The sequence below is a fragment of the uncultured Aquimarina sp. genome, assembly GCF_947500065.1.
In the GTDB taxonomy this organism is placed as follows: Bacteria; Bacteroidota; Bacteroidia; order Flavobacteriales; family Flavobacteriaceae; genus Aquimarina.
In genome coordinates, this window is sequence record NZ_CANMQT010000004.1 from 1 (window position 1) to 57,671 (window position 57,671).

The following is a 57,671-nucleotide window of genomic DNA, read 5'->3' on the forward strand; positions in this document are numbered from 1 at the left end:
GTGGAGTACAAAACTGGGGATGGGCGATGTTAGTAGTAAAACCTAACTTCTTAAAATGGAGTCCTAAACCAACAGAACAATAGACTACTCATCAGAATAAACAATTAAACCTGCGGAATCGGTTTCGCAGGTTTTTTTTATATATTATTTTGAAATTCTCAATTTACAATACTTATAATTACGTAATCTTTACTAAATAAATACGTATTAATACTTAATTTTGAATTACAAATACGTAACTCATGAAGAAGGTAGTAGTAATAGGTAACGGAATGGTAGGTTATAAATTCTGTGAGAAGTTTGTAGCCTCAGAAAAATTCACTGACTATAAACTTATAGTTTTTGGTGAAGAACCAAGGCGTGCATACGACAGAGTACATCTAAGCGAATTTTATGCAGGAAAAACTGCTGAAGATCTAAGTATGTCAGCTGCTAACTGGTATGAAGATAATAATATTGATCTTCATGTTTCAGAAATGATTACCGAGATTAATAGAGAAAACAAAACAGTAGCTAATCATCGTGGAGATACATACACTTATGACTATCTAGTTCTAGCAACTGGATCTTCTGCATTTGTACCTCCAATTGCCGGTGTAGAAAAAGAAGGGGTTTTTGTTTATAGAACCATTGAAGATTTAGAAGCTACCGAAGCGTACGCCAAAAAATTAAAAGCACAAGGAAAAACCGAAGCCGCAGTACTAGGAGGTGGGTTATTAGGTCTGGAAGCTGCAAACGCGGTTAAAAATTTAGGATTAAACGCGCATGTAGTGGAATTTGCTCCAAGACTTATGCCCAGACAATTAGATAAAAGTGCAAGCGATATGCTTCAATCTAAAATTGAAAGTATGGGCTTAAAAGTTCACCTTTCAAAACAAACACAATGTCTACAAGGAGAAAAATCTATTGAAGGTTTACAATATGTTGATAATACCGAACTGAAGGTTGACATGCTTGTAGTTTCTGCGGGGATTAGACCACGTGATGAAGTTGCTAGGGAATGTGGTCTTGAAATTGGTACTCGTGGTGGAATTGTCGTTAATCAGAAAATGCAAACTTCTGACGAAAACATATTTGCAATTGGGGAATGCGCATTACTAAACAGCATGATTTATGGTTTAGTTGCTCCTGGATATGACATGGCAGAAGTTGCTATGCAACAAATTACCGGTAGTGATGCCAAAATGCCTGAGTATATTGACATGTCAACTCAATTAAAATTAATAGGCACCGAAGTAGCAAGTTTTGGTGATGCTCTTAATGAAGCCAAAGAAGAAATAGATGAAATTACGTATGAAAATAAACGTAGTGGAATTTATAAAAAAATAAATGTTTCTAAAGACGGTAAAAAACTTTTAGGTGGAATTTTAATTGGGGATTCATCAGATTATAATTCTCTATTCCAAATTTATAGTAACGGGATGAAACTTCCTGAAGAACCAGAAGACCTTATATTAGGTAGTCGCGGAGGCGATGATGGAGGCCTATTAGGTGATGTAATGGATTTACCAGATGGAGCTCAGATTTGCTCTTGTGAAAGTGTAACCAAAGGACAAATTTGTAGTGCTATAGAAAATGGAGAAGCCACAGATGTTTCCGGAGTAATTAGTTGCACAAAAGCAGGAACTGGTTGTGGTGGTTGTAAACCCATGGTTACTGATTTAACAAATGCTACCCTAAAATCTTTAGGTATTGAGATTAAAGATGGTGTTTGCGAACATTTTGAACTAAGTAGACAGGATTTATATAAAATTATTCAAGTAAAAGGATATACTAAGTTTGATGAAGTACTAGATAATCACGGAAACGGAGGTCACGGATGCGAATTATGTAAACCGCTTATTGCTTCCTTAATGGCTACCATTAATGCGGATACTGCTAATAAAGAATATGCCATTCAAGATTCTAATGATCGTTTCTTAGCAAACATACAACGAAATGGAACGTATTCTGTAGTTCCTAGAGTTCCTGGAGGAGAAATTACTCCCGAAAAGCTAATCGCACTAGGAGAAATTGCTAAAAAGTATGATTTATACACTAAAGTGACTGGTGGAGTACGTATTGATTTATTTGGTGCTACTTTAAATCAATTACCTTTAATATGGAAAGATCTAATTGACAATGGTTTTGAAAGTGGTCACGCATACGGTAAATCTTTGCGAACTGTAAAAACTTGCGTAGGCTCTACTTGGTGTCGTTATGGAATGGATGAAAGTGTCAGTTTTGGTATTGAACTTGAAAATCGATACCGAGGAATTCGTGCTCCACATAAAATTAAAGGTGGAGTTTCAGGATGTATAAGAGAATGTGCTGAAGCCCGTGGAAAAGATTTTGGTTTAATTGCCGTAGAAGGCGGATGGAACTTATATGTTGGCGGAAACGGTGGAGCAACACCAAGACATGCTGAACTATTTGCCGAACAAATTGATAACAAAACTGTAATTAAATACTTAGACCGCTACTTAATGTTCTACATGCGTACAGCAAAACCATTACAAAGAACAGCAGCCTGGCAAGAACGTTTAGAAGGTGGATTGGATTATTTAAAAGAAGTTATTATTGATGATAAACTAGGTATTGCTAAAGATTTAGAAAAAGAAATGGAAACTTTAGTTAACAAGTTTGAATGTGAGTGGACACAGGCTATCAATGACCATGAAATAATGAAACGTTTTAATCATTTTGTGAATAGTGATGAAGAGGATGACAATATTGCTTTTGTACCTATGAGAGAGCAAAAAATGCCAGAACCGTGGAAATAATAAAACAGCTTATAATTTAAAACAACATGGAAGAAATTCTAACAAAATATAAAACTGCCAAATTAGAAAATGTAAAAGTTTGGTTTAAGGCCGCATCAGTGAATGCTTTTCCGAAAGATGGAGGAGCTTGTGTTAAATATAAAGATTTACAAATCGCCGTATTTAATTTTAGCAGACTAAACAAATGGTATGCAAGCCAAAACTTATCACCTGAAAAAAATGAAATGGTACTTAGTAGAGGAATGATTGGTGATCATAATGGAATCCCCAAAGTTGCTTGTCCTCTTCATAAGAAAACCTTTTCATTAGAAACTGGTGAAAATCTAAATGGAGACTTAGCTCCGATCGCAACATATCCTGTGAAAATAGAAGATGGGATTGTGTTTATTGGCTTTGAAGAATAATGTGTTTTTATTACTAAAAACCTTAAATTAGCTGGCATTCTAACACCATTACTTTTATGCCAGCCACAAAACTAAATAAAGCATTTTCTCTTTTTGATAAAGCAAATGCTAATGACCCTAATCAAGAAATCGTAGATGGAAAATCAATCGCTAAAGAATTGATTTATGGTCAACGAATGAGTCAAACGCTGCACAACTTTACTTCAGAAGCATCCGAAGCTTTGCAGTTAGCAGCTAGAGCTCAACATATATGCAGATGGGAAATTCCTAGAAACGACTTTCCAATGGATCGCGTAGGATATTTGAAATGGAGAGAAGAGCTTAAAAAGTTTCATGCTGAAAAAGCCTCTGGAATACTTCAAGAAGTAGGCTATGATCAAGAAACTATTGATAGAGTATCATTTTTGATACAAAAGAAGAAACTAAAAAAAGATGAAGACACCCAAATATTAGAGGATGTAATTTGTCTAGTTTTTCTTAAATTTTATTATGATGATTTCTACGAAAAACACACCCCAGAAAAGGTGATTGATATTTTACAGAAAACCTGGAGAAAAATGTCAGAAAAAGGTCATCAAGCTGCATTAAAGCTATCATATCAAGAAAAAGGATTAGATTTGATTAAGCAAGCTATTGCATAATTTATTTGCATTGAACAAATTAGCATCATTAGATCATCAGACTTTTAATCGCCTAAGTAAAATTTACATTATTGCTTTAGGAGCTATCGCTTTATTCACTATTGGAGCACAATTTTTTATTCAGCAGTATCTCAGTTCTCAAATTGATGATTCCAAAATTATCAATATTTCTGGCAGACAACGAATGCTTAGCCAGAAACTGTCTAAAGAAATTTTATTACTTTCTTATGTTAAAAATGATGAATCAAAAAAACGATATCTATCAGAATTAGAGACAACAATACATCTTTGGAAAACGTCTCATGAGAGGCTAAGAAGGTATAACGATTCAATACCAAAAGGTAAAAATGATAGCACAGAGATAAAACGAATGTTTTTGGTTTTGCAGCCATATTTTGAAACTATATATGAAAACAGTTCACAAATACTTGCTTTAGTAAAGAATGACTCTGTTAATCATGAGGCACTTCAACCCTATCTTGATAATGTAATTTTTAATGAACCTCTTTTCCTTAAACAAATGGATGCCATTGTGTTTAGATATGAAAAAGACGCTCAGGAAAAAATATCTCGCTTAAAAAAAATTGAATACTCGTTATTCGGTCTAATTATTTTAATCTTAATCTTTGAATTTTTTCTATTATTTAGACCTGTTGCGTTAAGTATAAAAAAGACGATATCTAATCTTTTGATATCACAAAAAGATGCCACAGACATGGCTTCTAATGCCGAAAAACTAAGAAAAATTCAAAATGAAAATGTACAAGAACTAGTATCCTTAACCAAAGCACTAGATCAAACCTTGTTATATGCAAGAGTTAATGAACAAGGAATTGTAAAAAACCTGGGAGAACGTTTTGGGAAAGTTTTAAATACAGGTTCAGAATCTGATCAAAAAAACCTTGCAGAACTTATGAACCTAAGTGAACTCCAAGCAAACAGACTGCTTTTACTTATCGCTCAAAATAAAGGTGGTGTTTTTAATGAAGAGTTTGAATTCACTTCTCATCTTGGTAAAAAAATGTGGTTAGACATCTCTATTCTTAATGTTTTCAGGGAATCTGATACCGCAGAAAGATTAGTCCTTTGTTCAGACATTTCTAAAAGAAAAGAAGCACAACTCGAAATTGAAAGATTGAATGACTTAAAATATCAACAAAAAGAAGAATTACAAAAATCTAACGCCAGCCAAATTGTAGAAGCACAGGAAGAAGAAAGAAAAAGAATCGCAAAAGAAATCCACGATAGTATCGGACAGATGCTTACCGCTTTGAAGTTCAATATTGAATCCATTAATACTGACAATATTGAAAAGACAAATCAAAAAATTGAAGGACTTAAAAAGCTATCAAAAGATCTAATATTAGGTATCAGAACAGCCACATTTAACCTTACTCCACCAGAATTAAAAGATTACGGAATTAGCATAGCACTTCAGAAAATGGCAAAAGAATTATCCAAATTAACTGGTAAAAATATTGTCTTTGAGAATACATCTAATCCTGAATTACGCTTTAACTCCTTAGTTGAAACTAATTTATATCGAGTCACGCAAGAAGCAGTAAATAACGCTATCAAATATGCTAAATCAGATTATATACTAATTTCTATAAATAGTTCGGAATCTATATTGAGTATTATTATAGATGATAATGGTCAAGGGTTTGATCTTAGCAAAATACCTACTAAACCAAAAAACAATGCCGAAGGCGGAATGGGGTTGTTTTTCATGAAAGAAAGAATGAATTATATCGATGGAAGAATTTTCATAAGCTCTACTCTTGGAAAAGGTACAAGAATTAGCTTAAATTATAATTTTAGTTAATAAAATTATATATTTTTGCCGTTGATTTATTCCCCAAACAAAAAGAGTGAAAATACATAAGGACAACATAAAGTACCTAATGAACTGGGATTCCAAAAAAATCTGGAAAGAAGAGGTCATTAGTAAAGAGTTTATTAAATATCTCAAAGAAAAAGAGGTTGACAAACTCATAAAAAACAAAGAAACCCAACTAGGGATTATTTCCGAACGAGATATCATTGATTGGATTGAAAAAGAAGAAAATGAAACTTTTTGGAATAACCAGATGAAACACCATATCTGCGAAAAGATTATCAAAGATGATGATGATTATTTTGTAGGTTGTGACTATGAAGATTTCAAAGGTGGATACTTTTTTGTAGCCAGTTTATGGAAAATGAAAAAAGGAGAAAACTTGATAATACTTGAGCATTATCATTAGTTTCTCCTTTGTCTATTTTTAAAAACCTTAAACGTTGTTTGGCTTCTTTTTTATCACATCATTTCTGTAGTAATCTATAATACCATCTATAGGTCTTCTTACAATATTACCAACTGTTAAATGATAAGGCCAAACAGCTGCTCTTATAATATCTTCACTGAAATGTGCTATCGATCCAATGAAGTGAATCGGAACATTCTGGGCTTCAGGGAAACACAATACTCTTGTTTCTACAAACTCCTGAATGCCTTCTGTAATGATTTTATAAAAATATCCATTGCGTTCACTGGTAAAAATAAACTCAGCAAAAGATGCTAAATATGTATTTGGGTTTTCTTTTTTATACAAATTTTCCTTTATAGTATCCGAAGATAGATCAAAACGTTTCTCAAATTCTGCGGCTACTTCTGGTGGCATTCTTTTATAATAATAATCTCTTATTAATCTTTTTCCAAAGTAGTTACCACTAGCTTCATCCATAAGAATATACCCCAAAGAATCTACCGTCATCTTTATTTCATCACCATCAAAATAACAACTATTAGATCCAGTACCTAAAATACAAACAATACCAGGTTCGGTAGTTGCCGCATATACTGCTGCGACCATATCTTCTCTTACAAGAATATCATTAGCATTGGTAAAATAATTTTCAAAAATCTTAGCTAGCATTCTGGTTGGTTTATTGGTACCACAACCAGCTCCATAAAAATGAACTCTATCTATCTTATTTCTATAAGAGGCAAGTTCTTCATTATCCTTAAGTCTCTCTTCTAATAAAGATTTACTAAATACAGCAGGGTTTAAACCTTCTGTACGGGTTTTAAATACAATTTCTCCTTCTTCATCAAGAAGAATCCAATCACATTTAGTAGAACCACCGTCAGCTAATAAAATCATTTTAAAAATTTGTTTGTTGTTGTTGTGTGTGTAAAGAAAAAAGCCCTAATTACATTTAAAATTAGGGCAATATAATTTATTATCCCTATAGATTACCTACATAAGATGAAAGGTCTACCAACTTGGAAGAATACCCGTATTCATTATCATACCAAGATACTAACTTAAAGAAGTTATCGTTTAATGCAATCCCTGCACCTGCATCGAAAGTAGAAGTATGAGCTTCTCCTACAAAATCCTGAGATACTACTGGTTCTTCTGTATATGCTAAAACTCCTTTTAGCTCATTTTCTGAAGCTTTCTTAACTACCGCCTTAAGCTCATCATAAGATACGGATTTCTTAGTTTTTACCGTAAGATCCACTACAGAAACATCTGCTGTAGGAACTCTAAATGCCATACCCGTAAGTTTACCATTTAATTCTGGTATCACTTTACCAACAGCTTTTGCTGCACCTGTAGATGAAGGAATGATATTATTTAAAGCAGAACGTCCTCCTCTAAAATCCTTTTTTGATGGAGCATCTACTACTGCTTGTGTAGCTGTAGCTGCGTGAACTGTAGTCATTAATCCTTCTTCGATTCCGAAGTTATCATTAATTACTTTAGCCAATGGAGCTAAACAGTTTGTTGTACAAGATGCATTAGAAACAACAGTATCTGTTGCTTTAGCATCAGTATGATTTACCCCCATTACAAACATCGGTGCATCTGCTGATGGAGCAGAGATAACAACCTTTTTTGCACCAGCTTTTAGGTGAGCACCTGCTTTATCTAACGTTGTAAAAATACCTGTACAATCCATTACAACATCAACTCCCACTGCATCCCATTTTAATTCTTCAGGGTTTCTTTCTGCGGTGATACGAATCGCTTTACCGTCTACTACAAGACTTCCGTTTTCTACAGCTATAGTACCATCATATTTTCCGTGTACGGAATCATACTCTAATAAATAAGCTAAATGATTTACATCTAACAAATCGTTAATAGCTACTATTTCTACATTCTCGCGTTTAGAAGCGATTCTAAAAGCGATTCTTCCAATTCTACCGAAACCGTTAATTCCAATTTTTAACGTACTCATATTTAATAATTTAGTTGTTTTAATTTAAAACGTGGTTATATTTATACTGAAGTAATATCAGCTACTTTAATTAATCTATCGTGTTTGTGGGTTCTTTTTTCTAAAGCGGTGGTTAGTGGCACAATCGTAACTGTTTTATGAACAATACCTATCATTACTTCGCTTTTTCCTTCTAATAATGTTTCTACCGCTCCTACACCTAATTTGCTAGCTAGTACTCTGTCATAACAGCTTGGAGCTCCTCCTCTTTGTATATGTCCCAACACAGACACTCTTACTTCATAATCTTCTAGGTTCTCTTCTACATATTCTCCTAATTCGAAAATATTCTTGCCGGATTTATCTCCTTCAGCGACAACAATAATACTAGAGGTTTTTCCTGTTTTCTTACTTTTCTTCAGAGATTCTATAAGTCTGTCTACTCCCATATCTTCTTCAGGAATTAATATCTCCTCAGCTCCTGCTCCAATTCCAGCATTCAAGGCAATATCTCCAGCATCTCTTCCCATAACTTCAATAAGAAATAAACGATTATGCGAACTTGCAGTATCCCTAATTTTATCTATAGCTTCCACTACTGTATTCAATGCAGTATCATACCCAATAGTGTAATCAGTTCCATTGATATCATTATCAATTGTTCCAGGAATTCCTACTACAGGAAAATTAAACTCTTCAGAAAGTTTTAATGCTCCGGTAAAACTTCCGTCTCCTCCGATAACAATCAGCGCATCAATATTGTTCTTTACTAAATTATCGTAAGCCTTCTTTCGTCCTTGTTCTGTTCGGAAATCATTAGAACGGGCTGATTTAAGGAAAGTTCCTCCTTTATTTATAATATTTCTTACTGAACGTGCATTCAGTTGTTCCATTTCATTGTGTATAAGACCTTCATAGCCTTTATAAACACCAAAACAATTTACCTGATAATAACTACACGCACGAACTACTGCTCTAATTGCAGCATTCATTCCAGGAGCATCTCCTCCTGAAGTAAGTACAGCGATATTTTTAACTTCTTTTGTCATTGAAGTCAAATCTATCGTTATTGACCACAATAACCTAATTTGCCCAAAATCTATAACGTTTTCGGTTAATAAATTCAGTAATTACTGACAAAAAACGTGCGGTTTTAACACATTTTCATGAATAATGTTAAGGAATAAGTAAAACTTTAAAATAGCTATTGACATTGTTTTGTATTCTTTATCAATTATACAAAAAGCAAAAACGACCTATAAAAATAGATCGTTTTTGTAAAATTTAATATAAAATATTAATTACTCTTGAATTAGAATTAAATACTGCCAAGGGCTTAATTCATATTCTTGTCCCTTAGTTGCATCAATATATTCTCCAAAAAGATAATCTTTAAACTTCCCTTCATATGCTGCTGTAAATTTCACTGGCTCTTTTGTCATATTAGACACGAAAACCACTTTATTACCTTCTTTTTCTCTTTTAAACACTAAAACTTTATCATCTGACGAAGTTTTAATACGAGTATAAGAAGCTGCATTTTTACCACCATTCAATGCTGGATTTTCATTTTTAAGCTTTCCTAATTTCTCATATAATGGAAAGAATACTCCTTTCTTTTTGATAATAGTATCTTTTTCGAAAAAAAGTAATCGCTTATCCATATCATATTCTTGTCCAGAATAGATCAACGGCATTCCTGGTGCTACATAAGATAACGCAGCAAACATCTCTTTAGAATCACCCATTCTTTCCTGAACAGTTCCATTCCAAGAATTTTCGTCGTGATTAGAAGTAAAGTTCATTAAAATATCATCTTTAGCATACATTGTATCTACTTGAATCATTCTTTTATCCCAAGCTTCTACAGTGTTTTCTCCTTTTGCAATATGATTCATTACGTGATGCGTATCCCATCCATATCCCATATCAAATGCGTTCTCCATCAATTCTGGTTCCCAGCCTTCTGCCAGCATAAATACAGGTTTAATTTCCTTAAGTTCCGCAACTGTGTTATCCCAAAAATCAACTGGTACCATTCCCGCTACATCGCAGCGGAAACCATCCACGCCTTCTTCTTTTACCCAGTATTTCATAGCATCAAGCATTCCTTTCCTCATATCTGTATTATCGTAATTGAGATCCGCTACATCGGTCCAATCAGTTCCTACAGTATGTGTTATTTCTCCTTTATCATCTTTTGTATAAAACTCAGGATGTTCTTTTAACCAAACGTGATCCCATCCTGTGTGATTAGCTACCCAATCTAACACTACATAAATACCATTATCATGAGCTGTTTTTACTAGTTCTCTAAAATCTTCTATCGTTCCGAATTCTGGATTAACTTTAGTATAATCAGAAATGGCATAATAACTACCTAGCGATCCTTTACTTTTGGTAGTCGATATTGGATATATTGGCATTACCCAAAGTACTTTTACCCCAAGGGTTTTTAGTATTGGAATATCTTTGGTAAATGCCTTAAAAGATCCCTCTTCAGAATATTGACGGATATTTGCTTCATATATCACGGCATTTTCCATCATAACAGCACTTACCGGAGCTAATCCTTTGTTTACTTCTTCAACAACAGTTTCGACTTTTGCAACTGTTTCTTCTTTTTTTGTCTTTCCGCAGGAAAATATAACACCAGCTAGGGCAAGACATAAAATTATTTTCTTCATTTTTTAATAATTAAAATTATAGATTTATTGTAATGATATGATCATCGATGTTTTTGGAGATATCGTAATATTTTCACTCACATCGATAGTATTGTCTGTAATAATATCTTTTCCTACTTTAGAATCCTTTAACCCTTCTTTAAAACGGGTAATATCGAGTTCCTGACTTTCTGAATTGTTATTAATAACAACCATCACCCGCTCTTTTTTTGTATACCTGAAATACACATACACATTATTAAACGGTATATACTGCAATAGTTTTCCATTATGAACAGCATTGCTATTCTTCCTCCAGTTCAGTACTTTTTTAGTAAATGCATGGAATGCTTCTTCGTCCTTTGTTCTTCCTATTACTTTATCAGAAGCTCCTTCGGCAATAAAAGAACTCCTTTTGTCGTCAGGCCATCCTCCTGGAAAATCTCTACGAATATCACCATCTCCCTTTTTATCCCGATTACCTAACATCCCTATTTCATCTCCATAATAGATCTGAGGGATACCTCGAGTTGTAAAAATTAAAGTCATCGCCATCTTATACTTGTATATGTCACTTTGATAAATCTCATTAATTCTATTAGTATCATGATTACCAGCAAAAAGAAGTATGTTATTAATATCTGGATATAAAAAATCATTGGTAAAATTCTCATAAGCTCTTATCATTCCTTTATCCCAAGAGCTCACCTCTTCATGAAACATTATCGTTATGGCATCGTGAAGTGTAAAATCCATAACTGATGGTAAGTGCGAATTGTAATTATCAATAGCTCCAATTTTACTGTCTTTTTGCCAATATGCCATTTGTGCTTGATCATGCATCCAGACTTCTCCTACAATATTAAAATTTGGATATTCATCCATAATGGCTTTTGTCCATTTAGCAATTCCTTCTTTATCATTATATGAATACGTATCTACTCTAAATCCATCTAAATCTGCATATTCTATCCACCAAATAGCATTTTGACTAATATAATTTAGAAGTAAAGGATTGCTTTGATTCATATCTGGCATTGTAGTATCAAACCAACCATTCATACATCCTTTTGCATCAACTACAGAAGCATTCGTGTCGAATTGAGTTGTCATACGATAATTACTTCTTCTGAAACCTTCTGGCCACTGATGTATCCAATCTTTTGTTGGTAGATCTTTGATCATCCAATGCTTGGATCCCCAATGATTAGTAACATAATCCATAATCAGTTTCATATCTAACGTATGCATCTCTGAAGCTAATCGCCTATAATCTTCATTAGTACCATATCTTGGATCAATTTTATATAGGTCACTTTGCGCATATGTATGATAGGAATATACTGGCTCATTATCCTCTAATAAAGGGGTGCTCCAAAGTGCCGTTGCTCCTAAATCATTCAGGTAATCAAGATGATCTATTATCCCTTGAATATCACCACCATGACGCCCTCCAGGATTAGAACGATCTGCTTTTTCTACTGTATCTTTATGAGAATCATTTGCTGTATTACCATTAGCAAAACGATCCGGCATAATTAAGTACATTACATCGCTACTATCGAATCCTTTTCGCTCTGCGGAACCTTCTCTTCTGGTTTTAAACTCATATCGTTGAGAAAAAACTATTTCATCATTTTCCTTGAAGTTTATAACTACAGTTCCCGGCTCAATATCTTTAGTGTTGATTGTTACAAAAACATAATTAGGATTCTCCGTTTTAGTAATATCATTGATTGTTATACTATCTATTTCTATAGAATACTTGGCTATTTCTTTGCCATAACACATTAATTGCAATTGATTAGATTGCATATTACTCCACCAAAAAGGAGGTTCTATTTTTTCTATCTGCCCATAGGTTAATGAAATAAATAACCCAAAAAACATGGTTAATATTCTCTTCATTGGTTTAATTTTAATTTGTATAATTCGTATTAACTCTGATTAGTGGAATTGAAATAAATACCCCAAAAACAAAAGCCTTTGGGGTATTAAATATTTTCATTTGTACAATTATTTAAACAGTCGTTAAGCTATTCGGAGAGATGGTGAACTCTTTATCATCTACATATATCAATAGTTCATGTTCTCCTTCTAAATTAAAAGTAGTCCCTTCTTGAGAAACATTTACCTTCAAAATACTGCTTCTAAAGTTTACATTAAATGTATATCCTTTCCATTCTTTAGGAATTTTAGGAGTAAACGATAATGTATCATTCTTAACTCTCAAACCTCCAAAACCTTCTACAATACTCATCCAGGTTCCAGCCATACTAGTAATATGAAGACCTTCTTCTACTTCTTTATTATAATCATCAAGATCTAGCCTTGAGGTTCTTAAATAAAAGGTATACGCCTGATCCATTCTATCTAGAGTAGCGGCCTGTATACTATGTACACAAGGAGAAAGCGAAGATTCATGCACCGTAAATGGCTCATAAAAGTCAAAATGACGTTCTAATTCTTCTCTAGTAAATTGATCCTCGAACATATAGAAACCTTGCAAAGTATCCGCTTGCTTTATATATGGCGATCTCAATATTCTATCCCAGCTCCATTTTTGGTTAATCGGACGCTGAGAGGCATCAAGATTATCAACTTTGATTAGTTCTTTATCTAAGAAACCGTCTTGCTGTAGATATACTTGATGTTTTTCTGAGTACGGGAAATACATCTTATCAGCTACATCCAGCATTGCATTTATTTCTTTCTGATCTAGCTTAGTCTTTTCTATAATTCTATCGTAATCTGCTTTATATTCTGACTTTACCTTTTCGATATTTTCAACACAATAATCGATACACCATTTTGCTAAATAATTAGTATACCAGTTATTATTAATATTGTTTTCATATTCATTAGGTCCCGTAACACCTAGGATAACGTACTTCTCTTTATCCGTAGAAAATGTTGCTCTCTGATGCCAAAAACGAGCAATGGCAATCATTACCTCTAATCCCATCTCCGGAATGTAGCTATAATCTCCTGTGTAACGCAAGTAATTATAAATAGCAAATGTCATTGCACCATTTCGATGAATTTCTTCGAAAGTAATCTCCCATTCATTATGACACTCTTCTCCATTCATAGTAACCATTGGATACAACGCCGCTCCATTAGTAAAACCTAATTTTTCAGCGTTTTCTATGGCTTTCTCCAAATGATTATAACGATACTGCAATAAACTTCTCGCTACATTTTGGTTTTTTGTTGCCATGTAAAAAGGTATACAGTATGCTTCAGTATCCCAATAGGTACTTCCTCCATATTTCTCTCCAGTAAAACCTTTTGGACCAATATTTAATCGAGCATCTTTACCCAAATAAGTCTGATTCAGTTGAAAAATATTAAAACGAATACCTTGTTGCGCTTTTACATCTCCATCAATAACAATATCCGCCATTTCCCAAATCTTGGACCAAGCTTTCTTCTGTAAATCTAACAACGCTTCAAACCCTGATTCCGAAGCTTGCTTTAATACTGCAGCACTAGCAGAGGCAATATCCTCTTGCTTATGATTTAGTGAAACTGTATAACCACCAAACTTGTGCAACTCAGCAGTAGTACCTTTTTTAACTTCTACCTCATAGCTTAGACTTGCATAGGTTTTGTTTGTTTCTACGGTAGGGTAAACATCCTGTAATTTTCCGTCTAAGAATAATTGATTCAGCATTCCCGTGCATACATGAAACTCAGTTTTCATGGTTTTTGAAGATATATAGGCAGCATTTCCTTTATGCGATACTTCATAGGTATCCCAAAATTTATCATCCCAATTTGTATCTTCATTAGTAATTCCAGCATCCAAATATGGAGTAAAATGTACTAGAGCATCTTTATTTATTGGCTTTACTTCATACTTAATCGCACCAACTTCATCTAAATCTAAACTTAAGAATCTAGTTGATTTAACCAAAACTTCAGTATCATTTCGTAAAACTGCTTTAAAAGAACGTTGATACCAACCTTCTTTCATATTAAGTTCTCTTCGAAAATCTGAAACCGTTTTACACTTATGAAGATTTAGTTTTTCTCCATTAATTTCCACATTAATGCCTATCCAATTAGGAGCATTCAATACTTTAGCAAAATACTCTGGATATCCGTTTTTCCACCAACCTACTCTGGTTTTATCAGGATAATATACTCCTGCTATATAACTTCCCTGAAAAGTAGGGCCTGTATATGTCTCTTCAAAATTTGCACGCTGCCCCATCGCACCGTTACCTATACTAAAAAGACTCTCTGAGGATTTAACTCGTTCTACATCAAATCCTTCTTCAATTATAGACCAGTTATCTGGTTTAATATAATCCTGATTCATCGGTTCTCTTTTTTATTTTTAGTTTCCAGAAGAATTTACTTATGTATCAAATATCTTTTGTACTTAGGAAATCCTCCGAATTATTCTCAATTTCTTTTGGTTGTAACTAATTGGTTAATGAATTCTTCTTTTATTTCTGTAAAATCTTTAAACACATAATCTGCTTCATGCAACACCTTAGGATCTCCGATACCAATACTCACCATATTAGCAATATTGGCAGCTTGAATACCCGCGACAGAATCTTCAAAAACAACACAATCTTTAGGATCTATTCCTAATTTCTGTGCTCCTATTAAAAACACTTCTGGATCCGGTTTTGCTTTTGACACATCTGTACCATCAACAATCGCTTGAAACTTCTCTTTTAACAATACTTTTTCTAAAATGATTCTTGCATTCTTACTTGCAGAACCTAGTGCAACACCCTGCTCTTCAGTCAACAAATATTCCAAAATCCTAGGTACATCCGGAAGAATTTCAGAAGTATCCATCGTTTCAATGTAGTTCAGATACTCTTCATTTTTTTTCGTCATCAAACTGGTAAAGTCCTTTTCTGAAATGGTTTTATTTCCCCATTCTAAAATTTTCTCTAAAGATCGTACTCGGCTAACTCCTTTTAGTTGTTCATTTTGTTCCTCAGAAAAAGATATTCCAAGACTATTGGCTAAATTTTGCCAAGCTAAAAAATGATATTTTGCGGTGTCTACAATAACACCATCAAGATCAAATATGAATCCCTTTTTGGCCATTCTAAATTTCTTTTGGGTTATATGTAATAGCGTCTTTATTAGTAATCAACAAGTTACAAAAACCTGCTATGATTAGACTAATTCCTGCTACTATCATTGCGTTAATTGTCTCTTCTCCGAGAAGCTTATACGTAAAATTAATTCCCCCTACAGCAGCTATCACTTGAGGTACAACAATAAACATATTAAATATCCCCATAATAACTCCCATTTTTTTGGGATCTACAGAACTTGATAACATGGCATACGGCATTGACAGTATACTTCCCCAAGCAAAACCTACTAAAGTAAAAGAAAGAATTAACCATATAGGAGAGGGAACAAAGTACATAGAGATAAATCCTATCCCTCCTAATATTAAAGAGAATAAATGTACCAGTTTTCTATTTATTCTTCTTTTGGAAGTATAAAAAGCAAGTATTAAAGCAAAGGCCATAGAAGATAACCCGTATATTCCCATATAGCTTCCTACTTCATTTGATGATTTTTGAAAGGCTGTATTAGCTACTTGAAATTTCTCTGCTGATTCTACAACGTCCATGTCATAATTAGATTCAATAGGTGCAGGTGTTTTAAAAACATGTTCTGTAAGTGCTGGATTGGTCAATCCCCACATTGTAAAAAATGCAAACCAACTAAAAAACTGAACTAATCCAAGTTTTTTCATTGTCAACGGCATACTTCCTATGTTCCCAATAATATCCGAAATAAAGCTATTCTTCTTTTGCTTTTCTTTTTCGAATTCTTCCATATCTTCAGGAGGGTATTCTGTAGTAGTAAATACTGTGTAAAAAATACTTACAAGAAAAACAAAAGCGCCTATAGCAAATGCAACTTTTACTGACATCGGAACGACTCCACTAGGAGCAGCATCACTAACACCCAATTGAGAAACCATCCAAGGTAGATTACTTGCTACAAATGTACCTATACCAATAATTAAAGTTTGAATTACAAAACCATAGGAACGCTGAGAATCTGGTAATTTATCTGCTACCAATGCTCTAAAAGGTTCCATGGAAATGTTAATCGAAGCATCAAGAATCCATAAAAACCCAGCTGCCATCCATAAAGCAGAAGAATAGGGTACAAAAAAGAGGGCAATAGAACTTAGGACTGCACCGATTAAAAAGTACGGCCTTCTCCTACCCCATCTAGGACTCCATGTCCTATCACTAAGATACCCAATTATAGGCTGCACTAATAACCCTGTTAAAGGGGCTGCAATCCACATGATTGGGATGTCATCAATTTCTGCTCCTAGAGTTTGAAATATTCTTGACATGAATCCACCCTGTAAGGCAAATCCAAATTGTATCCCTAGGAAACCGAAACTCATGTTCCATATTTCCCAGAAACTTAGCTTACGCTTGTTCATTAAGTAAATATTTGATTATTACTTGATAAGCGCGTACACTTATCAAAACTTATGTTAGTAGAAAGTGAAAATATAAGTTCTGATAGGGTTCAAATATATTATATTATTTTAAATAAAATAGTTTTAGTGTATTATTTTTTTGTGGACTGTCTTTGGATTAGACTCGTATCAATGATTACAGTTTTATATTCTTCTGGAACATCTTCTTCGCCCTCTAGCTTGTCTATAAGCAGCTTTGCGGCTCTAATACCCATTTCTTCTCCGTGCTGACTAATGGTTGTCAAACTAGGGATAAAATGTTTAGATAATATACCATCTGTAAACCCTACAATAGAAACATCATCAGGTATTTTTTTACCTTGTTCGTCTAAAATTTTTGCTGCTGTAACGGCAAATAATTCGTTTACTGCAAAAATTGCATCCACATCTTTATTTTCAAGAAAATCAGAAATCTCCGACTCACAATTATCAATATCTTCTATTTTTAGAATATAGTCTTCACGTGCAGTAATATCATAAGCTCTTAAAGCTCTTAAATATCCATTAGTCCTAAGTTTACCTACACTTATATAATCTACCGTAGTAAGAATAGCTATTTTTTTGCAGCCTAATGACAAAAGATGATTTGTAGCAGTTTGAGCGCCTTTTCCGTCATCAATAATAACCTTATCACACACAAGTTCATCTATAATTCTATCAAAAAGAACAACAGGCATACCCTGGCTCATAGTTTCTTCTATATGATGATAGTCTTTTTTTTGTTGCGTTTCTTTTGCAACAGACAAAATAAAACCATCAGCACTTCCGCTAGCTAACATTTCTAAATTGATTACTTCTTTATCAAAAGAATTATTGGAGGAACATATAATCACGTTATATCCTTTTTCATTCGCAACCTTCTCTACTCCTCCTATTACTGTTGTGAAAAAGTGATGAACAATCTCTGGGATAATAATTCCAATTGTTTTTGTTTTTCGGTTTTTGAGGCTCAGTGCAATGTTGTTAGGTTTGTAGTTATACAACTTAGCGAAAGCTTTTACCTTTTGTCGAGTATCCAAACTTATCTCTACACTATCTTTTAGTGCTTTTGATACGGTAGAAATAGATACATCGAGTTCTTTTGCTATTTGTTTTAACGTAACTTTTTGTTTCATTACCCTAGAATTTTTATTAAAAGTTAAAGATTGGCGCGAAAATATGCCATATGATCAGAATTACCCTTAAAATTTTAACAGGATTTTAAAAGTTATCCACACGCAAACGTTTTCGTAAGGTTACGGCTACACCGTAGCTAAAATTTAACATAGATTTTACATACATTGGCTTTCAGAAAGTGAAAATATAAGGCTAAAAACAATTAAAAACTAATTTAAATTATATGAAAACATTTACTAAAAGCGCATTGTTTTTATTGTGGTTGATACCAATGAGCTTTTTTGCACAGTCTACGGTCACAGGTACTGTTACTGATGCTGGAAATGGTCAACCGATTCCCGGTGTGAATATCATTCTCAAGGGAACAACAAACGGAACTTCATCAGATTTTGATGGAAACTACACCTTAAGTGGTGTTAACAACGGAGACATTATTGAGTTTTCCTATGTAGGTTTTTTACCTCAGGAATTCTCCTATTCTGGAACCGATAGAATTGATGTAGCATTACAAGAAGATGCTGCAGAATTAGAACAAGTAGTGGTTATTGGTTATGGGTCCGCCAGAAAAAAGGATCTAACAGGTTCTGTAAGTACAGTAACTGCGGATGATTTTAACAAAGGAAATATTGTTTCTCCAGAAAACCTATTGAACGGTCGAGTAGCTGGGGTTAATATTACCGCTGGAGGTGCACCTGGTTCTGGAGCAGCTATTAGAATTCGTGGTGGTGGTTCCTTAGCAGCCTCTAATGATCCTTTAATCGTAATTGATGGATTACCTGTAAACAACAATGTAGTTGGAGGTTCACAATCTATACTTTCATCAATTAACCCTAATAATATTAAATCTTTCACCGTTTTAAAAGATGCATCTGCAGCAGCTATTTATGGAAATAGGGCATCTGCAGGGGTTATTATTATTGAAACAATTAAAGGAAGTAAAGGTCTACAGGTAGATTATAATTTTCAATCTGGTATCTATACAGTTCCAGAAACTATAGATGTTTTTTCTGCACCGGCATTTAGGGATGTCGTTAGAGAGCAAGCTTTAGTTAACAACAATATTGATCCTACTTTATTAGGAAATGCAAATACTGATTGGCAAAAGGAAATATACAGAAATGCAGTTTCTACTGACAATAACATCTCTGTTAGAGGTTCTCTATTTGATGTATTGCCTGTTCGATTATCATTAGGACATTTAGATCAGGAGGGGTTACGTTTGACAAGTGATTTTCAAAGAAGTTCTGCTGCATTGGTATTAAACCCCACATTCTTAAATGGAAGTCTTAAATTTAATTTAAACGCTAATGCTACCTTCGAAAAAAGAAGATTTGCAAATGGAATTGAAGGAGCAGCTATAGCTTTTGATCCAACACAGCCGGTCTATGATCCTAGTTCTCCTTTTGGAGGTTTCTTTGAGTATGACAGTATTAACCCAGATGGATCATTAAATAATGTTCTAGCGGCTACTAACCCAGTGGCATCTCTTTTGCAAAGAAATAACAGAAGTGAAGTAGATCGTTACTTCGGAAATTTCAAAATAGACTATTCTTTATGGTTTATGCCTGAATTAACGGCAACCGTTAATATCGGTTTTGATGAGCAAAATGGTGATGGTTTTAATGAGTTATCTCGAGAAAGTAGTAGTGGTCAACTATTATCTGATGGTACTTTAGATGGTAGCAGAACAGATTTTACAAGTTATAGAAGAAACACATTATTTGATTCTTATTTAAACTACAAAAAAGAATTCGGAGGTTTTAATTTAGATGTTACTGGTGGATATTCTTACCAAAACTTTAGAGTAGAAGATTTTAACACAGGTGAATTAAGAGGTGATAGTCAGTCTAATCAAGCAGTAAGAGCATTTGATCCAGATTTGGTATTGGTCGCATTTTTTGGCAGAGCCAATTTATCTGTTAATGACAAGTACTTATTGACGCTTTCTTATAGAAGAGATGGTACATCCAGATTCAGCGAAGATAACAGATGGGGTAATTTTCCATCTGCAGCATTTGCTTGGAATATCTCAGATGAAAACTTCTTAGCAAATTCTCAAACGTTAAGCAATCTTAAACTACGTTTAGGATATGGTGTTACTGGACAGGAGAATATCGGAGCTGGTCAGTTTAATAAATTACCTTATTTAGCTCAATACCAGTTAGGGCAAAACACTTCTCAATATATTTTTGGTAATGCAGCTATCACAGTAGCTAATCCTTCATTAAGAAATGAAGAATTACAATGGGAAGTTGCCACACAGTATAACCTTGGTTTAGATTTTGGATTATTTAATGATCGAATTAACGGATCTGTTGACGTATATAGAAGAGAAACTGAAGATTTATTTATTAGTGGTAGTTTACCAGATGGTGCCAACTTTGGAAATATCGGACAACAAAACCTTGGTGAGTTACTGACACAAGGTATCGAATTAAACCTTAATGCGGATATCGTAAAAAGTAAAAACTTTGTTTGGAACATAAACTATAATGCCGCTATGATCGATCAAGAGGTTGAAAAACTTGTAGGTGGTGAAGATCAATTAGTAGGGCCATCAGTAGGTGGAACCGGTGGTAATATACAATTACACCGAGAAGGATTTGCCCCTTTTTCTTTCCTAGTATTCAAACAACTATATGATGCTAACGGAGCTCCTATTGAAGGTGCTTATGCGGATCTAAATGGTGATAACATTATCAATAGTGAGGATAGATATATTTACAGAAATCGTGACGCAGATGTAACTATGGGATTCCAATCTAATATGACCTATAAAGGTTTTGATTTTTCTTTTAATTTAAGGGCGAGTCTTGGTAATTATGTATTCAATGGGGTATCAAATACGGCTACCTATAATGCCATTAATAATAATGGAACTTTAGCGAATATTAACACTTCTGTATTAGATACTAATTTTAACGTTTTTGGAGACACATTCCAATCCGATATTTATGTAGAAAACGCTTCATTTTTAAAGATGGACAATGTAACACTAGGATATACATTCACTAAATTCTTTGGAGATACTTCTTCTATAAGATTATGGGGTGGTGTTCAGAACGTATTTACAATCACTGAATATTCAGGTTTAGACCCTGAAATCTTTTCTGGAGTTGATCAAACTATCTTCCCAAGGGCAAGAACTTTCTTAATGGGAGCTAACGTAAAATTTTAATTGATTTATTATGAAAATAAATATAAAAACTAATTATTTCAAGTATTTAATGCTGATGATCGGTGTCATCGCTTTAAATTCTTGTACAAGTGATCTAGAACAAAGTCCGAGAGATGACAGTGTTTTCATTGATGAAGAATTCTACTCAGATCCTGGTTCTTATGAGCAAGCAATCGCTGGAGTATATGGAAACTTCTCTCTTACAGGGCTAACAGGGCCGACCTCTTCGAATATTGGTGGACTTGATGCGGGAACCAGTCAATATGGTCGTGGTATTATGAATATGCAAATATTTAGTACAGACGAGATTGTATGGACATATATTAATGATGAAAGTGGATTTATAGATGATTTACAAACATCTACCTGGACAGGTGCAAATACCATAATTCGAGGTTTCTTTAGTAGGGCTATGTACTCAGTAGCTTTATCCAATGAATTTTTACGTCAAACAACTGACGGAAAATTAGATTCCAGAGGTGTTAGCGGAGAACTAAGAACAGAAATAGGAGCTTACAGAGCTGAAGCAAGATTAATTAGAGCGTTAGCATATTATCATTTAATGGATTCTTATGGTCGAGCTCCATTATATAGTGAGAATGATCCCGTAGGGAATGTACAAGGTCCTGAAATGGATCGCCAACAACTGTTTGAGTTTATAGAAGGCGAATTACTAGCTATAGAGTCTGAACTTTCTGACCCAAGACAAAATGAGTATGGTAGGGCTGACAAAGCAGTAGCTTGGGCAATTCTTGCTAAAATGTATTTAAATGCTGAAGTATATATTGCTGCTAATCGTTATAGTGATTGTATTACCTACTGCGAAAGAATAATCGATGGAGGGTATACACTAGCAAATAATTACAAAGACCTTTTTAGAGGTGATAATGATACCAATCAAGCTGTTAATGAAATTATCTTTCCTCTTATAGCTGATGGGCAATTTACTCAGAATTTCGGTCCTACTACGGTAATGACGAACGGTGCTGTAGGTAGTCTTGAACAAAATGGAGAAAACCTTGGTGTAGCTGCTGGAGGTTGGGGAGGAGCCATAAGAATTTCTCCTCAGTTTGCTGAGAAATTTGATGATGCTGCTTTTACAAATGATGAAAGAAATACTATTATTAAAGATGATAGAACAGCAGAGATCACTAATATCACGGATCCTGGAACTGGTTTTGTATTGGAAAAGTTTACAAATGTTACAACAACTGGTGATACAGGTACCGATCCTAATAACACTTTTTCTGATGTTGATTTCCCTCTTTTCAGGTTAGCTGATATTTATTTAATGTATGCAGAAGCAAATCTTCGTGGCGGTGGTGGCGATCCAAACACCGCGTTAGGATATATTAATGATCTAAGAAATAGAAGTAATGCAGCAACTGTTTCTACAGGAGATGTTGATCTTGATTTTATCATTGATGAAAGAGCTAGAGAATTATACTGGGAAGGACATAGAAGACAAGATCTTATTCGTTTCGGAATATTCTCTGGAGGTGGATATAACTGGGCGCTTAAAGGAAATTCTCAAAACGGAATTTCGATTCCAGCGTTTAGAGATCTATTCCCTGTTCCAGATGCAGCAAGAGCTGCGAATCAAAACTTAGGCCAGAATCCTGGTTATTAATTATTAAACTCAATTTTTAAAAATAAAGCAAAATGAAAAAAGTATCAATAATCATGATGGCATTAGTAACCTTAATTGGGTTCAATGCTTGTACTGACGACGACGCATTAGTATTTACAGCACAAGACCCTGTAGAGGCTATTACATTTATAAATTCTGTTTCTTCAGAATATGTATTAACATTAGATGCATTTGACAATACTGCAGAAAGATTCGTATGGCAATCTCCTGATTTTGGAGCTGATACTGCAATAACATATGATCTACAAGGTGCTGCAGAGTCTACTTTTACGACTTTCGAATCTTTAGGAACTACTTCTGCCAATGATATTGCAATAACTGTAAAACAATTATTTGATTTAGCGGCTATTGCCGGACTTGATAATGATCCTGAAACCTCTCAAGTAGATGGGGACGGTAACCCTGTTCTTGACGGTGAGGGTAATCCAGTACCTAATAATGCGGGTGAGTTATTTTTTAGATTAGTAGCTTCTGTGGGAACTACTGATGGTGGACCTTCTACTACTTCTGATGTATTACCATTAAATGTATTCTTACCGGAACCAACAGGAGAAGAGCCAATAATATTATTAAGAGAATTGTTCTTTGTTGGAAATGCTACAGCAGCAGACTGGAATAACAATAATAACAATACTCCAATGACCAGAGATCCACAAAATGAAAATTCTTATAGTTACACAGGTTATTTTGTTGCTAACGAGTTTAAATTACTGGAGATCAAAGGTCAATGGCAACCACAATGGGGACTTGATGGTGGAGGATTCACTAGTAGTGATATTCTTGGAGGAGATCCAGCATCTTTTGTTGTACCAACAACAGGTTATTACACGTTAACGGTTTCAGTTGATCCTGATAACCTAAGTTCTAGCTTTGATCCTTTTGATGAAAGTGCATCCGTAACATATCCAACTATTGGATTTATTGGAGATGCTACTCCTGATGGATGGGATAGTGACACAGATCTTACACAATCTACTTTTGATCCACATATATGGTATGCTAATGGTGTTACACTTACTGTTGGAGAAATGAAGTTTAGAGCACAGGATGACTGGGCTGTAAACTGGGGGAGCAATACCGAATTAACTGGTTTTGCTACTCAAGATGGACCGAATATCCCTGTTACTAGAGAAGGAGTATATGACATCTGGTTTAATGACCTTGATACAAGTTATGTACTTATTCCGATAGTAGAATAATATATCCTTAGTTACCAAAAAGGCTGTGTAATAACAGCCTTTTTTCGTTCTAATCAAACACAATAAGTCATGAAAAGAATTACCTTTATTGTATTGACAATTTGCAGTGTGTTTTTTACATCTGCACAAACATTTACTGTTTCTCCTTCTGCGTTTAATGAAACAGATGAAATTACTATAACTCTCTCTAATTTTGATCCAAGTGCAGAATGGGGAGTTACAGATGTATATCTTTGGGCTTGGTATTTTGATCTGGATGACAATCCTACTGGAGACTCTCCTACAAATGGTCAATGGACAAATTCTGATGAATCCCAAAAATTTACTGATAATGGAAATGGAACTTATTCCTTTTCCTTCACCCCTACTACATTCTATGGTACAACAGGTATTGGTCGTATAGGGTTTTTAGCAAAAGCTGATGATGGTAATGATGGACAAACTGGTGATAATTTCGCAGAAGTTGGACTTTTTCAAATATCTCTTACTTCACCTACAAGCGAAACTACTGTAGTAAATAGTGGAAACGATCTTACTATATCTGCTACCACTACTATAAATGCAGATTTTCAACTATTTGTTAATGGATCTACAACTGCTGTGGATACACAAAACACAATAACATCCTATAGTTTTAACTATAATGTTACTGCAAATGCAACTTTAGAATTAGTAGCTACAGAGAGTGGTACGTCCAATCAACTATCTGAAACCTTCTCAGTAGTTGTATTACCAACAGTAACTGAAGCAGCAGTTCCTGCCGGAATGAAAGATGGTTTAAATTTAGATCCAAGTAATTCGGCTACCGCTACGTTTGTTTTATACGCACCTAATAAAGAGTTTATACATCTAAAAGGGAACTTTAATGGAAATGATTGGACAAGAGATAACACCTATTTATTAAATAAAGATAGTTCTCAAGACCGATTTTGGATTACTTTAACAAATCTTCCTGATGATACTGATATATTATACCAATATGAGATTGACGCTTCCATTACTGTTGCCGATCCCTACTCTACTTTAATACTATCAGAATTTAATGATGGTTTTATAGACAATACTACTTTTCCAAACCTTCCTAGCTACCCAACAGGTAAAACTAACGACGCTGTTTCCTGGTTTAAAACTGGACAAACTGATTATGTTTGGCAAACCACTAATTTTCAAAGACCAGAAGTTACTGACTTGGTTATTTATGAGCTATTAATTCGGGATTTTGATGCTTTACACTCTTTTGATGCAGTAAAGGCAAGACTTGATTATTTAGAAGATCTAGGTATCAATGCTATCGAATTAATGCCTGTATCGGAATTTGATGGTAATAATAGTTGGGGGTATAACCCATCTTTTCATATGGCATTGGATAAATACTATGGTACTCCTACTGCTTTTAAACAATTTGTAGATGAATGTCATGCTAGAGGGATTGCAGTAATTTTAGATGTGGTATACAATCACGCTACTGGTCAAAACCCATACTACAGAATGTGGAATGATTGTAATGGTTGTTATAATGGTCAAGCGACTACAGAAAACCCTATTTTTAATGTAAGTGATCCAAACACTAGTTTTTCATTTTTTAATGACATTGATCACGAGTCAACCGCTACAGAACAGTACATTGATCGATTAAACGAATACTGGTTAACAGAATATAATGTAGACGGTTTTAGGTTTGATTTTACAAAAGGGTTTACAAATACGATTGGTGATGGTGGTTCTTTTGACCAAAGTCGTATTAATATCTTAACCAGAATGAACACAGCGATTCAAGCTGTAGATCCCAATGCATATGTGATTTTAGAACATTTCGCTCCAAACGATGAAGAAACACAATTGGTAAATGACGGTATGATGATTTGGGGTAACATACACTTTAGTTACAACAACGCTACTATGGGCTTTGGTGGTTCCGATTTTGAAGGTGTTTCTTATTTAACTAGAGGATGGACTACTCCCTCCTTAGTAGGCTATATGGAAAGTCATGACGAAGAACGTTTGATGTATAATAATATTCAATCAGGAAACTCTTTGGGATCCTATAATATCCGAGATCTGTCAACAGCACTAGATCGAGTGGAAATGGCCGGAGCTTTTTACTTTACAGTTCCAGGACCTAAATTAATCTGGCAATTTGGCGAATTAGGATATGACTTTAGTATTAATCGATGTGAAAATGGAACCATTGATAATAGTTGCAGAACTAATCCAAAACCTATTCGTTGGGATTATTTAAATGAAACAGACAGAACAGATGTTTATGATACTTATGCTAAGTTAATTAACTTGAAGTTAAATGAAAAAATCTTTAAAACGGATAACTTTACTTTAGAAACTTCTGTAGATACAAGAAAGTCTATTCATCTTACGGATGATACTGCTACAGGAGATGAAATCAAGTATGTAACTATTATAGGAAACTTTAGAACTACAGCTTTAACAATTGATCCTGCATTCCAGGAAACAGGTACGTGGTATGATTTACTCAGTGATACCGGTGAATCCATCACAGTAACAGATGTAAACGCGCTTATTACTTTGCAACCGGGTGAATTTAAGGTCTATGGAAATCAACAGCGTAATTTGAGCACTCAGGACTTTATTAGAGGTATTAGCTTTAATGCGTATCCTAATCCTGCAAAAACAGCTTTTAGTATTGATGAATCTGTACAAAAAGTGTCTATATACACAATTACAGGGTCGTTAGCTAAAAGTTTTGAAGGTGATTTCCAACCGGGAACAAACTTTGAGATTGGAGAATTATCCAGAGGATTATACTTAGTACAGATCCAAAATGAAAAAGGACTAGCAACTACTAAATTGAGTTTAAACTAAAAGTTAGAACTTACTATTATAATTTCAAAATGGAGTGTTTTTTTTTATAAAGCACTCCATTTTTATATAAGAAAACTTCTTAAAAATTCGATGATTCTATTTCTAAATGATTATTTATCAACACTACAACGTTGTAGCGGGTAACATTTTCTGATTTAATGTAATTAATAATAGAACAATGGTGTTATCCTTTTAATTATTAATCTTAAATCAAACAAATCATGAAAAAAAAGTTTTTATCAAAAATCAAAGAAGCTCGATTATTAAGTAAAGAAGAAAGTAAAACTATTTCCGGAGGCTATGGTACTGGAGGCTCGTGCGGTTTACCTAATTGTGCGTATACATTCCAACAAGTAGCCTTACCAAATTGTTTAAGTAATAAGACATATTTAGGGCAGACCCACTGGAACTCAGTTGAATATTGTTCGCTTCCGTAATGACAAAAATTATTCAAAGTTTTTGACCTAAAATTTTTCAAAAACAGCGAGGACAAAAATTTTAAACTTAAAACAGGTTGGTTAGTACCAACCTGTTTTCACAGTACACTATCGAGTTATCTTTCTTTCGAAAAGCGATAAGAAGATATATTTCTTTATACAGATATTTATAAGCCTCTATTAAATTAAACAGTTTAGTTAAAGAAGAAAAAACACTCCTTTTTTATTAAGAAAATTCCTTGAAAAGTCGATAATTCTATGTCTAAATGACTACTTATCAACACTACAACGTTGTAGTAGGTAACATTTTCTGATTTAATGTAATTAACAATAGAATGAAGGTGCTATCCTTTTAATTATTAATCTTAAAATCAAACAAATCATGGAAAAAGGTTTTCATCAAACAGAAAAAATCTTAGTTCTTATAAAGGCTTTATCACACAATCCATAATATTTTATAAATAAAATTAAATAATAATTATTTGTTATTCTATTTGGTATGTAGTTGCAAATGCAAATTGATAAGAATAATAGATGTTTAGGTGGCGCAACCGAAGACCGATTGAGGGTTAATGTCTTAAAATTATGATTTCTCATAACACAAAAAGCGGAAACCGAAAAGCTAATGAGTAGGTGAACAATTAAAATTTATTAAAATGAAAAAAGACTTTTTAAATAGAATAAAAGAAGCTCGATTATTGAGCAAAGAGGAAAGTAAAACTATTTCCGGAGGTTATGGCGGTTATGAAATTGTAACATGTGGTTTACCTAGATGTGTACACGGATGGTATCCTTTAAATATAGGTTGCGATATTCCAGCCTATATGGGGTCAATTGGTGGAGGAAGATATGGAAAATGTCTTTCGTATTAAGTCAATATTTAAACATTTATGAGCATAAAAATCATTCAAAGCTTTTGGTCTAAACCTTTTTTAGAACAAAACTATGACGAAAGTGCTAGATTTAAGGCAGGTTGGCCCAGTACCAACCTGTTTTTTTATAGCACACTATTGAGTTGTTTGACATTTAAAAAACAATATGGGAATGTGACCCTGTATACCGATGACTATGGAAACGAATTATTGAAAGAAAAACTACAAATCCCATATACATCAGTTAGTGCAGAGTTAGAGCGCTTACATCATTATCCGGCTGGTCTATGGGCATTAGGTAAGATTTTATCATACTCTCTGCAAGATCAACCCTTCCTGCATGTTGATACAGATGTGTTTATATGGAAACGTTTTCCTGAATCATTTGTAAGTAAAGATATTTGTTTTCAGAATTTGGAGTTTAATTTTCCGAGATACAAAGAAGTGTTGGATGTGATATTGCGGGAATTTGTAAATGTACCTGATACTTTGAGCAAGGAGTACCTGAAAAATGGAAATATCAATGCATTTAATGCAGGGGTGATCGGAGGGAACAATACCTCTTATTTCAAACAGCTTGCTAAAATAGTTTTCTCATTTATTGATGATAATCGGTCTAATTTAGGTAAAATAGATCTCGGTATTTTTAATATGGTTTATGAGCAAATGCTAGGAATGAATCTAGCTATTGAAAATAATCTAAGCACCAATGCTCTTTACGATGAAATGAATGCTTCTTTTTCTAAAGTGATGCGATTTCAGCTTATCCCAGAAAAAGAATATTATATTCATACTGTAGGGCATGGCAAAAAGTCACCTGTGACTCAAGAACAAATCGAAGCAAGACTTAGATATGAATTTCCTGATGAGTTTCGTAAACTAAACAAATCCTTAAAAAAGAACGGATTATTTGATGATGAATATAAATGTATAGATGAACAACGTTTCTGCTATCTGGAAAAGCACTTCGATTGGTTAAAAAACACATCCTGGGATGAAAAAATAAATACTAAATTTATCATAAACAAGGGTGTTACCTGCAAAGAAAATGAAAATAACGATGTAATACTATATTACAATTCTCCTCGAGACTTAAAAAACACATCCATTAAAATGGAGGATTGGGACTTTTTCCTTTTCTACTTTGAAGAAGAAAATACAATAAAAGATGCAGCGTCCGAAGCCTATGCTGATGAATCTATATCCTCTCAAATGAATAAAAAACAGCTTGAAGAACGATTATTTTCGCTGGTTATGGATCGATCTATGTATAACGAAATCCTATTGCCCGAATTTGTATAACAAACACCTAAATAAATTTTACAGCCAACAATACTATTATAATTAATTAGTGTTAATGAAAGGTTCTATCGCCTACCTATTATATAAATTCTTAAAAATCCACGATTAGGATTCAAAAATTATTCCTACCAAAAAAACAACTGTTTTTGGGGTAACAAATTACCCCAAATATGAACTCATGAATGCGAATCATATAGGATCTGACCAAGTATATAGTATAATCAAAAAGAATTACTTTACTTTGTAACAGATCACAAGACACAAAATTAAAACTCTGAATGCCAAAATTTCCTTTTTATAAACAAGCTGAATCTAAAGATTGCGGACCTACTTGTATTAAAATCATAGCTAAACATTACGGAAAAGTTCTGAATACTCAGAAACTTAGATCCCTAAGTGAAACAACCCGAGAAGGAAGTTCTTTACTTGGATTGAGTGAAGCTGTAGAAAGTATCGGATTCCGATCGCTAGGTGTAAAGTTATCCTTAGACCAATTATTAGAAGTTCCACTGCCTTGTATCGTTCATTGGAACAAGGTACATTACGTAGTAGTTTATAAAATCAAAACTACCAGAAAAGGTGGGATAACAATTTATGTCTCGGATCCTGCACATGGTTTGATCACCTATACTAAGGAAGAGTTTATTAAAGCATGGATCGGTAATAATGCAGATCAAACTACTGAAGAAGGTGTCGCTTTATTAGTAGAACCAACACCAAAATTTTATAACGATAATCTTGATGAAAAAGACGAAGAGTTTGGATTTAAATTCATCTCTAAGTATGTTTTTAAATATAAGAAATTCATCTTTCAACTAATACTGGGTTTAACAGCCGGTAGTTTATTACAATTAATATCACCTTTCCTAACACAGAGTATTGTTGATGTAGGTATCAAAAATAAAGATATTGACTTTGTATACCTAGTATTAATTGCACAACTATCCTTGTTCATAGGGAGAACATTAATTGATGTTTTGAGAAGTTGGATTTTACTTCATTTAAGTACCAGAATTAATATCTCGCTGATATCCGATTTCTTTATAAAATTAATGAACCTACCTATTTCCTACTTTGATGTGAAAATGACTGGGGATTTATTACAGCGAATCAATGATCATAAGAGAATTGAGCAAATACTAACAATGTCATCGCTGAATGTACTATTCTCTATGGTGAATCTAGTAGTATTTAGTATCGTCCTGATCTATTATAGTTTCTCCATATTTGCTGTTTTTGCTATTGGAAGTACCTTCTATTTTGCCTGGATTTTGATATTTTTCAAGAAACGTAAAAAATTAGATTACAAACGTTTCTCTCAGATCAGTGAGGAACAGAGTAAAGTAATCGAATTAGTAAATGGTATGCAGGAGATAAAACTTCATAATGCCGAAAAAAGAAAGCGTTGGAATTGGGAGTTTGTACAGGCCAAACTTTTTAAAATATCCATAGAAAATCTTGCATTAGAACAATACCAAAGTGTTGGTTCTGCTTTTATCAATGAGCTAAAAAATATATTAATCACTGTACTTTCTGCTGTCCTTGTAATCGATGGAGATATTACATTGGGTATGATGTTAGCAATTACATCCATTGTAGGACAATTAAATGCTCCTATTACTCAATTGATTAATTTTCTGAGAGAACTACAAGATGCGCAAATCTCATTAGAACGTCTAGGAGAAATTCATAATAAAGAAGATGAAGAAAAATCCGGTGATGAAAAGATTCGCGAAATTCCAGAAAACTCTGGTTTCGAAATCAAAAATCTTAAATTTAGATATGTAGGATCCGACAAACCTGTATTGCAAAATCTAGAACTTTCTATTCCTGCAAATAAAATCACAGCGGTAGTTGGTGTAAGTGGTAGCGGAAAAACTACACTTATGAAACTCTTATTAAAGTTTTATGAACCCGATGAAGGACAAATATTCATTGGCTCTCATGATCTACAGCATGTATCACAGAAGGCTTGGAGAGATCAATTTGGCGTAGTGATGCAAGAAGGATATATATTCAATGATACGATTGCCAATAACATTGCAGTTGGAGAAGATTATGTCGATAAGAAAAAGTTAGCTCATGCAGTAGATGTAGCAAACATTAAAGAGTTTGTAGAGTCGTTACCATTATCGTATAATACTAAGATAGGAATGGAAGGCGTTGGACTAAGTACAGGGCAGAAACAACGACTATTTATTGCTCGTGCAGTTTACAAAAATCCAAAATTTTTATTCTTTGATGAAGCTACTTCTGCATTAGATGCGAATAATGAAAAGGTAATCATGGAAAAATTAGATACCTTCTTCAAAGACAAAACCGTTATGGTTATAGCACACAGATTAAGTACCGTTAAAAACGCTGATCAGATTGTGGTATTAGGTCAAGGAGAAATCATAGAAGTAGGAAATCACGAATCTCTGATTAAAGAAAAAGGAAGCTATTATAATTTGGTTAAAAATCAATTAGAACTAGGAAAATAACATGCCAGATAATTTAGACGATATACAATTAAGAAGTGAGGAAGTTCAGGAAATCTTAACTCGTGTGCCTCATTGGATGATTCGATGGGGAAACCTGTTAATATTAGCATTAATATTATTGCTATTGTTTCTTTCCTGGATGCTTAAATACCCAGACACAATACCAGCAGAAGCTATTATAACGACAGAAGCTCCTTTACAAAAAGAGCTAGCCAACGTTAGCGAAAAAATCCAGGCTATTTTGGTAAAAGAAGGTGATACCGTTCCAGAAGGAACTCCTTTAGCTATTCTAAGAAATACAGCAAACTACCTCGATGTTTTTAGCCTTAAACGAATGATTGATACTATTACAATCAATAATCGACAGATTGAATTTCCATTTGATCAAATGCCACCTATATTAACTTTAGGAGATATACAAACAAGCTATGCTACTTTTGAAAACAGTTATATAGAATATAGTTTAAATAAGCAATTACAACCTTTTTCCGACGAAAATATAGCGAATCAAATATCCTTGTCGGAGCTTTACAGAAGACAAGAGGGTATCTTAAGTCAAAAAAGAGTAGAAAAAAGTGCCTTAAGTTTTAAGAAAAAAGCATTTGATAGACAACAAGAACTATATGATAAAGGAAGTATTTCTCAGCAAGAATATGAAGCGTCTAAAATTGAATACTTACAATTTGAGAATAACTACAAAAACTATGATTCCCAAATTTCACAGATCAAAGAAAATATAAGTAATGCAAAGAAAACCTCAAAAGGTACAGAGTATAATCAACTAAGAGAAGAATCGAATCTACGTACTAAGGTAATACAATCCTTTGATCTGCTAAAAAAGAGTATAAAAGATTGGGAATTAAGATACCTTCTACAATCAGATATAGAAGGACGTGTTTCGTTTTCTAATTATCGTTTCGAGAATGAAAATGTAACTGCCGGAGACATTGTTTTTATAGTTATTCCTATTCAGGAGTCTTCTTCGTATCTCGCAAAAATAAAAGCACCTACTCAGAATTCTGGAAAAATAAAATTAGGACAAAAAGCGAATATCAAACTGGCAAACTTTCCCGATGATGAATTTGGTATGCTACAAGGAACAGTAGATTATATTTCTATGTTACCAGATAAAGATGGATTATACCTTATCGATGTAAAATTGGATAAAAATTTAATCACAACTTACAATAAAGAAATACCTTTTCAGCAAGAAATGAGAGGTTCTGTAGAAATTATAACTGAAGACCTAAGACTTATAGAGCGATTCTTCTATCAATTTAGAAGTGTATTGGATAAATAAAAATCTAAGCAGCTTTTGGCAAGGAAACAGAAAAAACGCTGCCTTTTCCGAGTGTACTTTCTACCTTTATTTTGCCTTGATTAAGTTCTATTAATTCCTTACATATTCTAAGTCCAAGACCAGTACCTGTTTCATTTTCAGTACCATTGGTTGTAAATGTATCTTCCGCAAATAATTTATTGAGATTAGAAGGATCAATACCAACTCCTGTATCTTCAAAACAGATTTCGTAGTGATCTTCTTTTTCTCTAGATATTAATGCTATAGAATCACCTGGATTACAAAACTTAATGGCATTGGCAATTAGGTTTTGTGCTACGATTCCGAACATATCCTTATCCGCAAAGATGATTGTTGGGTCCAACTTATTAACCAATTTAATGTCTTTCTTTTCTGCTTTAGGCTTAAAAAAAGTAAATTTATTACTGATTACATCAGTTATATCAAAAGTGGTTGGTTTAGCGTTTAACTCTTTCATTTGCGATTTAGACCAGTTTAGTAGGTTATTCAGCAAAATCGAAGTTTGATGCGTTCTATTGGCTAATAATGGAACTATTTCTTTAAATTCTTCCGCAGAAATCACATCTTCTTTCATTAAGTTAAGACTCCCTTCTAATCCGTGTATTTCATTTTTAAGATCATGAGAGATGATAGAAAACAATTTGTTTTTTACCTGATTTGATTCATTAAGTTCATTAATATATCGCTTTCTCTCTTTTCTGGTTTTGATGAACAGCATCATAAAAACCAATATAATTGCTATTACAGCTAAACTAATGAACGTAAATATTCTATATCTAAACAATTCTTCTTTAGTTTTTAGCTCTCTTTTTTCTTGTTCATCAATTAACCTTAATTGTTTTAATTCTGCTTCATATCTGGACTTCGTATTTTCCACTTTCTGAGTTGTCATTTTATACATTCTCTTATCAGAAAGCTCTTGATATTCTTTTTGCCACCTAATGGCACTCATTAGATTTCCTCTAGTAGAATCAAGTTTAAAAGAATATTTATAGTTTTTTAATATCAGAGATATCACATTAGCCTTAATAAGATCTTCTCTGGCTGTTTTTAATAACTCGTCAGCTTTTTGATACTCCCCTTCTTCTAATGCAATAATTCCAAGTTGCTGTTTAGCATTTACCACTATTATCTTATAATTAGCTTGTGTACCAACACATGAAGTAGTGTCATAGTACTTTTTTGCCAAATCATATTCCTTACCATACATCGCTACTTTTGCCATTATACTATACGATTGAGCTGTATGCCTTAAATCTTTTTCTTGTTTGTTGATCTTTAGAGCTTCTGGCAACAATTTTTTTGCATCCGAAAGATTGCCTTTTTCAGCGTACAATAAGGCTAAATTATTCATAACTAACCCGACACCATCACTTTTTAATTGCTTTCTAAGTGCGATAGATTTTTTATAATACTTTTCAGAGTCTGGTACATTCTTAAGTTCTTTATAAACAATGGCCAAATTATTATAGATGCCTGATAAACCTACACTATCGTTTAATTGTTCTCTATATAATTTGGCTTCCATAAGGTAGTCCGCTGCTTTTTCAAGATTCCCTTTATTTTGCTCTATTATAAATCTATCATTACTTACAATTGCTAATCCATCTTTATCATCGGCTTGCTTAAAATGATGTATTGCTTTTTGAAAGTTTTTATCGGATTCTATAGTTCTTTGAGATTCATTATACATGATTCCCTTCAATCTAAAGACTAAACCTAATCCTTTACTGTACTCAATATTCTCTGCTAATTTAATAAGTTGATCAGCCATAGGTTGCGCCCTATCAAACTGATCTTCGTTTACATATTGTTGTAAATCTTTAACAGCATTATTAAACAACACTGAATCTTTCAATGTCTTTATCTCAGAAAAATCAGTTACTCTCGTTTGGCTTTGCGAAAAGCAAAAAAAGCTCATCAAACAAAAAATTAATAATACATAGGTTGCTTTATTCATAGTACTGGGGCTAAAACAAGATTAAATACATTTTTACACTTCAAAATACACAAAAATATCGAACAAAAACAAATAAGTAGTCTTATTCTTACTTTTATTTCATATAAAATATGATTTATAAAAAAAGCCAAGTAATTTTCACAATTACCTGGTTCATAGAGTGTTAAAGAGTTAGCCGATTTATTTTTAATTCTAGGTCAAATCTTGACCAATATTAGGCAGCCTTTGGTAACAATACATAAAAAGTGCTACCTTTTCCTAGAGTACTTTCTACTTTTATATCACCTCTATTAAGTTCTATTAATTCCTTGCAAATTCTAAGTCCTAAACCTGTTCCTGTTTCATTATTTGTTCCAGTAGTGGTAAATGTATCTTCTGCAAATAATTTCTTGAGATTAGAAGGATCAATACCAACGCCGGTATCTTCAAAACGTATCTCATAATGATCTTCCTTTTCTCTAGATATTAGCGCTATAGAATCACCAGGATTACAGAATTTAATCGCATTAGCTATTAAATTTTGCGCTACTATACTTACCATATCCTTATCTGCGAAAATTTTAGTAGTATCTAGTTTATTGATCAATCTAATATTCTTCTGAATAGCTTTGGGTTTAAAAAATGCAAACTTATTAGATATAACTTCTGTAATATCAAAAGTAATAGGTTTGGCATTCAACTCTTTCATCTGAGATTTTGACCAATTCAGTAAATTATTTAATAAAATGGATGTCTGATGTGTTCTATTCGCCAATAATGGTATGATTTCCTGAAACTCTTCTGTAGAAATTTCATTTTCTTTCATCAAATTTAAACTTCCTTCCAAACCATGAATCTCATTTTTCAGATCATGTGATATGATAGAAAACAATTTATTTTTAACCTCATTAGATTCATTTAACTTACTTATCAATCTTTTGCGTTCCTTTCTGGTTCTTACAATCATGATGGTAAATACGACAAAGATCAGCAACAAACCTAATGCTATAAAAGTCAGGATTCGGTATCTAAATAATTCTTCATTCGTTAACTGTTCCCTTTTTTCCTGTGCATCTATCGTACGTAATTGTTCTAATTCTGCCTGATAACGAGCTTCTGTTCTTTCCATTTTCTTTGTAGACAACTCAGTCATCATTTTATCTGACAATTTTTGATGTTCTTTTTGCCAAGCAAGTGCACCAGAAAGATTTACTCTAGCCGAATCTAATTTTGAGGAAAATTGATAATTCTTCAACAATAATTGAGTTGCTCCAAGATCTGTAAATTCCTTTCTAGCCGTCTCTAATAACTTTTCAGCTTTTTTATAATCCCTAGTCTGAATTGCTAAATACCCCAATTGTTGTCTTGTATCCGCTGTAAGCAGATCGAAATCAGTGGTTCTTGATATTTCTAAAGCTGTATCATAATATTCCTTTGCCGTCACATAATTTTTTTCGTACAAAGCTACTTCTGCCATTATACTATAAGAATGCGCTATTGAAGCATCAATACTATCCCTTTTATTAATTACTAGAGCTTCTGGTAAGATCGCTTTAGCTTTTTCTGGTTTACCGTTTTGTAAGTATATAAAAGCTAAATTATTCATCACCATACCAATATTATGAAGCATTCCTATCTTTTTTCTTATGGTAATAGCTTTATCAAAGTATCTTTCAGACTCCACTAAATTGTCCAAACCAGCATAGTGACTAGCCAAATTATTATAGATAATAACTAAACCTGCACTATCTCTTAATTTTTCGTTATACATTTTTGCTTCTAACAAATAATCAACACTTTTCTCTACATTACCTCGTTGGCTTTCCAAAACGGATCTATGGTTAAAAACAATTGCTAGTCCTTTTAAATTATTAACTTCTTTATAGCTTTTTTCCGCATTTTCATAGCTTCTTATAGCTTTCAAGTATTGTTTATTTTTCTTTAAAGCCCTACCTTTAATTAAATACAACTCTCCTAGACCATTATGATATTGTAAATCTTTACCTGCTTTAATCAATTTATCCATAAAATGCATAACTTCTTCATTTTGATTAGAGACTACCATACTTCTAAGATGAATAACCCCATCCTTAAATTGAATAGTATCCGTAATATGATCAAAATTCTTAATGCTTATAGAAGTCTTATCTTGAGCAAAGGTATGTCCAAGTAAAAGCATGCTGGAGATTAATAAAAATACTTTTTGCATATTCGTAAATTTTGGGGTTATTAGATAAAAAATCTAATTTAATCTACAAAATACATTAATTTATTTAAACAATAATAAAAAAGTAGTCTTTTTCTTACTTTTATTTATGGTTTTACTATAAGCATAATTAATTCTGGCCACAAAAATAAGCCTTTCAGATTCTGAAAGGCTTATGAAATATTGTTCCTGAAATTGCAGTCCAGCTATTAAGAATCTTCCTTTATTTGAGAAGAATTATTACTTTTTGAAGCTACCCATTCATTTACTAACTCTTCTAAAACTGTAAGAGGTACTGCTCCATTGGTTAAAATAACATCATGAAATTCTCTAATATCAAATAACTCGTTACCAAGTTTTAATCTAGCAGTCTCTCTCAGCTCCAAGATCTTATTCATTCCTATTTTATACGCTGTAGCCTGACCTGGCATTACAATATGTCTTTCCACCATTTTAACTGCATCACTCTCCGCATTTGGTGTATTATCTGTATAATATTTGATTCCTTCTTCTCTAGTCCATTTTTTTTGGTGTATGCCTGTATCTACCACTAATCTGCATGCTCTCCACAACTCCATTGCTAATCTTCCAAAATCTGAGTATGGATTATTATACAAACCGATTTCCTTTGGTAAAAACTCGTTATACAATCCCCATCCTTCTACATACGCCTGATATCCACCAAATTTTCTAAACTTTGGAATTCCTTCTAATTCTTGTGCGATAGAAATCTGCATATGATGTCCAGGAATTCCTTCATGATATGCTAAAGCTTCCATTTGATATTTAGGCATGGCTTCCATATCATATAAATTAGCATAATAAGTTCCAGGTCTTGTACCATCAGGAGTTCCCCTTTGATAAAAAGCTTTTCCTGCACTCTTTTCTCTAAAAGCTTCTACTGCTTTTACCACAATATCTGCCTTTGGTTTTGTGATAAAGAGTTCATCCATTCTAGATTTCATATTATCTATCAACCCTACTGCTCTTTTTAAATAGGCTGCCTTACCTTCTTCATCATTACTATAATAGAACTGTTCATCTTCTTTCATAAATTTAAAGAAATCCAGTAACGTCCCTTTATACTTAAGTTCCGTCATAATATCCTTCATTTCTTTATGAATTCTGGCTACCTCATCTAACCCCAACTGGTGAATCTCTTCTGCTGTCATATTAGTTGTAGTAGTACGCTTTAGTGCATTGTTATAAAATGCGTTCCCTTTTGGAAATTTCCAAGCACCATCATCCACTGTAGCTCTTTGCTGTTGATCTTCTAATAATGTAATCAATTGATCATAAGCAGGTTTCACATGATCAAGCAACGCCTTTTCTGCTTTGGAAAGCAAAATTGTTTTTTCTTCATCCGCAACTTCCAACTTTGCTACTTTACCTTTAAAATCTAATAATAATGTACTTTCTTTATTAGATGCATCAAAAGGTTTTCCGGAAATTAGATTACGACAATCTGTAAGTACCTTTGCAAAAACAAACTTAGGAGGAATGATACCATTCTTTTCACGTATTTTTATATTTTCTATTTGTTGAACAAACAGCTCATCCATTCCATTGAGCCTGGAAATGTAAGCTTCTGCATCACTTTTATTTTCGATATTGTGCATATTAATTAAAAATGCGGGAATCTCAGCTTGCATTCCATGCATTTGATTTACTGGGTAGTCATAAAAACGATATTGAAAATCTTCAATTGTATTTTCCAAATCTTCTTTCATTAACTTATAACTTAGCTTGGCATCTCGATTAAGATTAGAAACTTCTACAGAATCATTTAAATATCGTAACCTTCTTTTGGCTTTCTCTAAATCTTCTACTCCTTTTTTAGAGGAAACATCATCCCATTTACCATAATCTTCGGTCTTCACTCCTAAATAGGTTTGCGTCATTGGTGAATTAGCTACTTCTTCCTGAAACTGAGCCTCGAACCAATCGTTAAGCTTCTTCGAGTGTTCTTCATTTTTTTGTTCATTAGAAACTAAGGTAGTAGCCTTTTCACTTTCTTTTTTACAACTAAAAACTATAAGTAAAGAACAAAAACATAATAAGGTGAATTTTACTTTATTCATCTTTTAGGGGTATTAAGGTTGGTTAGTATCGTATATTTTATTTTAAAACAGAAAACTCTATTGAAGAATCTCCAAATACCTTGTGAGTCTGTTTCTTAAAATCTGATTCTTTCGCTTCAAAAATATTCGGAACGAAAGTTTGTGGATTCAAATCTATATAAGGAAACCAAGTACTCTGCACTTGAATCTGAATTTTATGTCCTTTCATAAAAGTATGATGCACATCCTGAAGCTTAATAGTTACATCTGTCTTTTGATTGGATACAAATGGTTCTGGATTACTAAAACTATTTCTAAACCTCCCCCTAAGTACCTCACTTCTTACCATCATATGATAATTTGACATTTTTAGATATGCCTGAGTTTCTTCAGTGTCCTCGGCATCAGCAGGATATACATCTATTAATTTCACTACCCAATCCGCAGCAGTTCCAGTAGTAGCAACCTTTAATTTTGCTAAAACTTCACCAGAAAGCGTCATATCATCTGTCAGGACAGGAGTTTCATATACTAATACATCCGGACGACGTGCTGCAAAACGCTGATCGTCTGTCATATATTTTCTAGGTGTAAATACCATTTTTATATCCTCAGTATATGGAACTGGTTTTTTAGGATCACTAATAAACTCAGAAAATTCATCTCCTGTATTTTCTGATAAGTCACTACCTGACAAATACATTGTTTTCTTTTCTGCATTTTTTGGTGGCCAACTTTCAAAAGTATTCCACTCCTTTTTTCCAGTATCAAAGATCTGAATTTCGGATAGACCTGTATTTTCACTTCCATCACCCTTTAGAAAATGGTTGAAGAACTTTGTTTCTACATTTTTCTGAAAATTAAGTGAAATATCATCTCCAAAATATACATTCCCTATCGCCTGTCGTTTTTTATTCCTTGCCCAATCTCCATGGCTCCATGGCCCAAAAACCATGATATTATAATTATCACTATTATTTTCTATTTTTTCATAAGTTTCAAAAGGTCCATACAAATCTTCTGCATCAAATAACCCTCCTACTACCATCACTGCGGGTTTAATATCTTTAAGGTGCTGTATGATTCCTCTCTTCTGCCAAAACTCATCATAGTTAGGATGTTCTTTGAGCTGTGTCCAAAAAACATTATCTTCTTTATAATATTGATCCAAAGTACTAAGTGGACCAGCATCTAAGAAAAACTGATATTGATCTTTACTGTTTAACTCTGGAAACGTATACCAACTCTCTTTAACAGGTTTTGTTTTCTCATAACCAAAAACAGCAGTTGCTCTCCAGTAACTTAATAAATATGCTCCATTGTGATGAAAGTCATCAAAAAAGAAATCTCCAATACATGCTTGTGGAGAAACAGCCTTTAATGCTGGATGCGCATCTAACAAAGAGTATGTTGCATAAAAACCAGGATACGATATTCCCCAAATCCCAACTTTTCCATTCGTGTTTTCTACATTTTTAACCAACCAATCAATCGTATCATAGGTATCACTTGCTTCATCAAACTGTTTATCTTTTTTATTAGGTATATAGGCTCTCATATTGTCATATACTCCTTCACTCATCCAACGTCCTCTTACATCTTGGTATACCACAATATTTCCTTCTTTCATTAAGAATTCATTAGGAGCAATTTTAGATCGAAACTGGTTTTCTCCATATGGACGAGAGCTATAGGGAGTTCTTTGCATCAAAATCGGATACTTCTTACTGGTATCTTTAGGAGAATAAATCGTAGTATGAAGTTTAGTTCCATCTCTCATCACAATATCCACTTCCTGTTTAGAATAATACTCTTTTACATCATAAGTATCTTTTTCTTCAGTTACTTCATCTGTTTTCTGAACCTCTGTTTTGGTAGATATTTCTTCTTTTTTAGCACAAGATGTGATAAAAATCAAAAAGCTAAAAAGGGATAATAATAGTATTCTAGTTGATCGCATTTGTTTGAGTTTAGTTGAATGCTGAAGATAAAAAAATGGAATGCCGACAAGCTTCCTTTTAAGGAGATTTTAACAATCTTATAGGTGTATCGAACTAAAACAAATGAACCTCCAGTATTAACTGAAGGCTCATTGATGCTAAGAACTTACGATATCCCCAAATATAGAGTTCTTAGTGAATTATTGAGGTTGAAAATCAATTTCTATGATATTGTATCCTCCTCTGGAATCTCCAGACCAAGTTACACCTGGAGGACTACTAATCACTCCTTTTCCAAATTGTACATCTTCTAGATTCGACACTCTTCTGATCGTAGTATTCGTATCTGCATTTCCTGTATTTGGTCCTGATTGATTCATAACTTGATCCATACCAAATCCTACAGGTTGATCTTCTTCTGTTCCTGCATCATACAAATATGTTTTAGTACTTAAATCTACACCTGAATATGGAGTGGCTCCATCTTCTCCAAACAATGGCAATCCAGCATTATTATAACTTACTACCCAGTCATTCGATTTTACAAACATGGTTCCAAACCCAAACTTGTAATTTTGTCCTTGTGGCACTTCTATCGTAAAAGTGAAAGATTCTCCTGGTCCGATAGGTCCCATTTCATTGCTTAAAGCTACTGGAATTCCAAAGTCTTTTAAGTAATTATATGCCACCATTCTGTTACCGTCTTCTGCGATTTCTTCTAAACCATTGGATGCTGCTGTTGGTTCTCCTTGAGTAAACCAAGGATCCCTTTCTGTATTAAAAGCATAGATAAATGCTGGCGAGAAAGGTGTTAACGATGATGACAAACGTAACGGAGTCCCCTGAGATCCTTCTTCTGTAAACCAATTGTATAAAGCTCCCGGCATACCATCTTCTGCAATTCCTTCTAATCCAACACCTCTGTCTTCTTCTCCAATCGTAAATAATGGTTCACCTTGAGCATGAAGTACTACAATTCCCGGCGTAATTACAAATCCATTGTCTGAACTTGGTGCCATACCAGAATTAGGGGCATTAATCGCCGTAATGGTTAACGTAAATGTTCCTGCAGAATTTCCGTCTCCATTAGCATAATCCAATACAGCAGTCATATAAATATCTCCTGTATCTCTTCCTGGTACCAACCTAACTAATGGATCTGCATCCGCTGGTCCCACGTTCTCCCCTGCTGGCGGGAAAGTAGCTGGATCATTATCTGCTTCTGTACCTAAATCATATAACGAAAGTTGGCTTGCAATATCGACACCATTAAGTGCCTGTCCATTAGGAAACAAATCAATTCCATCAAGATTGGTTGGTGCTAAAAACCAGTCATTACTATTACCCATCATAGTGACAGGAGTAAATTTAGTTCCAGTAACAGCTTTAAAAGATACCTGATATTGTGCTCCGTTTGTTGTTAGTGGTCCTGGACCACTTGCGCCAACTGGCGTTGTAAACGTATGTACATTTAAGTAATTAATCGTATTACTCAATGTTACGTTAAATGTTGTTGTAGGATTCTCTACATCATTTGCTGCTCCTAGAGATGGATTAATTTCTTCACTCCAATCGGCAGCTGCATCTCCTTCTCCATCATACTCAATACTATAACTATTAAGCCTAACCGTTGGAACAAATTCTCCAGCAGTCCATATTCCTGCAGATACTGCGACATTCTCACGAGCACTTCCTCCAGATCCCCATTGTACGAAATCCATTATTGCTTCTGGATTTGTAAACTCATTTACAGAATATAATCCTAAACCTCCTTGATCATCAGGCATAGTATATGGAAGTACTAAAAACTCTCCAGAAGCTAATTCTATATTTCCACTTTCTGGAGTAACATTTCCTATTTGTACATAAGTACCAGGACCTAAGCATAACCAATATGAACTTAAGTCAACCGTTACATCTCCATTATTATAAATCTCTACTAAATCTCTACTTCCGTATTGTACTTCATTAAATACTATTGATCTTACTTCTACAGGAACAGTTAACATATTTTCGGCTCCGAAAGTAACAGTCGTTGTTTCTGCCCAATTTGCTGCTCCATCTCCTTCTCCATCAAATACAATACTATTATCTGCATTGCTTACCGTTGGCACAAACTCCCCTGCTGTCCATAATCCTGCCGCCACTGCTACATTCTCTCTGGCACTGCCACCAGCTCCATACTGAACAAAATCCACAAGGGCATCAGCATCAGTAAAGGCATTAGCAGAGTATAACCCCAAACCTCCATCAGTATCTGGTAAGTCATAAGATATTACTAAGTATCCTCCTACAGGAATAACAATCTCTCCACTCTCTGGTGTTAGATCACCTATTCTTTCATACGTTCCTGGTCCTAAGCATAACCAGTAATCACTTAAATCAGCTTCTTGATTTCCTTTATTAAAGATTTCAATCAAGTCGGTTCCTTGATATCTTACTTCATTAAAAACCACCTGATTAATTACTTCATCAGTTTCCCCATCTGGTTGTACTACAATATCATCATCATCACTACATGAGATGAATGTAAATAGTCCAACAATTAAATAAATTAAATTTTTTTTCATGATTTATACATTTTGTTTGTTCATCAATATGAAGCAAATATATAATCACATAAAAGCTATAAACGGTGACAAAAGTCACTCCTAAAAGTTAAAAAAATGTTATTTTAAAGAACTGAATGCCAGTATTTTAAATCATAAATTATTAAATAATAACGCATCACAAAGACATCGCAAATTTGCGATGTCTTTGTGATGCGTTATTATAGAATCTACTTAGTTTTTACAGTAAATTCCTTTCGTTAATTCGATATGTCGTTTATGTTGAATTAATAAATTAGTGGCTTGTAATTTCTTGGTTATTCTAGAAACAACTTCTCTAGAAGTACCCAAATCTGATGCTATTTGTTTATGAGACATTTGGATCATATTACAATTTTGAAGTTTGGCTTTTTCGTTTAAATAGTTAACCAATCTATCTTCAATTTTATAACAAACTACTTGTTTAGTCGTATTGAGTAGATCTTCATAATTCCGTTGAAAATCCTTTAGAATAATTTGTGTAAATGATGGATATTTTATAAACCACTCCTTTACTTTATTCATGGGTACGCATAACACCTTAGTATCTTCTTCTGTCTTAGCAGAGAAACGAACTGCCTGTTGATCAAAAAGGTGATTAAAACTAAGGATACAACATTGATTAGGATGTATATAATATAGTAAAAATTCTACTTCATCTTCTTCCGCATACATTTTAATCAATCCGTCTAAAATAATTGGTAAAAAACTTAAGTAACTCCCTTGCTTAACTACATATTCTCCTTTGGGAATATTCTTAAATTCTCCAAAAGACATAATTTCATCTTTTAGATCTTTTTCAATAAACGGGAAACACTGAGATAAGTCGATTTTTTCCATAGACGCTGTTATTTGCTTTAGATAAGGAAAAAGTCGATAATTAAATCTGTCCTTACAACCACGTCATAATAAAAACTTATACCATCATAAGCATTTTATCTTTTGGAAAAATTATTAATTCCTTTTTTCAACCATTTTAGATATTCATTTTCATCAGGAGTATATCCTATTGGAGTGCTCAGATTAGATTCTTGGTGATCAATCAAAACATAGTAAGGTTGTGCATTTGCCTTATACCTGGTAATCTGAAAATCGCTCCATTTATTACCAATAGTTTTAATCTTTTTACCAGTGGTTTTTGAAACATACTGTTCTGATTCTGGAAGTTCCTTTTTGTAATCTACATATAGAGAAATCAATACAATATCATTTTTCAACGTTTTTAATACGGCTGGTTCAGACCATACATATTCTTCCATCTTACGACAATTAACACAAGCATACCCAGTAAAATCAATCAATACCGGCTTATTTACTTTTTTAGCATATGCTAAACCTGCCTCATAATCGGTAAACGAAACAATATCATGTTCACCATATTTTGCTCCTTCCGGAAGTTCTGAGTTCGATAACTGATTTCCAGAACCTCCAAAACCTCTAGGAGATTCACTATATGTTTGAGGCGGAGGAAAACCACTAATTAGCTTTAAAGGAGCTCCCCACATTCCTGGGATTAAATAAATAGTAAATGCAAGGGTTAATAGCGCCAATGATAATCTTCCCACAGAAATCTGTTCTATCGGTGAATCATGAGGAAGTTTTATTTTACCTAATAAATACAATCCTAATACTCCAAAAATAGCTATCCAGATAGCTAAAAACACTTCTCTCTGCAATAAGCCCAATTGCAATACTAAGTCTGCATTAGACAAGAACTTAAATGCAAATGCTAGTTCTAAGAAACCAAGAAATGCTTTTACTGTATTCAACCATCCGCCACTTTTGGGAAGAGAATTCATCCAACCTGGAAACATTGCAAAAAGTGCAAATGGTATTGCTATTGCTAATGAGAATCCAAGCATTCCAATAATTGGTGCGATACCTCCTTTTGATGCCGCTTCTACTAGTATTGTTCCCACTATAGGTCCTGTACAGCTAAACGAGACAATAGCCAGTGCTAGTGCCATAAAAAATATACCTATCAAACCTCCTTTATCAGCTTGACGATCTACTTTATTAGCCCAAGAATTTGGCAACATTATTTCGAAAGCTCCTAAAAAAGACAAGCCAAAAACGATAAGTAACGCAAAGAATATTAAGTTAAACCAAACATTGGTGGACAATGCATTCAATGCATCAGCTCCAAATATTGCAGTAACCACAGAACCTAATCCTACATAGATTACAATTATGAAAATTCCATATATAATTGCATTTCTAATACCAGCTGCCCTTGTTTTACTTTGTTTCGTAAAAAAACTGACCGTCATCGGTATCATAGGGAATACACATGGTGTTAGTAATGCAGCAAATCCGGATAAAAAGGCCAAAATAAATGTAGCCCATAATCCTCTTTTATCACCTTCTTTTCCTTTTTTACTTGTCTCTTCTAAAAAACCAGAAACGTCTTCCTTAGTATTTAAAAGATCATTAGGAATTTCAAATTTTTCTGAATTACTTATTTCCTTACCTGAAAGATTCAAAGTAAACTCTACTATATCAGGTGCTAAACATTTTTCATCATCACATACTCCAAAGAAAACTTCTGCTTTAATAACTTCTAATGAAGGATCTAATCGCCTTACTTTCTGTACAAATACAACCTTATCCTCAAAATATTTGATATCCATTTCAAATACTTTATCAAATTTCTGAATTCCTTCAGGCTCTGTTGTTTTTCCTATAAGTTCATACTTTTTATCTTCATTATAAAATGTGAACTCTGTTGCTGTAGGAGCTATATCATCCGTTTCTACTTCTTGTTGGGAATATATATGCCAACCTTTCTCTAAAATAGCTTCAAAATGTAATGTATACACATTTTCAGATTCCTCTTTGACACTACTTTTCCATTTTATAGGTTCAAATATTTGTGAAAACAACGTGGTAGAAAACAACAGTGTTGTTAATAGTAATAGTATTTTCCTCATTAGGTTATCGTTACTTTTAGTAATTGTTTCGTTTTGGGGCTTATTTTGAATCTATTATCTGCTCTGTAATTTATAATCCATACAATATCACCTCCAGAACATAATAGCCAAACTCTTTCTTTGGCAAGCAAAGATAGTTTTTCATCCTTAAAATATTTACTCAACTTCTTTTTGCCTTTCATGCCTAAAGGATAAAAATAGTCGCCTTCTTTCCATTTTCTTACAACTAAAGGATACTTTAACTTTTCTTTATCTACATAAATAGTTTGTAAATCTGTATTTGATATATCAAAGATTTCTCTAAACATAAGCATTCCAGAGGGAATCATAATCATATTTTCTTCTTCTGGAATTGTATAAATACGATCAGGAACATCCTCTATTATTGGACACAATAATAGGTCGGCTCTATTTTTTACTAATCTATGCGTAGACGAAAATACTTGCTTACCAGATTGTGCAGTTAGTATTTGTAAAATATCATTCCAGGCAGTAAACCCATATTCCTTTAATAAAAAATATAAATATGTTTTTGGATCATCATATTGCTGGAGCTTATGAATTGGTATTTTAATGGTATCTGATTCTGAATATTCAAACACATCTTTTCTGACTCTATCCATTTGATTCTCAACAAATGTACTAGCCTGTTTCAAATGATCTAAAGTAGTTTCGAAGTTTTGTAAAAACTGAGGATTTATAGCCAAAAGTTCAGGAACCACATTATGTCTAAGTCTATTTCTCAAATATTTAGTAACACTATTACTGCTATCTTCTCTCCACTGGATATTATTTTCTTTAGCAAATTCTAAAATTTGATTCCTCGAAAATGGTAATAAAGGTCGCACGTATCTATCATTAATTTCAGGAATACCGGTAAGTCCTTCAATTCCAGTACCTCTTGAAAGGTTTATTAAAAACGTTTCAATATTATCATTTTTATGATGAGCAGTGAGCACATAATCATATTGGTGTTCCAAGAGAAGTTCTCTAAACCAAGTATACCTTAGTTCTCTCGCAGCCATTTGGATAGATATCTTATGGTCATTTGCATATGCTTCTGTATCAAAACTTGTTACAAAAAACGCAACCCCTAATTTATCTGCTACTTCTGAGACAAATTTCTCATCTTCTTCACTTTCTGTTCCTCGTAATTTAAAATTACAATGTGCAATACCAAATTCTAAGTTAAGTGAGCGACAAAGATATGTTAGCGCAATACTATCCAGCCCTCCGCTACAAGCAATAAGTAATTTTCCTTCTTTAAGAAAAGGTAAATAATTCTCTATATGGGTTTTAAACTTCTGTATCAATGCTTCTACTATTTGTCTTAAGACATGCTTCAAATATACGATTTTGTATATGTAGATCAATCTTTCTTTTATTTGTCATTACAATTTGATTTTCAGGTTTTTAACATAATAATCCATTCATTTTTGTTATTTTTAAAGAACCCTTAAAATGTTGATATTATGAATATGATAGATGAAATGCCACAATATTATGAAGATAATCATAAAAAAGAATTCGGTAAAAAGATCCTATCTGTTGTTCCTCATTTGCATCCTTATGTAAAACATCGATTATATATTGCAGAAAGCACAGGTGTTTTACCAAAAAACATGTACTGTTCTAATGGTATTATTGATGATGCTATTGTAAATCTATACAATGAGGATAATCTTGATATTGATATGGATAGGTTATCACTGGAGTTAAAACTTTTTAGAATAACCGATCATCTAATTGACGAGTTATATATTAGCGAAGGCTGGCACCAAAGATGTATTAGTACGAACTATTTTTTAAAAGAAGAACTTAATAAGTTAGAAGAAAACTTTACTTCAGAAGCCGATAATGAGTTAATCATGAATGAAGACCTAAATGACATTTCCTATCATCAAAACTCAGAGAATAAGCAACTATTTATATATGATGATGCAGATTCTGCCATTCTTAAAATAATTCAATCTGAAGATTCTTCTGAAAACAAAAAACAGAAATTATTAGGTAAATTTTATAGTTGGTTACCTTTAGAAACTTCTAAAATCATAGATCTATTTGTTTTCGGGAAGTTAAATTTTGAAGAAATAGCTCGAATCAAAGATATCACAGCGCAAGAAGTAAAAGAAACAATCATAGATGTAAGAAAAAGTTTTAGAAAAAATCTTATATAGTATTATGAGTTGCTAGTTACAGTCCTTCTAATACTTCTCTCATTGCTTTTGCCTTAATCAAGCATTCCTCATATTCTTTATCTGGATCAGATTTAGAAGTAATGGCACCACCAACCGTATATGATATGTACTGTTTGGCCGCATTATACAAAATACTTCTAATGACTACATTAAAATCAAAATCTCCTTCAGGAGTAAAATAACCAACAGCTCCACTATACAAACCTCGTTTGGATTCCTCTAGGTCTTCAATGATTTGCATTGCTGATATTTTGGGCGCGCCAGTCATACTACCCATAGGAAAAGTGGTCCTTATAACATCCACAGGAGATGTTCCTGAGTTAATTTCAGAAGTTACTGTAGATATCATCTGATGCACCTGTTTAAAAGTATATACTTTACATAGTTCTTCTACCGTTACCGAGCCTTTACTAGCTGTTCTCGACAAATCATTTCTGACTAAGTCTACAATCATTACATTCTCTGATCGTTCTTTTGGGTCTTTTTCTAATTCTGAAATTAATCTTTTATCATCTTCATCAACTGGTGATCTCTTTGCAGTTCCCTTTATTGGTTGAGATATAATCCTATTCCCTTCTTTTCTTAGATATCGCTCTGGAGATGCCGATAACAAATACTGTTGATTCATTCTAAAAAAAGTTGCAAATGGAGGAGTTGAAATTTGGTTCAAATGATAATAGGTTTCCAAAGGTGCAATACAACTATTTTCTGCATAAAACTCCTGACAGAAATTTGCTTCATAAATATCTCCACGATGAATATGGGCTAACATTTCCTGGATTTTCTCCTTATACACGTCCTTGGTTATTCGTAAACTTATTTTCACCTTTCCACATGGTGAATCTTCATTGGCGACTTCTATCGATGATGGAAATGCATGAATCAATTTATAATCTTCATCCATTTCATCATCTACCATTCTTAGATACTGAACTTCTAACTCATTATCTTTTAGAAGAAATATTTTCTTAGGTTGAAAAAAATACAAATCTGGAAAATCTAAATAATCCTGATTTTTGGAAACAAGTCTTTCGGTATCATTTTTAAGATCATATGATAGATATCCAAAAATCCAATCAGCTGTTTGTTCCTGATATTCTTTTAATTTATCAAAACCATTATGACAATCCGTTTTAATAAGCGTAAAAGCGTCAATCGCCAAAACGGCATCATAGCTAGCATACTGTTGAGAATACTTATTAGAATCCAGCCACATGATTTCATCAAATTGTTGAGCCCATTGCAATAATTTGAATTTAAATTCCAAAGAATTATCTAAAGTATATGTTTTAGTACTCCGCACTCGTTACTTAATTTGATGCGCAAAAGTACTTAGAACTTCCTTTAATCCCAATAAAAGTGTTTCATCTGTAACCTCATTTTTTTCTGCAGAAAAATTAGCATAAAACGATGGAAAGCTAAAGCTTTCTATAATCTCTCCTCCAAATCGAGGCAACATATTTTTTGCGTATTCCAGAGAGCCTATTCCCCCTCGTTGACCTGGTGAAGTACTCATTAATAATATTTTCTTTCCTTCAAGAAAATTTCTATCTAATCTAGATAACCAATCTATTACATTTTTAAAAAATGCACTCCAACCACCATTATGTTCATTCACTGAAATAATCAAAGCATCCGCTTCTGATATTTCTTGTTTTAATCCTAAAGTCATACCTGGAAATCCATTATCTTTCTCCTCATCTTCACTATACATAGGCATAGGATAATTAACAAGTTTCAGATTTTTTACCGTATGATCCGTAATTTCTGAAGCAACATATTCTACAAGTTTTTGATTAATCGAAGTACTACTATTAGAACCAGCAAAAGCAAGAATTTTTTTCATCATCAATTGAGTTTAAAGCCAAAAGTAACTAAAATCGAAACAGCTACAAAAAACATCAATTTATTGATTATCATATGTACTGAATTCTAACTATATAGTTTATTAAAAATTTTAATTCTAGCTAAAAATAATACTTTACTATATCCTAGAGCATAAAAATATGCTCATCATTTTTTATATTTGAAACATAACTTCAATATATCTTTTATGGATGTACAATCTCAATTATTATTCTTTTTCAGTGCTCTTGGAGCATTTAATGGAATAATAGTAGGATTGTTTTTTCTTTTTTATGTAAAACCTTCTCATAAGAGTCATGTATTTCTTGGTTTATTACTACTTGCCTTAAGTATCCGTATTGGTAAATCTGTATTTTTTTATTTTAACGATGATTTAGCCGATATATATATTCAAATAGGATTATTTGCATGTTGGTTTATTGGTCCACTACTGTATTTTTATGTCAAAACTGCACTAGAAGTTATTGATTCCTTAAGCAAAAAACTAAAACTCCATTTTGTCATCTTAACTCTCATTGCACTCATCCTATTTTTAGTTTTTCCAAGAAGTACTTATGAAAAAACCTGGGTAACGGTATTTATTTATTTTATCTATGCTCAATGGGCAGTTTATGTAATAGCCACTGGACAAATAATTTATAAAAATTATAGAAAGATCAAGCAAGTTAAAAAAGGAGCGGCAACGTTTAGGTTATGGTTTTTAAGTATTTATATTGGTAATGCCATAATTTGCATTGCATTCATTACTGGAAATTACACATCTTATATAGTAGGAGCATTATCCTTTTCGTTTGTTTTCTATTTACTTGTTTTGTTGCTACTGTTCACAAAAAAAAGGAACGAACTTATCTTTTTAAACCCACCTCGATACCGTGAAAAGCGAATTGATGAAGATAAAGCTAAATTGCTTATCAGTAATCTTGAAAAATTAATAACAGAAAACGAATTGTATAAAAATTCGGACATCACTTTATCCAAAATTGCAAAAAAACTGAACATACTTCCCAATAAATTGTCACTGCTACTAAACGACAATATGAAAATAAGTTTCTCTGACTACTTAAATGGAAAACGTATAGAAGCTGCGAAAAAAATGATCCATAGTAAGCTTAATTATTCTTTTGAAGCTATAGGTTATGACTGTGGATTTAATTCAAAATCTGCTTTTTATGTTGCCTTCAAAAAACATACAGGCACCACACCTTTAAAATATAGTAAGTCGATTATTGACTAACGATTTATATTCCTGATTAATAATTCAACACTCCTGATTTATTACCTAAAATCTTTTTAAGGCATACAAAGTGTACCATTGTATAAAGTTTTAATCATGAAAAAAATTGTACAATGTATTCTTACTATTATTATAATGAGTTGCCAAGCCCCTTCTGATAAAAAAGAAAATACTGAAGCAATAATTACTGAAAAATTATCAAACAAAAAACGAATATTATTTGTTACAAGTAATGCTCATTATTATGGAGATTCAGATATTGAATCTACGAATCACTTTCCCGAAATAATTTTTGCTTATGAAGAATTTATAAAGGAAGAATTTCTGGTCGATTTTGTAAGTCCAAAAGGAGGAGAAATAGCTGTAGGGTACATATATAGTTCTGATGCTATCACCAAAAAGTATTTGTATGATGCTGACTTCATGAATAAATTACAGCATACCAAATCTCCTAATCAAATAGATTATCAGAAGTACGCTGCTGTCTATTACACTGGTGGTGGAAGTGCCATGTTCACAGTACCTGAATCCAAGGAAATTCAGAAAATTTCGATGGATATCTACGAAAAAAATAAAGGCATAATATCCTCTATCTGTCATGGTACCGCTGGTATTACCAGTCTCAAGAAAGAAGATGGAACTTTTCTAATTTCTAACAAAAAAATAACTGGATTCCCAGATGCTTTTGAAGATACGAAAGCAAACTATTATCAAGAATTCCCATTTTCTATTCAAGAAAAAGTCATTGAAAATGGAGGGGATTTTAAATTCTCTAAAGATGGATGGGATAATTATTATTTACAGGACGGCAGAATAGTTACGGGACAAGATCCTACAAGTGCTACAATTGTGGCAAAAAAAGTTATCGAAATGATACATAACCAAAATATAAATTAAACATCAAATTTACCATGAGAATACTAAAATTAGTATGTAGTTTCATCCTACTATTAACATTTGAAACCTATGCTCAGCATCAATCTGCTATTCCCCAAGATATAGAGAAAACGATAGATAGTTTATTTAATCCATGGAAGCAACCAAACAGTCCAGGAGTCTCTTTTGCAATCATAAAGGATGGAAAAGTAATTTCTAAAAAAAATTATGGTCTCTCCGATATCGAAAATAAAACACCCATCACATCGCAGACTCGTTTTAATTTAGGACAGAGCTCAGCTCATTATACAGCGTACGCACTTCTGAAGTTAGTTACAGAAGGTAAACTCTCTTTGGGTGATGATGTTCGTAAACATATAAAAGAACTTCAAAGTATAAAACAAGTCATAACCGTAAAGGATCTATTATATGGTGCCAGTGGAATTTATGATTATCAAGCTCTTAAATCAATTTGCGGGTGGGATTATACAGAGAATTTTTCTCAAAAAGATATTTTACGATTAGTAGCATTACAAAAAAAATTGGCTTTTAATCCTGGTACTGACTACTCAGAAGCTGATATTAATTTTGCTTTACTAGCAGAATTAATAGGAAATGTGAGCGGTAAGTCCTTTAAAAATTATATGGAAGAAGATATTTTTAAACCTATAGGAATGACGAATACATTCATCAGGACTAATCTAACCACAATGCATCAAAATGTAGCACACTCTTATAGATCAGAAGATGATAAAACTATTCTTAATAATTCAGGAAATACTGTATTAGGAATTAACAATATGTATTCCTCAATAGATGATTTGATCTTATGGGAATATCATATAAACAGCGCTTCTGGGAATGACCAAAAAATTGTCCAACAAATGAATGGTATAATAAAATTAAACGACGGGAGAACAAATAGTACTAGTTCTGGTGAGCTTACTTTAGGGCAATTATATGGCCATAAAGAAAGAGGTTTATTTTCTACCTATATCTTGGGAAGCGGTAGTGGACATGATAGTTCTATTTTTAAATTTCCTACTCAAAACTATACGGCTATTGCTTTAAGTAATAATGGAGATGGATACAATGGTTACTTAGGAGTAATCGCTGCGCATAATATTCTTGAAGAACATTTTACAGAACCCGAAACAACGAATTTTAATACCCTAAAAACAAAATCATTATCAAAGAAACAACTTCAAAAATTTGAAGGGCATTATTGGGATCAATTAGGAGAATTAAGCAGAGACATTAAAGTAATCAATGATACCTTACGGTATGTAAGAACCAATGGCAATACCAATGCTTTAATCCCGCTAGAAAACAACAAATTTCAAATGAAAGTTCAATTTGATGATAAAATTTATATCGAATTTCCTGAAGACGAAACTGATGTTATGGAGTTTCAATATCTAGGAGCAGAACCGATTCGATTTGAAAAATATATCCTGAAAGCTTATAACACACAAGAAATTAGTAATCTCTTTGGTGGAGTTTATATTAACCATGAATATAACATTATGTATAGCGCGATGGCGGATAATAACAAACTAAAGCTAAGCAATGTAAAGAATGGAGATATCAGCTTTACTCCTATCACATCAATACTGTTTTCTGGCGATAGTTGGTTTTTAAGGAGTATTGAATTTACAAAAGATAAAAATCAAAAGATAAATGGATTCTATGTAAAAAACAACGCTATTAGGAATCTGTGGTTTGAAAAGGTCGTAGTCAATTAAGAAAGTTTTATCTCATTTTAATCTTAAATCAAAAAATCCAACCACTATAGTGATTGGATTTTTTTGTCGGGGTGGCAGGATTCGAACCTGCGACCTCCGCGTCCCAAACGCGGCGCGATAACCGGGCTACGCTACACCCCGATATGGTTATCCTTTTTGCGGGTGCAAATATAAGTAAACTCTTTTGTTAAATCCCAATGAATCTTAAAAACTATTTCATTTTATATGATTTACTTTTCTAAAACATATTTTGTTACCGTAATATTACTTCAAACTATGATTTTTTACGGCTTCTTTTTAAAACCTTTTTTAAGCTCAATGCTAATAAATAACTAGTCTGATCGTATGCTTGATTCACCCTACTTAAATCATTAAAAAGACCTTCTCCTAAAAACCCTCTTATTACTGGTGTTTCAGTAGCATATAATTCTTCATTAAGATTTTCCGTTTTCACAAATCTAATAGTAGTTTTTAGTTTAGCTCTTTGATATATTACACCACCATGATATCCCATATACATCCAATTAGTTTCTACAATAATTGTATAATTAGTATTGGATACATCACTAGTCAATTTTAAATCTGTATAATATTCCGCAGTTTCATTAAAAGCTGTAATAAAAGTATTTAGCCAATCTTCTTTTTTGGAAAGTTCATAAGCTTCTAACCAGCGTTTCCCACCATCAGGAGAAATTTTCTTATTCCAAGCTTCTTCTTTAATTTTTAAAAAATCTGTTTCTGGAATATGATCTCCGTCCATTCTAAAGCCTTCGGGAAAGGTAAACTTTACTCCTACCTTAGTCTCTCCTTTTAAAAATTGCAACTCTTTTTTATCAATTTTTATTCTTTGTCCAAAAGAAGATATACATATAAAGAAAAATAGCACAATTAGTTTTTTATTCATCTTTCTTACTTTACTATTCTTTTTAACTGAAGATTCAACAAATATCCCAGCTTTTTATAACACTCTCCAGTTCTAAGAATGGTTCCAAACTCTCCATAGGCATAATTGCCTATTATCTTTGGGGTAGTGGTGCTATACAAAATGGTTTTAGGGTCAGACTTCTTAATAAACTTTAAAGTAACTTCTAATTTTGCTTCTTCTCTAGCCACACTAGCTCCACCTCCATAACCAGGGTAAAGCCAATCCCCTTCTATAATCAAAAGATAATTTGTTTCATCATCAGAATTTGTAAATCTTAAATCACTATATTTCTTTAACTCGTTATTAATGCTAGATAGAAAATCATTCTGCCATGTTGTTTGTTTTGCAATTTTGTATGATTCCAGCCATTTAGCACCTTTAGAAGATTTCTTAGTATTTCGTCTTTCTTGCATATAAGCTATGAATTCTTGTTCGGACATTAGGTCTCTAAAAAAAGTCATATCCTTCGGAAATGTCAACTGTACATCAACCTTGGTCTCATTTTTTAAAAATTCCAGTTTTTTCTTATCGATTTTAATTCTTTGAGCAGAAGAAATTGTACTGGAAAAAACCAGAAAAAAGAAAATTGTTTTTCTAAACATTCGATAACATATTTAATTGATTTTATTTTTTGATCAGAATACAATTATAAGTTATTTTTAAGAACCAATACTCAATTAGTTTACGATATTTGAGCAAAACTCCACCTTTTGAGAAAAATAATAATATTCCTTTTATTTTCTATTACACACACAATTAATGCACAGTTTGAGATATCTGGATTAGTCATAGACAAGACAACATTAATTCCCATAAATAACGCTACCATATTAGATGTAAAAACCGGTAATAAAGTACTATCTAACAATCAAGGTACGTTTGAACTTCTAAGCAATGGAGTTATCGAAGTTTCTTATTCAGGCTATCTAACTCAAAAGATTATAACTCTTGAAAATCAATCCTTGACTATATCTCTTGTTCCAGAAATTAATCAATTACAAGAGGTATTTATAAATAATCAATCAATACCGTTACTGGAAAAATATGCAACCGATGCAGTCACTACCCTAAACAAACAAGAAATCAATCGTGGTAATACGATCGAATTGCACCCAATCCTAAATAAAGTCCCAGGAGTTTTTATGCAAAACGGGACGCTAAATACTAATCGAATTACTATTAGAGGTATTGGTGCAAGAAATTTATTCGGCACTGCAAATATCAGGACTTATTTTGGAGATATCCCATTAACTGATGGTAATGGAGAATCATCTATAGAAGATCTCGAATTAGCTTCCTTATCAAGAATTGATATTCATAAAGGACCTTCATCTAGTAGTTATGGTGTTGGTTTAGGAGGAACCATCATACTAAGGCCTGAATTTATAAATAATCAGACTATAGAGGCCTCCTTATCAAGCTCTTTAGGAAGTTATGGCTTACGAAGAAATGTTGCAAAAGTTGCCATCGGAGGACAAAAATCGGATCTTAATATCATCTACAGCAATAACCATTCTGAAGGATATCGAGATAATAACACTTACAATAGGAATACAGTCACAGTTACTTCTTCTATATATTCTGGA

Annotated in this window: 40 protein-coding genes and 1 tRNA gene (1 of these 41 running past the window's edge); 19 read left to right on the forward strand and 22 right to left on the reverse strand. The window is 33.1% G+C overall.

Annotated elements, in window-relative coordinates:
* The first annotated feature begins 242 nt into the window (after positions 1-242).
* Genes nirB through Q0975_RS12865 form a run of 5 tightly spaced genes read left to right on the forward strand, consistent with a single transcriptional unit; the run spans position 243 to position 6,053 of the window.
* Complete coding sequence (nirB, locus tag Q0975_RS12845) at positions 243-2,762, forward strand: nitrite reductase large subunit NirB (protein WP_299437241.1); 2,520 nt, start codon at positions 243-245, stop codon at positions 2,760-2,762.
* 26 nt (positions 2,763-2,788) lie between these two features.
* Positions 2,789-3,166 carry a nitrite reductase small subunit NirD gene (gene nirD / locus Q0975_RS12850; protein WP_299437243.1) on the forward strand — a complete coding sequence of 126 codons (378 nt, stop codon included), beginning with the start codon at positions 2,789-2,791 and terminating at the stop codon, positions 3,164-3,166.
* Between the two features lie 56 nt (positions 3,167-3,222).
* Positions 3,223-3,807, forward strand: a complete 585-nt coding sequence (locus Q0975_RS12855; RefSeq protein WP_299437245.1) for a DUF4202 domain-containing protein — start codon at positions 3,223-3,225, stop codon at positions 3,805-3,807.
* Positions 3,808-3,817: 10 nt separating this feature from the next.
* Positions 3,818-5,632 (forward strand): type IV pili methyl-accepting chemotaxis transducer N-terminal domain-containing protein, encoded by a 1,815-nt coding sequence (locus tag Q0975_RS12860; protein ID WP_299437247.1) that lies wholly within the window; start codon positions 3,818-3,820, stop codon positions 5,630-5,632.
* A gap of 46 nt (positions 5,633-5,678) precedes the next feature.
* The gene (locus Q0975_RS12865; protein ID WP_299437249.1) at positions 5,679-6,053 is read left to right on the forward strand and encodes a hypothetical protein; all 375 of its coding nucleotides are present in this window, start codon (positions 5,679-5,681) and stop codon (positions 6,051-6,053) included.
* A 27-nt stretch (positions 6,054-6,080) separates the two neighbouring features.
* On the opposite strand, the gene Q0975_RS12870 is transcribed toward Q0975_RS12865, so the two are convergent.
* From Q0975_RS12870 to Q0975_RS12910, 9 genes are all read right to left on the reverse strand, one after another.
* Complete coding sequence (locus Q0975_RS12870) at positions 6,081-6,953, reverse strand: BadF/BadG/BcrA/BcrD ATPase family protein (protein ID WP_299437251.1); 873 nt, start codon at positions 6,951-6,953, stop codon at positions 6,081-6,083.
* A gap of 85 nt (positions 6,954-7,038) precedes the next feature.
* Entirely contained in the window at positions 7,039-8,040 is a 1,002-nt protein-coding gene (gap, locus tag Q0975_RS12875) for a type I glyceraldehyde-3-phosphate dehydrogenase (protein ID WP_298312824.1), read from the reverse strand.
* 41 nt (positions 8,041-8,081) lie between these two features.
* Positions 8,082-9,068, reverse strand: coding sequence for a 6-phosphofructokinase (gene pfkA / locus Q0975_RS12880; RefSeq protein ID WP_299437254.1), 987 nt, complete (start codon positions 9,066-9,068; stop codon positions 8,082-8,084).
* Between the two features lie 252 nt (positions 9,069-9,320).
* Positions 9,321-10,706, reverse strand: a complete 1,386-nt coding sequence (locus Q0975_RS12885; protein WP_299437256.1) for an alpha-amylase family glycosyl hydrolase — start codon at positions 10,704-10,706, stop codon at positions 9,321-9,323.
* 24 nt (positions 10,707-10,730) lie between these two features.
* Entirely contained in the window at positions 10,731-12,593 is a 1,863-nt protein-coding gene (locus tag Q0975_RS12890) for a glycoside hydrolase family 13 protein (protein WP_299437258.1), read from the reverse strand.
* 112 nt (positions 12,594-12,705) lie between these two features.
* Complete coding sequence (locus tag Q0975_RS12895; RefSeq protein ID WP_299437260.1) at positions 12,706-15,012, reverse strand: glycoside hydrolase family 65 protein; 2,307 nt, start codon at positions 15,010-15,012, stop codon at positions 12,706-12,708.
* An 86-nt stretch (positions 15,013-15,098) separates the two neighbouring features.
* The gene (pgmB, locus tag Q0975_RS12900; protein ID WP_299437262.1) at positions 15,099-15,764 is read right to left on the reverse strand and encodes a beta-phosphoglucomutase; all 666 of its coding nucleotides are present in this window, start codon (positions 15,762-15,764) and stop codon (positions 15,099-15,101) included.
* A gap of 1 nt (position 15,765) precedes the next feature.
* Positions 15,766-17,142: an MFS transporter gene (locus Q0975_RS12905; protein WP_299437264.1), complete on the reverse strand. Its 1,377-nt coding sequence runs from the start codon at positions 17,140-17,142 to the stop codon at positions 15,766-15,768.
* Between the two features lie 131 nt (positions 17,143-17,273).
* The gene (locus Q0975_RS12910; protein ID WP_299437266.1) at positions 17,274-18,296 is read right to left on the reverse strand and encodes a LacI family DNA-binding transcriptional regulator; all 1,023 of its coding nucleotides are present in this window, start codon (positions 18,294-18,296) and stop codon (positions 17,274-17,276) included.
* Positions 18,297-18,520: 224 nt separating this feature from the next.
* Between Q0975_RS12910 and Q0975_RS12915 the strand changes: the two genes are divergently transcribed.
* From Q0975_RS12915 to Q0975_RS12955, 9 genes are all read left to right on the forward strand, one after another.
* The gene (locus Q0975_RS12915) at positions 18,521-21,475 is read left to right on the forward strand and encodes a SusC/RagA family TonB-linked outer membrane protein (RefSeq protein ID WP_299437268.1); all 2,955 of its coding nucleotides are present in this window, start codon (positions 18,521-18,523) and stop codon (positions 21,473-21,475) included.
* A gap of 10 nt (positions 21,476-21,485) precedes the next feature.
* On the forward strand, positions 21,486-23,105 hold the full coding sequence (locus Q0975_RS12920) for a RagB/SusD family nutrient uptake outer membrane protein (RefSeq protein WP_299437270.1): 1,620 nt from the start codon (positions 21,486-21,488) through the stop codon (positions 23,103-23,105).
* A 32-nt stretch (positions 23,106-23,137) separates the two neighbouring features.
* Positions 23,138-24,325, forward strand: a complete 1,188-nt coding sequence (locus Q0975_RS12925; protein ID WP_299437272.1) for a SusF/SusE family outer membrane protein — start codon at positions 23,138-23,140, stop codon at positions 24,323-24,325.
* Between the two features lie 69 nt (positions 24,326-24,394).
* A complete protein-coding gene (locus tag Q0975_RS12930) occupies positions 24,395-27,163 on the forward strand; it encodes an alpha-amylase family glycosyl hydrolase (RefSeq protein ID WP_299437274.1) in 2,769 nt (922 codons plus the stop codon).
* A gap of 221 nt (positions 27,164-27,384) precedes the next feature.
* The gene (locus tag Q0975_RS12935) at positions 27,385-27,600 is read left to right on the forward strand and encodes a hypothetical protein (RefSeq protein WP_299437276.1); all 216 of its coding nucleotides are present in this window, start codon (positions 27,385-27,387) and stop codon (positions 27,598-27,600) included.
* 656 nt (positions 27,601-28,256) lie between these two features.
* Entirely contained in the window at positions 28,257-28,472 is a 216-nt protein-coding gene (locus Q0975_RS12940) for a hypothetical protein (protein ID WP_299437278.1), read from the forward strand.
* 18 nt (positions 28,473-28,490) lie between these two features.
* The gene (locus Q0975_RS12945; protein ID WP_299437280.1) at positions 28,491-29,774 is read left to right on the forward strand and encodes a DUF6734 family protein; all 1,284 of its coding nucleotides are present in this window, start codon (positions 28,491-28,493) and stop codon (positions 29,772-29,774) included.
* 278 nt (positions 29,775-30,052) lie between these two features.
* Positions 30,053-32,257, forward strand: a complete 2,205-nt coding sequence (locus Q0975_RS12950) for a peptidase domain-containing ABC transporter (RefSeq protein ID WP_299437282.1) — start codon at positions 30,053-30,055, stop codon at positions 32,255-32,257.
* Position 32,258: 1 nt separating this feature from the next.
* The gene (locus tag Q0975_RS12955; RefSeq protein WP_299437284.1) at positions 32,259-33,557 is read left to right on the forward strand and encodes an HlyD family efflux transporter periplasmic adaptor subunit; all 1,299 of its coding nucleotides are present in this window, start codon (positions 32,259-32,261) and stop codon (positions 33,555-33,557) included.
* A 4-nt stretch (positions 33,558-33,561) separates the two neighbouring features.
* Here Q0975_RS12955 and Q0975_RS12960 read toward each other — a convergent pair whose 3' ends face one another.
* The 8 genes from Q0975_RS12960 to tilS all read right to left on the reverse strand — a co-directional run bounded on the left by Q0975_RS12960 (position 33,562) and on the right by tilS (position 48,587).
* Complete coding sequence (locus Q0975_RS12960; RefSeq protein ID WP_299437286.1) at positions 33,562-35,499, reverse strand: tetratricopeptide repeat-containing sensor histidine kinase; 1,938 nt, start codon at positions 35,497-35,499, stop codon at positions 33,562-33,564.
* Positions 35,500-35,752: 253 nt separating this feature from the next.
* Positions 35,753-37,726: a tetratricopeptide repeat-containing sensor histidine kinase gene (locus tag Q0975_RS12965; RefSeq protein ID WP_299437288.1), complete on the reverse strand. Its 1,974-nt coding sequence runs from the start codon at positions 37,724-37,726 to the stop codon at positions 35,753-35,755.
* Between the two features lie 206 nt (positions 37,727-37,932).
* Entirely contained in the window at positions 37,933-39,804 is a 1,872-nt protein-coding gene (locus tag Q0975_RS12970; RefSeq protein ID WP_299437290.1) for a DUF885 family protein, read from the reverse strand.
* A 37-nt stretch (positions 39,805-39,841) separates the two neighbouring features.
* Complete coding sequence (locus Q0975_RS12975; RefSeq protein ID WP_299437292.1) at positions 39,842-41,743, reverse strand: CocE/NonD family hydrolase; 1,902 nt, start codon at positions 41,741-41,743, stop codon at positions 39,842-39,844.
* 180 nt (positions 41,744-41,923) lie between these two features.
* Positions 41,924-44,293, reverse strand: coding sequence for a spondin domain-containing protein (locus Q0975_RS12980; protein ID WP_299437293.1), 2,370 nt, complete (start codon positions 44,291-44,293; stop codon positions 41,924-41,926).
* A 213-nt stretch (positions 44,294-44,506) separates the two neighbouring features.
* Entirely contained in the window at positions 44,507-45,151 is a 645-nt protein-coding gene (locus tag Q0975_RS12985) for a Crp/Fnr family transcriptional regulator (protein ID WP_299437295.1), read from the reverse strand.
* A gap of 95 nt (positions 45,152-45,246) precedes the next feature.
* Positions 45,247-47,241 (reverse strand): thioredoxin family protein, encoded by a 1,995-nt coding sequence (locus Q0975_RS12990; RefSeq protein WP_299437297.1) that lies wholly within the window; start codon positions 47,239-47,241, stop codon positions 45,247-45,249.
* Positions 47,241-48,587 (reverse strand): tRNA lysidine(34) synthetase TilS, encoded by a 1,347-nt coding sequence (gene tilS / locus Q0975_RS12995; RefSeq protein ID WP_299437299.1) that lies wholly within the window; start codon positions 48,585-48,587, stop codon positions 47,241-47,243. The genes Q0975_RS12990 and tilS overlap by 1 nt, the downstream gene beginning before the upstream one ends.
* A gap of 126 nt (positions 48,588-48,713) precedes the next feature.
* Between tilS and Q0975_RS13000 the strand changes: the two genes are divergently transcribed.
* Positions 48,714-49,418: a hypothetical protein gene (locus Q0975_RS13000; RefSeq protein ID WP_299437301.1), complete on the forward strand. Its 705-nt coding sequence runs from the start codon at positions 48,714-48,716 to the stop codon at positions 49,416-49,418.
* Positions 49,419-49,434: 16 nt separating this feature from the next.
* On the opposite strand, the gene pabB is transcribed toward Q0975_RS13000, so the two are convergent.
* Both pabB and Q0975_RS13010 read right to left on the reverse strand, forming a co-directional pair.
* Positions 49,435-50,742: an aminodeoxychorismate synthase component I gene (gene pabB / locus Q0975_RS13005; RefSeq protein ID WP_299437303.1), complete on the reverse strand. Its 1,308-nt coding sequence runs from the start codon at positions 50,740-50,742 to the stop codon at positions 49,435-49,437.
* Between the two features lie 3 nt (positions 50,743-50,745).
* A complete protein-coding gene (locus Q0975_RS13010; RefSeq protein WP_366888739.1) occupies positions 50,746-51,288 on the reverse strand; it encodes an NAD(P)H-dependent oxidoreductase in 543 nt (180 codons plus the stop codon).
* 204 nt (positions 51,289-51,492) lie between these two features.
* On the opposite strand from Q0975_RS13010, the gene Q0975_RS13015 reads away from it, so the two are divergent.
* The 3 genes from Q0975_RS13015 (at position 51,493) to Q0975_RS13025 (ending at position 55,160) form a co-directional block, all read left to right on the forward strand.
* Entirely contained in the window at positions 51,493-52,539 is a 1,047-nt protein-coding gene (locus tag Q0975_RS13015) for a helix-turn-helix transcriptional regulator (protein ID WP_299437305.1), read from the forward strand.
* 96 nt (positions 52,540-52,635) lie between these two features.
* Positions 52,636-53,436, forward strand: a complete 801-nt coding sequence (locus Q0975_RS13020; RefSeq protein WP_299437307.1) for a type 1 glutamine amidotransferase domain-containing protein — start codon at positions 52,636-52,638, stop codon at positions 53,434-53,436.
* A gap of 14 nt (positions 53,437-53,450) precedes the next feature.
* Positions 53,451-55,160 (forward strand): serine hydrolase domain-containing protein, encoded by a 1,710-nt coding sequence (locus Q0975_RS13025; protein ID WP_299437309.1) that lies wholly within the window; start codon positions 53,451-53,453, stop codon positions 55,158-55,160.
* A 66-nt stretch (positions 55,161-55,226) separates the two neighbouring features.
* Here Q0975_RS13025 and Q0975_RS13030 read toward each other — a convergent pair.
* The 3 genes from Q0975_RS13030 to Q0975_RS13040 form a co-directional block, all read right to left on the reverse strand.
* Positions 55,227-55,301: transfer RNA gene (locus Q0975_RS13030), tRNA-Pro, on the reverse strand.
* A 133-nt stretch (positions 55,302-55,434) separates the two neighbouring features.
* Positions 55,435-56,064, reverse strand: a complete 630-nt coding sequence (locus tag Q0975_RS13035) for a hypothetical protein (RefSeq protein ID WP_299437311.1) — start codon at positions 56,062-56,064, stop codon at positions 55,435-55,437.
* A 5-nt stretch (positions 56,065-56,069) separates the two neighbouring features.
* Positions 56,070-56,687 (reverse strand): hypothetical protein, encoded by a 618-nt coding sequence (locus tag Q0975_RS13040; protein ID WP_299437313.1) that lies wholly within the window; start codon positions 56,685-56,687, stop codon positions 56,070-56,072.
* Positions 56,688-56,795: 108 nt separating this feature from the next.
* Here Q0975_RS13040 and Q0975_RS13045 point away from each other — a divergent pair, with 108 nt between their 5' ends.
* Positions 56,796-57,671: the beginning of a TonB-dependent receptor gene (locus Q0975_RS13045; protein WP_299437315.1), read on the forward strand. The gene runs 1,407 nt beyond the window's last position; only the first 876 of its 2,283 coding nucleotides appear in the window; the start codon lies at positions 56,796-56,798; its stop codon lies beyond the right edge, outside the window.

What these genes read in the sequence shown, in the direction of transcription:
- nirB (WP_299437241.1), top strand. Translation starts at nt 243, where the DNA reads ATGAAGAAGGTAGTAGTAATAGGTAACGGAATGGTAGGTTATAAATTC.
- nirD (WP_299437243.1), top strand. Translation starts at nt 2,789, where the DNA reads ATGGAAGAAATTCTAACAAAATATAAAACTGCCAAATTAGAAAATGTA.
- Q0975_RS12855 (WP_299437245.1), top strand. Translation starts at nt 3,223, where the DNA reads ATGCCAGCCACAAAACTAAATAAAGCATTTTCTCTTTTTGATAAAGCA.
- Q0975_RS12870 (WP_299437251.1), bottom strand. Translation starts at nt 6,953, where the DNA reads ATGATTTTATTAGCTGACGGTGGTTCTACTAAATGTGATTGGATTCTT.
- gap (WP_298312824.1), bottom strand. Translation starts at nt 8,040, where the DNA reads ATGAGTACGTTAAAAATTGGAATTAACGGTTTCGGTAGAATTGGAAGA.
- pfkA (WP_299437254.1), bottom strand. Translation starts at nt 9,068, where the DNA reads ATGACAAAAGAAGTTAAAAATATCGCTGTACTTACTTCAGGAGGAGAT.
- Q0975_RS12885 (WP_299437256.1), bottom strand. Translation starts at nt 10,706, where the DNA reads ATGAAGAAAATAATTTTATGTCTTGCCCTAGCTGGTGTTATATTTTCC.
- Q0975_RS12890 (WP_299437258.1), bottom strand. Translation starts at nt 12,593, where the DNA reads ATGAAGAGAATATTAACCATGTTTTTTGGGTTATTTATTTCATTAACC.
- Q0975_RS12895 (WP_299437260.1), bottom strand. Translation starts at nt 15,012, where the DNA reads ATGAATCAGGATTATATTAAACCAGATAACTGGTCTATAATTGAAGAA.
- pgmB (WP_299437262.1), bottom strand. Translation starts at nt 15,764, where the DNA reads ATGGCCAAAAAGGGATTCATATTTGATCTTGATGGTGTTATTGTAGAC.
- Q0975_RS12905 (WP_299437264.1), bottom strand. Translation starts at nt 17,142, where the DNA reads ATGAACAAGCGTAAGCTAAGTTTCTGGGAAATATGGAACATGAGTTTC.
- Q0975_RS12910 (WP_299437266.1), bottom strand. Translation starts at nt 18,296, where the DNA reads ATGAAACAAAAAGTTACGTTAAAACAAATAGCAAAAGAACTCGATGTA.
- Q0975_RS12915 (WP_299437268.1), top strand. Translation starts at nt 18,521, where the DNA reads ATGAAAACATTTACTAAAAGCGCATTGTTTTTATTGTGGTTGATACCA.
- Q0975_RS12920 (WP_299437270.1), top strand. Translation starts at nt 21,486, where the DNA reads ATGAAAATAAATATAAAAACTAATTATTTCAAGTATTTAATGCTGATG.
- Q0975_RS12925 (WP_299437272.1), top strand. Translation starts at nt 23,138, where the DNA reads ATGAAAAAAGTATCAATAATCATGATGGCATTAGTAACCTTAATTGGG.
- Q0975_RS12930 (WP_299437274.1), top strand. Translation starts at nt 24,395, where the DNA reads ATGAAAAGAATTACCTTTATTGTATTGACAATTTGCAGTGTGTTTTTT.
- Q0975_RS12935 (WP_299437276.1), top strand. Translation starts at nt 27,385, where the DNA reads ATGAAAAAAAAGTTTTTATCAAAAATCAAAGAAGCTCGATTATTAAGT.
- Q0975_RS12940 (WP_299437278.1), top strand. Translation starts at nt 28,257, where the DNA reads ATGAAAAAAGACTTTTTAAATAGAATAAAAGAAGCTCGATTATTGAGC.
- Q0975_RS12945 (WP_299437280.1), top strand. Translation starts at nt 28,491, where the DNA reads ATGAGCATAAAAATCATTCAAAGCTTTTGGTCTAAACCTTTTTTAGAA.
- Q0975_RS12950 (WP_299437282.1), top strand. Translation starts at nt 30,053, where the DNA reads ATGCCAAAATTTCCTTTTTATAAACAAGCTGAATCTAAAGATTGCGGA.
- Q0975_RS12955 (WP_299437284.1), top strand. Translation starts at nt 32,259, where the DNA reads ATGCCAGATAATTTAGACGATATACAATTAAGAAGTGAGGAAGTTCAG.
- Q0975_RS12960 (WP_299437286.1), bottom strand. Translation starts at nt 35,499, where the DNA reads ATGAGCTTTTTTTGCTTTTCGCAAAGCCAAACGAGAGTAACTGATTTT.
- Q0975_RS12965 (WP_299437288.1), bottom strand. Translation starts at nt 37,726, where the DNA reads ATGCAAAAAGTATTTTTATTAATCTCCAGCATGCTTTTACTTGGACAT.
- Q0975_RS12970 (WP_299437290.1), bottom strand. Translation starts at nt 39,804, where the DNA reads ATGAATAAAGTAAAATTCACCTTATTATGTTTTTGTTCTTTACTTATA.
- Q0975_RS12975 (WP_299437292.1), bottom strand. Translation starts at nt 41,743, where the DNA reads ATGCGATCAACTAGAATACTATTATTATCCCTTTTTAGCTTTTTGATT.
- Q0975_RS12980 (WP_299437293.1), bottom strand. Translation starts at nt 44,293, where the DNA reads ATGAAAAAAAATTTAATTTATTTAATTGTTGGACTATTTACATTCATC.
- Q0975_RS12985 (WP_299437295.1), bottom strand. Translation starts at nt 45,151, where the DNA reads ATGGAAAAAATCGACTTATCTCAGTGTTTCCCGTTTATTGAAAAAGAT.
- Q0975_RS12990 (WP_299437297.1), bottom strand. Translation starts at nt 47,241, where the DNA reads ATGAGGAAAATACTATTACTATTAACAACACTGTTGTTTTCTACCACG.
- Q0975_RS13000 (WP_299437301.1), top strand. Translation starts at nt 48,714, where the DNA reads ATGAATATGATAGATGAAATGCCACAATATTATGAAGATAATCATAAA.
- Q0975_RS13010 (WP_366888739.1), bottom strand. Translation starts at nt 51,288, where the DNA reads ATGATGAAAAAAATTCTTGCTTTTGCTGGTTCTAATAGTAGTACTTCG.
- Q0975_RS13015 (WP_299437305.1), top strand. Translation starts at nt 51,493, where the DNA reads ATGGATGTACAATCTCAATTATTATTCTTTTTCAGTGCTCTTGGAGCA.
- Q0975_RS13020 (WP_299437307.1), top strand. Translation starts at nt 52,636, where the DNA reads ATGAAAAAAATTGTACAATGTATTCTTACTATTATTATAATGAGTTGC.
- Q0975_RS13025 (WP_299437309.1), top strand. Translation starts at nt 53,451, where the DNA reads ATGAGAATACTAAAATTAGTATGTAGTTTCATCCTACTATTAACATTT.
- Q0975_RS13035 (WP_299437311.1), bottom strand. Translation starts at nt 56,064, where the DNA reads ATGAATAAAAAACTAATTGTGCTATTTTTCTTTATATGTATATCTTCT.
- Q0975_RS13040 (WP_299437313.1), bottom strand. Translation starts at nt 56,687, where the DNA reads ATGTTTAGAAAAACAATTTTCTTTTTTCTGGTTTTTTCCAGTACAATT.